Genomic DNA, 57,671 nt, shown 5'->3' on the forward strand with positions numbered 1-57,671 from the left:
GTGACCAACACGGCCACGAGCACTGGAACGCCGCCGGATCCGAACACCCCGCCTCCGACGTCTCCGCCGAGCGAGACCTCGGTGCCGTTCGACCCCGCGCCGAGCATCAGCGTGGTGAAGAGTGCAAGCCGAGACGCAGTCACGGCAGCCGGGCAGGTGATCCAGTACTCGTTCCTGATCACCAACACGGGCAACGTGACCCTGCACGACGTCAGCGTTTCGGAGGGGACCTTCACCGGAACCGGCACGCTGTCCGCGGTCAAGTACCCGACTCGGGTCCTGCTCCCTGGACAGTCGACCACGGCAACTGCTGAGTACACGGTCACCGCGGCCGATCTGGCGAACGGGCCGCTGAGGAACACCGCGACGGCGACGGGTACCCCGCCCGGCGGTACGCCCATCAGTTCACCACCCTCGAGTGTGACGGTATCGGTGCCGCCGAAGCCACCACTGGCCTCGACCGGTGTCGCTGGAGTCAGCCTGCTGGCGGGGGGAGCGGCATTGCTCCTCCTACTCGGCGCCGGCTTGATGGTCCGCAACCGCCGACGCAGCAGCACGCACTAAGCAACACACCGCGGACTGGTGGTGGCTCTTTCCCCGAGGAAAAGAGTCACCACCAGCTCCTCCGAGCAAAGGCCACCCATGCGCTATCCAGTAGTCGCACTCCTGACCGTGACGACAGCACTTCTCGCAAGCACGCTGACCGGCTGCACGAACCCGGACACTCCGACCGCTTCAAAGACGCCCTCTCCAAGCAGCACTCCGATGTTCTCGGCCGAAGGACTCCCGCCCGGAACCGTCGGTGACCCTGACGTCCCGAGCGATGTCCCGAACGATCCCGACCTTCGAAAGCATGTGACCGCCGGGAGCTGTACCTCCACCGATGACGGTTGGAGCATGAGCGGCGCAATCGAGAATCCAGGCAAGAAGACTGCGGAGTACACACTGACCGTGTTCTTCGCCACCAGCGGTGCCACCGTCCTTGCGACGGCGGACACCGTCGTGAAGGTGGAAGCCGGCGAGACCAAGAGTTGGCGCGCCGACGCGACGTTTTCTGCACCACCGGAGACGAGATGTGTGCTTCGCGGTGTCGCCGAACGGTAGAGATGCGCTCCTAGGGCCACGAGTTCCCGTTTCGACCCGTAACCCGATTAGCGCGGGAAAGCACCACACACTCCCTTGCAACGGCCTGGAGGAAAGAGACATCATGCCGCACGACAGCCCTTGGATTCGTCTCCGCGAGGCCATTGAAGCCGACTTCGTCGACAGCCTCGAGCGGCCGGTCACACTCAAGATGCTGTCCGCCGTGTTGGTGCTCTCAACCACCGCAGTGAGGCGCCGCATCGAAGACGGTACCCTTGTCGGCCATCGGACCAGTGCGGGCTGGATCATCGATGTCGAAGCCAGTCGAGCCGGAATCGGCGCAGCGATGTGGCGGATACCCGAGCGGAGACGGCTTGCCAAGCAGGAAAGAGCTCCATGGGGCGGAAGCCGCTCGAGTATTGCCGAGGACCGATGACGGCGCACGGGGTCTCCGAGCCACCCCCCAGCCTTGTGACTGCAGAGCAGCGAGTCATCGTCGAACTCCTGCAGCGCGCGGCCCTCGCCGAGACGCAGTCTCAAGGTCCAGACTTACGCGTGGCGTTCCGAATCACCCGGTACCTCATCGAGGGTGCAATCAGATCGGGCTTGGCATCGGCGGTGATCGCCGATGCGCTCGGGGTGAAGCCTGACACCGTCCGCTCTCGAAGAGGCATCGACGGACTCCTGGGTGCGGAGGTGTTTGCTCGGCTTGCCGACATCACCGAGGGTGATATCGAACGCTGGCGAGCGGCAGGACAGATCGAACGCCTCGGACCCGACCTCGGTGGCACGATCGGGTATCGTGCCTCGAGCCTCATCGCCGCCCGAATGAACCTCGCTGCCTCCCAGAACCCCCAGGCGAGTCATAGTCGTCTGCTGGTGGCCCGTGGACCAATCGTCGAACTCGACCCCCTCGACGCATGATCGCCGCAGGCGGGCCTCAACGGACGAGGACGAACGTCCGGCGCACTGCACCTGACGCGCACTCGCACCCGCGTTACAGCCGGACAGGGGCAGCTCTCTCTACGGCAGCGATCGAGCTTGCTTCGGAGACGCCCGCTTCTCGCCTCACAGTCGACCAAGTCGTCCGCCGCGCGGGGGTCAACCGTTCCACCTTCTATACCCATAGCGAGAACCCGACTGCGTTGCTCAACGCGGCGATGCGAACCGCGCTCGACCGCTCTCATACTTTTCAGCTGACACTCCCAGGCGGTCAGCGGACACTTGGAACGACACTCTCCACGGTGTCCTCGCATGTCCAAGAACACCTTGCCGTGTATCGGACCGCTCTCGCCGACCCCACGGCCGCCGGGGCGATCTTCCACAACCTCTCCGAGTACCTCGAGGAACAGCTGACACGAGCGGGGCCACCAGCAATCCGATCGGAGCTCGCGGCAGCCGCCATCGCCGGAGCCGTGACTGGAACGATCAGATCTGGACTCCGCCACGGCGAGATTGACCTGCAGTCAGTCTGGGCAGCATTGAACGCAGTTCTGCGTGCTGATGGGGAGTCTCAAGAACGTTGCACCTCCGTGAGCTGAGCACGAAGTTTCCGCGTGATAGGGGACGAGCTGATCGTGTGACCGGGTCACGTCGATCCGCGCTCTGTGCGCGGTCGCAGCGTCACCGTCGTGAAGCGTGCCGTCGGAGGTCGCTGCCCTTGGCTCTGAACGAGTCGAAGGGCACCGGGGGCGATACCCCGAGGCGATGGAGCGGGTGATCTCTCGGGTGAGATTCTCCTGCCCACCGCTCGCCAGCGCGGAATGGTTCGCTTGCGCGGCCAAGAATGGAGGCCAGCTGGCCTGACTCCTGCCGTCGACTGCACCCACTCCGGCCGAACACAGGCACCCGTCGTTCGAGCCACGCTAGATGGTCCCGGATCGAGGAGCAGGAATCGGCTTCTTCACGACCGCTCACAGGATTCACCTGTCCCATTGAAATGGAACCCACCGCTCGTGCATGACGAGATCCTCTTTTCCCGCCCACTTCGTACACCGAATGAGCTCAGTAACCTAGCTGCCGTCCTCGAATCAGGTCATTCGCACGGTGACGGCGCCTTCACTGCTCGGGCCACGGCGCGCCTGCAACAGATCACAGGATCCGCGCGCGCACTCCTAACAACGTCTTGCACGCACGCACTGGAACTGGCCATGCTGCTGCTCGATCTCGGTCCGGGCGATGAGGTGATCCTGCCGAGCTTCACCTTCCCATCAGCGGCCACCGCGGTGGTGTCGAGAGGCGCGACACCAGTGTTCGTCGACATCGATATCTCCAGCGGGAACATCGACCCGGCGGCTGTCGGAGAAGCGATCACGGCACGCACGCGCGCCGTGATTGTCATGCACTACGGAGGTGTGCCGGCAGACCTCGAAGGGGTGTTTCAGTTCACCGCGATGCGAGGCATCGCTGTCATTGAGGACAACGCGCACGGTCTGGGCGGCATCGACGCGCAGGGACGTCGGCTCGGAACTGTGGGCGCGTTCGGCGTGCAGAGTTTTCACGACACCAAGAACGTGCAGTGCGGCGAGGGCGGGGCCATCCTCTTGAACGACGATGCGCTGTTCACTCGAGCCGAGATCATTCGCGAGAAAGGCACGGATCGTGGACGTTTCCTTCGCGGAGACGTAGATAAATACACCTGGCAAGACGTCGGTTCGAGTTACGTGCCGAGTGAGCTCAACGCGGCGGTTCTAGATTCGCAGCTCGCTTCCTTCTATCAGATACAAGTTGAGCGTTTCCGCATCTGGAACACCTACGCGGACGCCCTCCGCGATTGGGCGGGAGACCTCGGTATCCGTTCCATGGCCGACAAAACCTGGCTCCTGCACTCTGCGCATCTGTTCTATCTCCTGATGCCTGATCGTGCAGGCCAATCGGACCTGATCTCACACCTCGGCGCACATGGCATCAGGGCCACGTTTCATTACGTACCGCTCCACTCGAGTCCAGCCGGACGGCGGTTCGGGCGAACATCCGGCCGCCAGGACAGGTCTCACTCGTTCTCCGAGAGACTCGTGCGTCTACCCCTGTGGCCTGGGCTCACGGATGCCCAGGTGTCCCGCGTCCTCGAAGCAGTGCTCTCATACCGGCCGAGGAGGTGAGTGCGTCGACGGCACTGCGCCGCAGGTCCGTGAGCGACCTAGGGCGGAGAGAGTGTTCCCACGTTGCGCGACATGTAGTTCTCTGTGGGCACGGGGTGGGCACCGTGCCCACAGAGAGCTCTATTCGGAACGCTTCGCCCGATAGAACTCGGCGAATCGTGCTGCTTCATCACTGTTTCCCGGATACAGGCGGCCGCTGATGATCACCGTTGGAACCGACTGCAGTGCAGGAACGTCGGACGTTAACAGCGGTCCGCGCACGTCGCGAGCCGTGTGTTCTTGAACCCAGAGCTGGTACGTCCGGAGCGTCGAATTGTCGCTCAAGCGTGCGCCGACTTCCGAAGCGAGCGCGGCAAGGTCGGAGTCGGAGAGTCCGGGGGTGTCCTCGGGTGGCTGGTTCCGGTACAACGCAGCGAGATAGTTTTGCGCGAGCTCGGGCTGCTGGGCCGCGACATCGACCATCGTCGCCGCGGCCCGAGTCGAATAGGACGTGCCGACCGAGAGCCGGTCGAGAATCGCCACCGGGTGGACATGTAGGGTGGCTCGCCCGGCTTCCGCCTCGTCGAACAGGAGCTGCCCGCTGGTCGCTTCGAACATCTTGCAATATGGACACATCGGATCCAGGTACAGGTCGACGACCGTGGGACCGGTGCCGACAGCGATGTACCCCTCGTCGAAGTTCACGGCCCCGGAGGTGCCGGTCAGCCGCGAGGTTGGGGCTTCGGGTGTCGGCGGCTGCGTTGAACTCGTTGGTCTCGCGGAGTCGCGTATGCAGCCGGTGACTGCCAGGGTGCTTGCGATCAGCAGCGCCACGAGTGCTGCGGCTCTCCTCTGCACTCGCGTCTGTGTTTCAAAACTCTTCGCCATCTCGTCCTCTGTTCGTTCGGTCCACTGGTTGACGAACGATGAAGCGTCTTGCCGCACCGTCACAGAGTAGGAGAGGCTCTCTCAGAGTCGCTATGACGCGCTACTGGCAGATGCGATGGATGCGCATGCCGCTGGCCCGAAAGCGGGTGAATTTGGGATGAGATCGTTGATGTAGAGAGGTGGCGTGTTCGGGCCGATGTGTCTACTGGATGTGCCGGGTCACGTCGTTGTCAACGACGTGACCGATCGATCAGAGAAGGGCCACACGTGAAGTCTCAGCCCCACCGCGGCTCAGCGGGTGTCCAACGGAGCGGCCGAACCCTTCCAGCAACCTTACGCATCGGCATCGCCAGCCAAACCGCCCAGGTCGTGGGCGGCTACGCCACAATGCAACATGTGGTACTCATCGCTCAGATTGCTGTTGCGCTGTGACAAGCACGGGCGACGGTGAGTGTTGTCTCCAAGCGTTGACGGACGTCTACGAGTGTGCGCGACTGCTGCACGCACTGCGCAGTCTGGCATGCGAGGTCGAGAGCCTGTTGAGAGACGCGATGCGTCTAGCCACCACGTCCGGGCTGACGAAGTCCGTGGTCGCGGAAGCTGCTGATGTCACCGCCAGCCGGGTGAGTCAGATCGTGAACGCCGCATCGGTCTCCCGGAGTCAGGGGGAGGTTCACGAAAGAATCGACTTGCTGATCCAGTGGCCTGAGGATCCGCTCCGAGCGCATGCGAATACGTACCGAGGGCACTTGGCGCTCCCGCCCTATTCTCGTCGTCGAACTCAGCCGCGGTCGGATTCAACGCGCTCGTGACGCGCTGATTCGAGAACGATGTCCGACAGACGCCGCAGGTCCTACTGGGGGCTCTCTTTCGCGGGGTTTCTGCCTTTCGGGTGCGATCGGTTCATCAACCAGGTGAGTGGGCATGTAGTGGCCGCTGGCCGGTTCGTCCACTGAGGCTGGCGCGGGGGCTTCTTGCGTCCGATGATCTCAGCGCGCCACCGCCCCGTGCTGGTGCCTGGCTCCCGCCGCGCCATCCAGTCTGAGGCGTCTCGTGTTTCGGAGTCGATCGCACGGCAGCCGAGACTCTGCGACCGAACTCCTGGAACGGGTCGGCCGACGTCGACGAGTTGCGGCCGGCAGACGCGAGTGATCAGTAGGGGTGACTCTCGGGTGAGGCACGGGGTGAGATCTGCCGACTTGAGGTCAGCAGCGCGCCCATCTCGTCTTTACTGGAACGCGTGAAACTTAAGTCGGGACCTCCAATCTGGCCGACTGGAAAGCAGATTTGTTCATGCGTGTTGCTTCACTTCTCAATTCTCGACCTACGTCGGAAGGACCATCCATGGATGTAGAGGGTTCCCGTCGGCCCAGATTTACCGCGATGCTCCTCACGGGGCTTCTGGCTGTTGCTACAGCTGTGGGAGTGAGCGGGCTGTCGACGCCTCAGACGGCTTCCGCAGCGCCCCAGGGTTGCGGGTATGCGGATACTTCTGCCAACAACGGTGAAAACGCTGGCACGATCTGCTGGTTCGACTTCGCGAACTACGATAACGCGCTCGCCACTTCTGACGCAGGTCAGCCAGTCACCATCACTCTCGATGGCGGTTACACCGCGAGCTTCACCGTGAAGAACCGTGACGTCAGCGGACTTGGAAATCCTGGCGTACAGGGACGAGCGACTCCGCTGGAGAACCGGTTCGCGTTCGGAACGGATGCATATCGCGGTGTTCCTGGTAGCCCGGCGCTCTACAGCAATCCTGCTCGCAGCGTCCTTCAGGGCCTGACGCTGTCGCTCGAGGACATCGAAGTCAGAGATAAAGACGGCGCTCCATTGACCGGGTACTCCTTCGTTGCTGCGGATGTCGAAGACAATGTGTCCGGTGAGTCGTTCACGTGGAACTCAGACAAGCCCATCGACCGGTTGGAGACCCTGGCGCCCAACGGGCAGTGGGGCTGCAAGGACCCACAAGGCCTCGGTACCACCGAGGTCACCTGTGATGGAAGCGGTGCGGGTTCTTCCACAACCGCGGGTGGTAAGTCTACGGCTCTGCTCGTGAGGGCTAACGCGCCGACGACCTTCTCCACGACGTGGCGCACCTCTCGACAGTCCGGTATCGCGTTCGGAGTCCAGACCGCAAAGCTCACGCTGGACAAGAACGTCGTCGCGCGGGTTGCCCCGTCGGATTCCTTCGACACGTCGATCACGTCGCCTGAGAGCACAGAGCTCGGCTCGGCTACCACCGGGACCGCTACGACCTCGACCACGGGTTCGACCGTCATTCTTCCGTCGCCGGACGGATCACCTTTCGCTCTGAGCGAGGCGGCGTCGAGCGGCAGTACGAGTCTGTCGCAGTACGCTCAAAGCTGGTCATGCGTGAACCGAAAGACCGATAGTTCCACCGTCTTGCCTGATGCGAACAGCGGGACAAGTGCGACAGTCGTACCTGCGGTCGCCGACGACATCGTCTGCACGATCTCGAACACGCCGATCCCGAAGTACAGCGTGGTCAAATCGGTGGACGAAAAACAGAGTGCGGTTATGGGCCAGAAGGTTACCTACACGGTGACAGTCGCCAATGAGACCGGTCTGCCGTACACGGACACGAACCCTGCCTCGTTCAGTGATGACATGTCGAACGTCCTGGACGATGCGGCGTACAACAACGACGCCTCTAACGGTGCCACCTTCTCGGCCGGAACGCTTTCCTGGTCCGGTGCGCTTGGTGCAAACGAAACGAAGACAATCACCTATTCCGTGACCGTCAACGATCCGGATAAGGGAGACCTCCTGTTGACGAATGTGGTGAGCGTGCCGCCGGAGCGGGGCGGCTACTGCAAGACGGAGGGCTCGTGCACCACGACGACGCCCGTCCGAACATTCAACACGATCAAATCGGTCGATCGTAAGTCCGCATCGTCAGGCGACAAGGTCACGTACACGGTGACAGTGACGAACACAGGGCAGGCGGACTACGTGGACGCCAAGCCGGCGTCATTCACTGACGACCTGTCGAAGGTCGCGGACGATGCGACGTACAACGGGGATGCCTCGAACGGCGCGCAGGTGTCCGGGAACAAGCTGTCTTGGTCCGGTGCTCTCGCGAAGGGCGAGACCAAGACGATCACGTACTCGTTCACCGTGAACAATCCTGACAATGGAGACAAGAGCCTGGACAACGTGGTTGTGCCGGACAAGACGGGCAAGTGTTCGCCGCTGGAAAGCTGCACCACCCACACCACCGTCGTGCCGCCCCCGGCGGGACCCGAGGTCCACACCGGCGGGTTGGCTGTCGATGGTGGTCAGGTATGGCCCATGGTCGGAGTCGCCGGGGCGTCGCTCCTCGTCTTGATCATTCTGTTCGGAATGACGATCGCGGGCCGCCGGCGCAGCGGTGACGGTGTCTGAGCACCGAGCTAGGCAGTGGCGCCGACGATGGATACTGATCCTCGTCGGCGCCACTGCGGTCGTCGCTCTCATCGCGTCCTCCATGAGTATCATCGGCTACCTGTCCAGTCCCGTTGACATGAATGGCCAGCGGGTGCAGTACGAAGACGCCGCCCCTCCGGCCGACAAATCCGCGGCGATCGAGCAGAACGGATCAGACCGATTCGTCGTGCAGTCGGTCGGCTTGGACGTTCCGCTCGGCGAGCTCAATTCGGTCGACGGTTCCATCGAACCGCCGGGGTTCACTTCCGCATACCGGGTTCGCGATATGGGCGTAAGCCCGAAAGAGCCCGATAAGGGCACTGTCTTTGTGGTCATGCATTCGCTGCGAAATGGCGCGACCGGGCCGGGAAACTACCTGATCGATGTGGACAAGCGTGCCGCGAAGGTTCAGCTCGGAGCCAAGATCGACGTTGATGGCAACTCCTACACGGTCACGGGGACACAGGTCATCGACAAGCCCGAGATCGCTGGTGCCTCCGCGATCTGGTCGAACACGCCGGGCCGACTCGTCGTCATCACCTGTCTTCAACGTCCAGATGGCCGGCCATCGACGCAGAACATGGTCATTGAAGCGCAGAAAGATCGTCCGTGACCGATCTTGACGAACCTCTCGACCGAACGAGTCATCGTTGGTGATTCCAGTTTGCACCCACCGACGCTCGAAGTCGTAAATGGTGCAGCATCGTTGATCCCGGCTGAGGTGAAGCTGTTCTTACGGCATCACCTCAGCAGGGTCGATGGGCCTGAATCGCGACACGAGTAGGGCAGGGCCTTCCGAGCATGCGGTCGCCTCATCGCGCAGCGGATTCGCGGCTACCACGTTTCTCGGCAGCGCCGGCGAGGACGACCGCTCTGGCTCGCCGAGACGGTGGTCAGGTCGCAGGCATCTGCATGTCGCCGCCGATGGTCCGACGGATCCGCAGTCGCGCAGCCGGGAGCCCAGGTCCGATTGTCTCTCTGACCCACCCCACCCGGGTGTTCGGTACGGCTTAGGTATAGCGGATCACGACGTCGGTGGTCGGCGTGATCCGGACGACATAGTGGATACCGTCGGGAGCATCGATGGTGACCCATCCGCCGCCGCGCGCGATCGCTTGCTCGAGCTGTTCGTGCACAGCGGAAACATCTCCGGAGTGGACATCGCTCAGATGGACGCCGCCGACGTGAACCTCGTTGTGACGCTCTTGGCTGTTCATGCTTGCATGAGTAGACGGTTCGTCTGCTGAGAAGTAATCGCCGGAACCAATACAGGCTCACTTCGTCTAGGTCGCACTTCCCTGTAGATGAAACGTCCTCATTCCGGTATGAAATGCGGGTGGCGGTGGAATGAAGTTCGAGCTGAGTGCGATCTCTAAGCAGCGCCCGCCACTTAGATCAACGTAGAAGTGTCGACCGAACACGGGACCCGGATTCACAACACCCTCAAGGTCGGTTTCCTTCTTGGCGTATTCCCCGACCCGAAAGGCTCCACATGTCTACTACTCTTCACCCTGCCGCGAACCGGCGCACGAGGTTCTTCGTCCCGGTCGCGATCACTATCGGCCTGCTCGCTTCGTTTCTCCTGGCCGCATCGATGTCTGGTGCGTTCTCCGGGTTCACGGCTTCGATCAACAACTCCGCGAACTCGATTGGCTCAGGCACATTGCTTTTGACGGAGACGCAGGGGGCGACGACGTGTCTGTCCTCAGCCTCTGGGACCGTCACCGCGGCGAACGCCGGCACCTGCGCATCGATCAACAAGTTCAACGGAACCACCGTTGCTGCACCGAATGTGCCCTACACCTCAACGGTCACCTTGAAGAACAACGGCACTGCTGCCGCGTCATCGTTCACCCTGACCCCTAGCGGCTGCACGACGACCGCGAACGGAGCAGTCAACGGAACGGACACCGCCGGGTTCTGCGGCAAGGTGGACATCACCATTCAGGACAGCACCACACCGGTGTGCGTGTTCCCCGCTGGCGCGGCAACCTGCCCGGCTCCCTCGCAGTCCGCGACGCTCGCGACACTGGGCACCACACCGATCACCCTCTCGGCGCCGCTCGCTGCGGGGGCGACGCGTACCTTCACCTTCACGGTGATGCTCGACTCGTCGGCGACGAACGCCGATCAGGGACTGCTTGCATCCGAGCAGCTGCTGTGGACCCTCGCGGCCTGATGACCGTCCGAAGAAGGGCAGTCGCGGTTGCCATCGCGGCTGCCCTTCTCGGTGCGATCGCCCTGACCAGTGGTCCAGCCGAGTCCGGGTTCACCGCCTCGGTCAAGAACTCCGCAAACACTTTCGGCTCCGGTACTCAGAACCTCACCGCGACCAGCGGCGGTGGCACCCAATGCACGACCGTGGGCTCGCCGGCCACAGGTAGTACGCCTTGCTCGGGGACGTTCCTCCCAAGTACGACGCCTGCATCCGGCACCGCCACCAGTAGCGTCACCTTGACCGCTGGCGGCACCGTGACGCCGTCCTCCTCGACGTTCACTGCGAACAGCTGCGGCGCTCTCGGCTTTCCTAACAGCTCCGCCACCGCCAATCCGCTCTTCGTTCGGTATGCGGTCGCGTTCAATCCGACGACCGGTCCGACGGCTGTCACCGGGAGCGGTAGCTACGGCACGGATGGGACAGCGAGCATGGCGACGTCTGTCGTCTCGATGACAAATCCCCAGAACTTCACCATCGGCGCTTGGTTCAAGACCACGGTCGCGGGCGGCGGGATCATCGGCTTCGATGGCGGGTATTCCGACGTTGCCACCGGCAACTTCGATCGTCTGCTCTTCCTCAACGGCAGCGGCAAGGTCGTCTTCGGGGTGAACCCCAGCGGCATCGGCGCCGAGACGGTCAAGCTCGTGACGAGCCCGAGCAGCTACAACGATGGCAGCTGGCACTACGCCGTCGCAACGGCATCATATGTCTCAGGCGTCCGGTCTCAGAGTCTCTATGTGGATGGCGGGCTCGTCGCGTCAGGAACTCCGACCTCCGACGCCAGCTCGGCGCAAGTGTTCAACGGCTACTGGCGGGTGGGGCAGAACCGCAATGCTGAAGGGTTCACGGGCACCCGCAACTACTTCTCCGGCTCACTGAGCAACGCCGGCACTTGGCCGAGCACCTTGACGGCTGCACAGATCAGCAACCTCTACGCGGCGGGGAGTCAGAGCGCGTTGACAGCGCTGGCGACTTCACTGGGGGCGAACAACTACTGGCCTCTCAACAGTGATGGCACGACCTCCTTTCCTGGAACGGGCAACCCTACGGGGACGGACCCGTGTGCCGATATCACCGTGACCGTGGGGACCGCGAGCTCCTGCATCTACCCTGCATCCGCTGCCGTCTGCCCAGCTGCGACTGGCGGCACTCTCTTGTCATCTCTCGCGAGCGCTGGAGCTCTGGTGATGCCGACTCCTGCGCCAGGCACACCTGTCGTGGTGACGACGACGACGGGGCGAGCATCGACGTACAAACCAACGTTCGACGGCGGGTTGCACTACCTGGTCCCTGTCACGATCACCCAGAAGAATTTCCCGGCGACGTTCAAGTGGATCAGCAACCAAACGGTCACGGCGCCATGACCCGCACTCTCCATGTCATATGGGTCGTCGTCATCCTCGTCTTGGCAGGGTTGTCCATCGCCGCAGCCATCGCCTGGCTGCTTGGAGGCCGAGGGTTCATCATCCAAACGCCCTCTATGGCCGAGTACGCACCGGTCGGCACCTTCGTCGGAAGCATGCCTGCCGTTCTCTCGACGCTTCGCGTCGGGCAGATGATCCTGTTCCACCCTCCCGGCAGTACTGAGACGTACTTCCATCGCATCGTCGACGTCGATGGCGGAGCAGTCAGGACTAAAGGGGATCTCAACGGCGCTACAGACCCGTGGACTCTGCACGCGGATGATCTCGTCGGCGCGGAGGCGCTCCATGTCGTCGGACTCGGCTGGCTCATCCAGGCTGTTCCGTTCCTGCTGGTAGGAGGCCTCTTGACTTGGCTGATCGTCCGCACCTACATTCGACCGCCTTGGAAGTTCCCAGCCACCGTGCTCGGCTGGGCGCTTGTCGTCTCCATCGCCGCCTTCGTCTTGAAGCCGTTCGTCCGGGCGGTCCTGATAACGAAGACGGTCACCCACGACCGTGCGACGTTCTCTGTTGTCGCGACCGGACTGTTCGACATTCAAGCGCATGCCGTCCGCGGCACGACTCGCGCGCTGCGTCCTGGGCAACCCGGTTCCGTCAGAACCTCATGGCAGGATTCGAAAGGGCACTACCTCGCCGACCTGGCTCCACATCTGAACGCCTGGCAGTGGGCCATCGTCATCGTCGTGGTACTCACCCCGAGTCTGTTGTGCGCCTGGTATGCATGGTCCAAGCGTTCAAAGCCCTCGAGTCCGCCCAGCGCCTGAGTGCCCGATTCTCACGTGGTTGGGTCTCGTTCGCTTCAGGGGAGATGGAACCGCGTTTAAGGCTCTCGCTCTTCGGCCGTGGGAACCGTTGCTGGAGATCTCGTCCACTCAGGGTGGGTTGACTGGTACCTCCCAGTGACGAGCGTCAAGGCGCTGCCAATTGACAGCCCGTTCGGGCGAGAGCCTTCAGTGATGTCAACCTGTGATAGTAAGAGCGCTGGGTCCAGAGAGTGTTGGCAGCACGCCAGTGATTCCGACACTTGGCGCGCCTGCCACGGCGGGCGGCTCGATCCGAGGCGTGCTGCTAGTCATGACTATTCCCCAACATCCATCCATCGTGCGACGTGGTGTTCGACACGCCAAGCTCGATCTCGAGATCGTTGACCGCGCGAGCGACCTGGCGCAAAACGTCCTCCGGGTCACGTGAGAACCGGAGGATCGATTCTGAATAGTCCATGCTGAACGCGCGATCAACGGCGTCCTGCGTCACTGATGCGTGCAGTTCCATACCGAAGGCAGCGAAGGGAATCTTCTCCGTTCGCGTGGTGATCAGGCCACCGAGGTGCACGGCCGCGCGCAAGAGTGTCGGATCCTTGTCTGCGGTGACGAGCGCGGCGGCTTTGGCGTTGGTGCCATCGAGGAGACCGTAGCTCAGACCCTCGCCGAGACCGGTCATGAGTATGTCCCAAGCAACGTTCCAACACTTGGATGCGATTTGGTCGGGAGTCTCGGACCCGTCGAACTTCAAGATTCGCCGAACGTCATTCTGGGCGGCGCTGCTGCCGGCGAAGAAGCCTATTGCCAGCGCGAACACGTAGCTGGTCCTGACTCCGAGGGTGTTGGTCATCCACTCGGCAGTCTGCATCAACGCCCACTCGCGGCCGCGAGATTTCCGTTCTGCTCGTCGCCGCTCAAGCTGAAACAGATAGAGCAAAGCACCGTACTGAGCGATGAGCAAGATCCGAGGATCTGTGTTGACAAGATCCGTCGCGATTGGAGACTGTCCCGGCCAGGTACGATCACGGCGCTCCGGTGGGTGCCGATTCGCGAACTCGCGCTCGATGCGCCGTGAATCCCAGGAGAGGACGTGGTCGGCGGCGTGGATGAGTCGCCGTCGGCGAGTCGGGTCGAGTCCTTTGCCGCGCACCCACGACAGTTCTGACGTGGCCCAGCCATAGTTGATGTCGACGAACTTGCGGCGATCCATCGGGAACTCGAGGAGCAGACTCTCGAGGTGAGCGAACCTGGCCGGACCATTGAAATAGAAATCTCGGATGTCGAGCAGGACGTTTGCATCAAGTACGAGTTGTTTGACTTCTGCATCATCGAAATCGACGTGGGGTCCAACGATCTTGTACTTCCCAATGGTTCGCATGCGGGACATTATTTCAGGACGAGTCGCCACGCCTTGTCCCTATTCGTTCCAGGGTCATCCTCAAGTAACCTTCGGCAGGGGCCCCGCTGATTCTCTCGCTAGCTGGACGATCCACTTCAGGTATACTTGAACAGGCGATCTTCTCCAGATTTCGGGGTGAGGGTCATTTCGGCGGCGACTTTTGCGCGCGAGCTCGGATCGGGTTCACCCCGCCAATCACCTTGGCCGGCCCGCGGTAACCGTCTGCAGCGATCGCGTGGTCCCACAGTCGCCAGTACATCCGCCCGTCTTTTACGGCGTCGAACAGATCCGACCCATTGATCACTACGACTGAGCAGGCGGCGTCACGATGCCGCGGCCAGTGGTTCAAGAGCGAGCCGCGCCGACGATGGCCGAGGTAGTAGAACGTGCAGTTGCGCCACCCGAGGCCGATGATGAACGGATTCCACACGCGCTGAGGGCTGAGCACGACCTCGTTTCCGACTATCACCAGGAACCGATCTTCGACGTAGTGGTAGATCTCGTGCTCGTGAAGCCGCCCCCGAAAGTGCCGCGGCAAGGGAACGTACATGGTCGTCAGCAGCAGCACGATAATGGCGAGGACGCCGAGACCGGCGAGTGTCCAAGCAACCTGCGAGATAGACTCGAGCGCGCCCATTGGGTCAGCACTGTCCATGCATCACAAACTCGGGAAGAGTGAGAGCGATCACGGTCCCACAAATATCGGCTCTCTCCGGGGCCGTCGACTCAGTCTCGATGGTGGCGCGATCGCGGCACGTTCCGAATACCTTCACCCCGTAAGCCTACGAAGTTTCACCGGCGCTGCAGAGTCAGTCCGTCGATATGAACCGGTCAACGGCTTCGGACACGTGTGGAAGATCTCGGCGTCGCGGCACCGACGGCGCCTCGGCGGCAACCAGCAAGGAGTTCGAAGCTGCTCCTCCACAGAAATGAGAGCTGGCGACCCCGTGGACTGACCAGCGATAGGTGCGAGTTAACGTTTGTTGAACACGACCGGTAGCCAGCGAGCGGTCTTGTAAGGGTGCTTGCGCTCAACTGACTTGATGTCGGCCATCGGCAGGGTGAGCGCCGCCCCGTCGATGATGTAAACGAGGGGCTGAGTGTTGTTGAGTTCGATGCGCTCGTCCGCGATGAGCTGTCGAAGCACATCGAGGAGGCCTTCGCTGGCTCCGTCCCAGATCACTACTGGTTCGTACGGCCAATGCAGACGCAGATCGCCCTTTGACGGGATACCCTGCTCGTCGAGCATCCGCGCGATCTCAACGATTGAGACGCCGCCCTGTGCAGAGATGTACTTTACGATTGCGTCATAGTCGAGTGCCATGCGGACACCATAGAGCGTCAGAACATCCCGTTGGAACCCCAAATGCACGATCAGTCGTGGACCGTCGACGGCCGCGACTATGAGATTGATCTCAGCGACGACAACGCGGCGGCGCTCCGTGAGGCGCTGCGTTCGTCCACCGATGCTGTACGTCGGGTTGTCCCGCTTGCGCTGCACTGGTCGTTGTCGACGACTACCACTTGTTCGTGGCGCGACTACACAGGTGCGCTCGGGCAGCTACGCGCGTGGGCTGTTCATTGCATGCAGCTACGGCTGTACCTTCGACCCTGATTCGTAATCGCGCTCGGTGAGGACGGAGTGCAGGTAGTCGTCGTCGAGGAGCTTGAGGATCTGGAAGCGGTGCACGACATCGTCCTTGTAGACCAAGACCTCCTCGCCGTCCTCAGTAGCGATCTCGACATCGATGTAGTCGCGCTCGCGCACGAACGCGACCAGGCGTTCCATGGTCATCGCCGCTGCATAACCGGGGTCGCTGTTCATACTGCGCCGGATGGAGGCCATCTTGGCCATCATCTGCGGCTGCTTCATGCAGGCAGCCTTCATCTGCTCCATGCCGCGAATGCGTAGCTCGGCCGTGACCGCTTCGAAGGTTTCGCCGCTGGCCGCTCGCAACTGCTCGAAGAAGCCGAACGCGCGCTCGAACGTGGGCTTATGTGTGAAGAACGCAGTGCCGTCGATGTAGGTTACGTCGTAGGTGCGGCGCAATAACATCACATCAGCCGGTTCGAGCTTGTGATACACATTCCCGGCGCGCGCGAGCGCCAGAAACTTGCTCTCCTTTAGCTGGCTGAGTGTGTCTGCAAAACGGAAGAAGATGACCTGCTGCCCGTCCGCGGCTGTGAAGCGGAACGCGAGCAGCTTCACCACGGTTCGCGGCGGCAAATCGGAGTAGGGCGCAGAATCGTCGCCAGCAACCTGTTCGACGACCTTGCCGAGCGACGCGGCCTCACCCGAGCTCACATGCATGACATGCCCCGGAGCGATAAGCACTGCGGGAGCGTATGCGACGGGCGTCTGGTCCAGTGCCGAGGCGCGGCTTTCTTCGGCGATCTGCGCAAGCGCAGCCTGCGCGTTCTTGCTGAGCACCATCAGGTAAGCCCGGTACTCACCGTTCTGGTCGAGGGCGATAGCGCGCATGGAGATGCCGGCATCGGCAAATGCGGGGAAGTCTCGAAGGTGCTCCAGCGCCTCACTGGGCGTGATGGGGGGAGTCTCTGGTGCGCTCACGGGTTTTGCTTCCTCTCGGCGTAGACGTTCGTGCCGATCTCGACGACGCTGATGCGTTCGGTCTGACCGATATGGCGGCGTCGGCTCAACAACATCGCGGGGGTCCCATTGAGCGACACTTCGTAGGCGTGGATGCCGACCATCAGCAGCAGCGGGTGGACGTAGAACACCGCTGATCGCACATAGAGCACGCCGATGAGTACGGCGAAGAGAACGAGCGCCCAACGCGCGCCTTCGTCGATGTCCGATGCTGCAGCAGCGAAGGGGACGACGTAACTGACCACGTACGACATGACGTCCGAGTCGCGGTTACGAGCCTCAGTAAAATCTACGATGTCGACGCTCGAGGTGCGCGTCAGCAGCAACCACACTCCCAGCAGTAGAACGACGCTTATCACTGCGGCGCCACCGGCGAACCGCGACCACGGATCGCCGAAGGAATTCAGCAGCCAGAAAAGCGCCAACAACGGCGCATATGAGGAGGCGAACAGCACCACCTTTGCCACTGCACCCATGAACACCCCCCCCCGAGCTCAAAACATACAGCGCAACGGCGACAACTGCCAAGAACCCGACGGCGGCGGCGTTGATACCTTCCGAGTTGGCGAAACCGAATTGCTCGAAACCTCAGAGCTCAGGGGTTCTGCTCATGGAGTCGGTCTGATGACGGTACAGCGTCGCGCAACTCCAACCAACGAGTGCCGCCGCTTCTGCTTCCGTGCGGCCGCGATTGCGCGCGTCGGCGACGATGGCGAGCTTCTCGGCGATGATGTTGGTGCTCATGAGTGGGCGCCCGATTCGCGTGCTGCAGCGATGCCGGCGCTGACGCGTTCGACGACGAGCTCGCGCTCGTACTCGGCCAGGGTGGCGAGCATGTGGAGCATGAGCCGGCCCGTCGACGTCGCAGGGTCGATCCCATCGGAGAGCGATCGCACGTGGATTTCGCGGCCGCGCAGAAGCTCGAGGGTGTTGATCACGTCGATGAGGGAGCGGCCGAGCCGGTCGATGCGCCACACGATCACGGTGTCACCAGCCTAGGCATACTCGAGCAGTTTCGTCATCCCGGGGCGCTCAACCGCAGTTTTGCTACCCGAAGGCACGTCGGCGAACACATCACCTTTCTGGACGCCGGCCGCGAGGAGTGCATCGAGCTGCAGCTGTGCATCCCGGCCGACGGTGCTGACCTTGGAGTACCCGATCTGCCTCATGGCATCAGTACGTCTCAAAATCCCAGTCATTCCCCAATGGGACACATCTCACTGTGAGCTGAGTTTTCAAGACAGTCGACCTGTGGAGAGAGCCGCAGCTTTCCAGGCTTGAGCTCGCCACGATTCTAGACGCGCCTTGTGTCTCGTAAACCTGTAGTTGTTCAAGACGTGCCTCGGTTCTCAGGCGGCGCTCTCGCGGGCGTCTTCACCGCGCGGGCCATGCGCACACCGCAACTCGCGTATTCGGTAAGGGGCAGCCTGCGGACGGTCAACCGTAGAGGCGGCTGAGCGTTGGGCTGCTCGACGTCAGTCATCTCCTTGGAAGACGGACGTTCAGTCGCTTTGCTTGCGTATCCTCCGCGCGGGTGATTTGGCAGTCGAGTCCTTAGTGGGGCTCTTGTTCGCACGATGGGGTGGTGCGACGGAAATGAAGCTTGTGCCGGCCAGCGAACTCGCCGATCACCCGCACCCGCAGCCGGTCAACTGAAGAACGACAGGTGCCCGGCGGCGGCCGTCGGATAGGGGATCGTGAGTTCTCATCCGGAGCCGGTGCCGTCTTTATGTCCACCGACTCAGTGTGGCCTGTGCCTGCCCCACCTGACTCTTCGCGGACCAGTCGTCCTGGTGACGAGTTGTGCGCGGTTCTGAACATCTGATCCGAGATGCTCCATCCTGTGTCACGAGTAATCACTAAGGTCATCATCATGAGCGTCGAAGATGAAATCAAAGCGTTGGCGGCAAATGCCCGACACCTCAAGACGTCCGGTCGGTTCGGCCTGAACCCGGCTGAGGCTGACATTCACCGGCAACTCGAGTCGATCTGGGATGCCCTCTTGATCATCGCAAGGAAGGTCGACCCAGCAGACTAAGTCGCCGTACCGGAGCTTTCCAGTCTGCGTTCGGATAGCCACATGCTCGCGAGCTCTCTTCGGCGCGAGGCGTGCCCGCGTCCTGGGAGGACAGCTTTCGGCACCTCCATACGACCGCCCCTCCGACGAACCGCAATCCAAAGGCGTACAAGATGGTTGATCCAGGTGCCCGACAATGCGCGTTCTGCGGCAGCGCCGGGCCACTCACACGCGAGCACGTGCTTGGCAATTGGTTGAGCAAGATCGGTCTCGGCGACGGGCCGGTCGAGAACCATGCGGGGCCCCTCAACCGGCTGTCGGTGCCGATGGGGGTGGGGGCGCCGTTTCAGCAGGAAGTGAAGAGTGTCTGTGCTTCGTGTAACAACGGTTGGATGGGGAGCCTTGAGGAAACCGCCCAGCGCGTCTTGACGCCACTGATCCTTGGCGAGAGAGGCGTAATCGCGGTCGAGGATCAACCAGTCATTGCGATGTGGGTGCAGAAGACCGCACTCGTTTCTATGCTCGTGTCATCCGCCAGGGCTCGCGAGGATGGCTACGGCCTTCCTCCATCCGAGTTTGCGTTGCTGTACGCGCGGCGCGCGGCGCTCGAGCCGCTCCCGAGCAGCATCTTCTGGGCCGGGCGGTACAACGGGGACCTCCAGCTCGGATCGATATGGGTCACCCCGTTAGCCGTCGAGGTTCGGGGGTTACTCGAGTCTGAGCTCCCACATGGCTATGCCATGACCATCTCACTTGGTGCGCTCGTGATGCATGGACTTCGTTTCACTCACCTGCCGCTCGAGGTCGATGTTGCCGCACCGCCGCTGGAGACCATGTGGCCCGCCGGGTACGACATGGAGCTCTCGGACGGAGGGCTTGGCAACGAGGAGTTCTTGCAGCTCGCGCGCGGGCGAAGCTTCAAAACCTCGGAGCCTGACGTGAGTCTTCGACCATGGCGCCCGGCGACCGAACTCGACGCGAGTGAGCTGGTCGGATCAATCGTTTCTCTCCCGCTTCTGTGTGGCAAGCACGTCGACCACTACCCGGCAGATCTCGTCTACGAAGCTCAGCGCGGACGGTACTACTGGTTCATGACTTCGTGCGAGTGCGGGATGGCGTACCTCATCCGCACCGAGAGTGACGGTGCGCATGTAAAGGCCGCCGAGCCTGCCGAGCTCATCGCTGAGCGTTACGGGGAACTCGAAGGCGCAGAGTACAAGATCCAGGGCGAGGCCGGCGCATTCACCGTGAAAGAAGCCAGGACTTGAGCAACGTGAGGAGCGCTGTCCTGACCTACCGTGTCTTCGACGTGTCTCAGATCGGTACGACGTCGTCTATTCTTGCAACGGGCTATGTCGTACCCGACTGATAAGATTTAGGCGAACAAATAATCACCCAAAGGTGACGGTTCGAGGATGAACCAAGGGGGAGAAGTGCGGCCATGGTGAAAAGTAAACAGGTAGACCTAGCTCTATGGTCTGATGAACCGGCGACAACCGATCTACTGTCGTTCGACGCCATTGCTGAGACCGTTGTAGACGCCCTGTTCGACGAGGGCCTCAACCCTGTCGCGCTCGGTATTTCCGGTTCATGGGGCAGCGGTAAGACAACTGTGCTTAACCTCATTGACACCCATGTCAAGGAAAGGTCGAAAGCCAGTGGTACCACGGTGATCGTCGTTCGGGCAGACCCGTGGCGCTACGACCCGTCGGTCGGGCCCAAAGAAAGTCTCATCGCTGCGGTGCTCAAGGAGCTGGCTGCGGAGTTCAGGGGCGAGGATCCGGTGGTGGAGGCTGCCTCTTCAGCCTTTAAGAAGCTCGTCAAGCGCGTCAACTGGTCCAAGGCGATTAAGATGGCTGCCAGTACCGCGCTCACCGCCCAGCTCCCGTCACTCGACGCGGTCATGGACCTTGTGAGCGACGAGCCCGAAACGCTCGAATCAGACAAGGGGATGGATGCTTTCAGGGACGAGTTCCAGGCCCTCCTGAACGAGCCGGCGCTGTCGCACGTCTCCCAAGTGGTCGTCCTCGTCGACGACCTGGACCGATGCCTACCAGACACCGTTGTTGATGCTCTCGAGGCGATCCGCCTGTTCTTGTCAGCGGAGGGAATGTCGTTTGTCATTGCCGCCGACGAGGTGCGAGTTGCGGAAGCCATCCAGCAGAAGCTAAAGGCTCCGGCCGCTCCGACCGAGACAGAGAGCACTGCAAGCCTCTATCTGCACAAGATTGTCCAAACGACCATCCCTGTACCGGCGCTCAGCTACTTCGATACCCGCGCCTATCTGTTCCTTCTACTTGCCAGGACCCAGGTTGGGCCTGAAGTCTACGTCACTCTCGTCTCAGACTGCGACACACTCCGAACTGCCGCTGGCAGCTTGGACGATCTGGATCTTCCTGAGAGCGTCGACCTGTCGTTGCAGATGGCGACCGCGTCCCGCCTCACTCCGATCCTCTACGAGAAGTTCCAGGGCAACCCTCGCCGGATCAAGCGGTTCATGAATGATCTGTATGTGCGTCAAACCGTCGCCGGTCGCCGGGGTATCTCGCTCGAACCAGACGCGATTGCCAAACTGATGGTGATCGAGAAGCTACTCGAGAAGGACTTCGACGATCTACTCAAGTGGCTTGCCGCGGGGGAGCTCCGTCAGCGGCTTGATGCGCTCCAGAAGGTTGCCGCGGGCGAGACTAAAGCGGAGGCTGAACCGGAAGTTGAACCGAAGAGTAAGCCGGGCACCGCAGCCGAGAAATCTGCACCGAAGAAGCCCGAGCCCTCGATTGACCCCGAATCCTTCTCCGGGACAATGGTTCGGTGGGCGAAGCTACCCCCGGTGCTCGATGCGTCGGCTGTAACCGGGTACCTCACCCTTGCAGCGGCATTCAAGGGCCGACTGCTTCTCGACGAGTCACTTTCCGAGAAGCTTCGTGATCTAGCGGCCGCCCTCACCTCAAGCTCGCAGGTTGATCGTAGCGCAGTCAAGAACGAGGAAATCGAGCGACTCCCTGCGGGTGACGTCGTCGAGTTGTTGGCGCACCTCGGCCGCAGGATGCAAGATGATCCGTCGATCCAGATGTCGACGGTGAACGCCATCGTGACCATCGCCAGTCTGCATTCCAGTGAGCTCAAGGAAGCCCGGTCGGCGCTGGTGAAGCTGCCTGGTCAAGAGGTCAAGGCTTCGACCGTTCTGATCCTGAAAGGTAAAGCTACCGATTTTTCTGCCGTCCTGGACAGCTGGGCCGTGCACGCTGACGGACTGACCAAGCGAGCGATCGCATCGATCCGGAAGGCCGTCTGATGGGTACCAGCGGAGCATTCAAAGGCAGCGGCGGCAAAGATGCTGGCGACCTTAGAGATGCCATCGCGGGCTGGCTCGGAGATGATGCCGGATCGGACTCACCGAATTCCAACGAGCCTTCAGCTGACGGTGGTTCGACGAATCCCTTGAGCCCGTCGGCAATTTCATCTGTCATCGGCATGTGGAGGACCGGTTCTCGAGGTTCCGGTTCCGGTGGTGGCGGAGGCGGCGGTGGCGGCGGCGGCGCAGCTGACGGCAGAAGCGCTGGGTCTGGCGGCGGGAGGTCGTCGGGCGGCGTTCGCCGCAGCGTCGCGCGTGTGTCGGGGCCCGCAGGACGTGCTGGTTCCTTGGCCCGGGCCTACTCCACGGGTAACCGCGAAGCGCTCGAATCTGCTGGTCTGAACTATGACGAGCTCCGTGCGCTGAATGACCCTCTGGAGATCGGCCAGCGCATCGCAGAGGTGGCCTTCGATACGCAGGCAGACAGCACGCTGGAAGACAGTGAAGCGCGAATGATTGTCGCCGAACTCGTCTCTTGGATTCTCGAAGCGCCCGATGATCGGCCTCCTGCCCCTGACGAGATCGTCCGTCACTCTATCGAACTGATGATCGCCCAATCCGCGCTTCTTGAGGTCGGAGATACGATCCGGCAGGAGAAGAACCAGGCGAAACGCCATGAAGCCGAAGCAGAGATTCGACGCGGGGCTCAGGTACTTGCTTCGCAGGTAACACTTGGGGATATGGGCGCAACATCCGAGGAGATCACGACGGCCATCGAGAGCGGCGTGGCCCAGCTTAAGGAAATCTACGGGGCGTCCGAATGACCCGGCTCGCACTCGTCATCGACGAGACGCAGATGCCGCCAGATGTCGACGAAGTGTTCTTCTGGAACGACACGGGCGATGACTCGTTCAAATCTGGCCTCGGCCCCTCCCTCATGACACTAGGTCCTGTTCCCACGTTGAATGCGGACTTCGTTCGCATCGCGCTCGCGGTGTACGCGACCGATCACACAGTGAAGCGTGATGCCCGCGGCTCCAACTGGAACACGAGAGAACTCATTGTTTCTGTACCGGTGAGCGATCCCTCGCTCTGGGATTCTGCTGCAAACGAGCTGGTCGAGGCAGTCAACTTCCTGACCGGTGACCACTGGTCATTCGAGTTCACCACCCTTACCGGAATCGCTGAAAACGCACTCCTCGTCCCCGACGCGTCTAGCCGTGTAGTGCTCGTCAGTGGTGGGGCAGATTCGGGCATCGGAGCACTGCTTTCCGGATCAACGCTTGTCGACAAACAGACCCATTCGCTCGTGTCCCACGCCAGTTCCGGCGCAGCTCGCACGCCGCAGAAGCACGTCCATGCGCAGCTTGAGTCTCTTTTTCCGGGAAGGCAAGCTGCGCATCATCGCTTGTTCCTCAGCAGGGCGCAGAAGCGACCGGACGGCTCCTTGTTCCCGAGCGAACCGTCAAGCCGTTCACGGTCGTTCCTGTTTCTGGCGCTCGGACTCTCCGTCGCGTCGCAGTCGGGAGCGTCGCTCTGGATTCCGGAGAACGGATTCGCGTCTATTAACCCGCCACTCGGTCCCGAACGGCTGGGTGCTCTATCGACACGCACAACGCAACCATGGTTTCTCTGGAAGATTCAGAATGTCCTCGCCTCCATCGGGGCGCACGGGACGATCGAGAATCCCTTCCAGCTGATGACAAAGGGGGAGATGTTCGCGCAGGCCAAGACGCTCCTCGGCGACAAGAAGGCTTCCACCTACTTGAGCGCTACGAACTCCTGCTCCCACACAGACCAGAATTACCAGGGAGTTCCGAGCGGAACCCACTGTGGCGAGTGCTTTGGATGTATCGTTCGTCGGGCCTCGTTTAAGGCCGGCGGAGTCGTAGACGCCACTCGCTACCTCAGTGACGAACCTCAGCACGCCACTTACGTTGCATCGCATTCGGTTCTGGAAGCTGCAAGAGACTTTGCCTCTTCTACAATCTCGAACGCCACCATCATGGTGATGCCGCTTCCCCCGTCGCTTTCGGCCCGTCAGGCAATGGACCTGTGTCGGCGTGGTCAAGCAGAGGTGGGAGCGTACCTGGGATGAGAGAGTTACCCCCGCTCGACGTCCATGCCCATGTGGCGACGGACATCACTACTTCGGACCTAGAGCGTCTGGGTGCCGTCGTGCTCATTGCGACTAGATCGCTGGCTGATTTCGAGTTGGTACGCGGCCGGCAGGATCTCGTGAGCATCTGGGGCCTGGGCTGCCATCCCTCACTTGTCGGTGTTCAACGTTCTTTTGATGAAGTTCTCTTCGAACAGGCGCTCGCACAAACGCCATTCGTGGCGGAGGTAGGGTTGGACGGCGGGTCCCGCGTACCGCTGGAGAAGCAGATGGAAACCCTGCACACGATCCTCAAAGTGGTTGATCGGCTCCCACGAATCGTCTCACTCCACAGCTACCGGGCGACCAGCGAACTCATTGATGTCCTGGCCAAGCATGGAGCACAACCCGGGCGAGTATTGCACTGGTGGCTCGGAGACGCCGAAGAGACACAACGAGCTATCGAGCTGGGTTGCTACTTCTCCGTGAACTTCTCGATGATCCGCACGAGCGAGACTTGGAAGATGATTCCGGTCGACCGGGTGCTGCTCGAAACTGATCACCCGTCCGGAGACCGTTTCGGCGCCGCCCCTCGACAGCCAGGCCGTGTGCAACCGGTCGAGGCCGCGATCGCCAAACATCATGGCGTGACCGCTCGCGTCGTACGCCAGCACGTCTGGGTTAATTTCGCTCGCATCGTCGCCGCGACCGGTACGAGAGCGCTACTCCCCGAGCCTGTGCGAAAGATGATCGATGCCGCTGGATGAGACTCAGAGGCCGACCACTTTTCGAAACGAACCAAAAGGACTGATGCTCTGATGGCACAGATGCGAGGTCCCAAAAACAGCGCCCAGGGCACGCCGGGTCAGAGCTTGGGTCAGGACTTTGGCCACAACGGCAACTAGGGACCCCTATTGCCGTTGCTTTGGCTCCAATCCAGGCCGGAAGGGCGTCTGCAATGACGGCCGTCGAGTTCGTCCACATGCCGACCGCAACGCAGCTTCGAGCACAGACATCATGTGTCCCGGTGAAGGATTGAACTACGGGCACTCCGTTCGGCTTATGCGGTGGGCAGACACCGGCACGGCAGCGGACGATAGCCGTCCGCGTGCGATCGGCACGTGCGTCCGACACCGGAGCGGCCAGATCGGCGACTCGTCAAATCGTCTGTGCTGGAGAGCATGAATGGCAGCAACCCGCCCCCGTTCTGGTGAACGGCCACGAACAGAACCTGGCAAAATCCCCGGTCAGCCGACTTCCACGAACGGTTACGGAGCCCATCGCCCTCACTCGTAATGAGAAGGTCAAGGGTTCGATTCCCTTGGGCGGCTCCATCAGATTCACCCGGCCGTTGCCCTGGAAATCCCAGGTCAGCGGCTATTTTCTTGCCTCATTCCGTCCGCGGTTGTGTCCCAGCTTTGGTGGTCAGGTGTGGTTTTCGGCCCGATTGACAGCAACGCTGACAGCAACGGCTGACAGCAACGCCCGCGGACGCCGGCGAACCGCGGCGCACGACAGCGGTCAGTTGAGGCTCGGACCCCGGGCGTCGAGTGCGGAGTTCATCGCCGCAGAAGCGCTCTTCAGGGTCGCTGGCGCGACGTGTGAGTAGATGTCGGAGGTGATCGCCATGTTCGAGTGTCCAAGGATTTCCATGACGACCCGCATCTGCACACCCTGCGAGAGGAGCAAGGATGCGCAGGTGTGGCGCATGTCGTGAAAGCGGATGCGGCGGACACCCGCGGCCGCGATGTCCTTGTCGAAGGTTCGGCGCAGATTGCTGGGTTCGATCGGTGTCCCGATCTTCGTTGTGAAGACCAGCCCGGTGTCGTTCCATGCGGGTCCTGCGGCCCGGCGTTCGCCTTCTTGGATCGCCAGTCGCCGTTTCAGTGCATCGGCGGCGAGATCGGGCAGGGGGAGTGTTCGTCTTGAGCGCTTCGTCTTGGTTGGGCCGATACTCATGCCCTGCCCGGCGCCGGCACGATGTGCTGTCTGGCGAACGCGGAGCTCTGTACGTTCAGCGTTGACGTCCACCCAACGAAGGCCCAGGAGTTCACCTCTTCGCATGCCGAGGGTAAGCGCCAGGGCATAAATCTCGGCGAACTGTGACTCCCGACTGGAGTTGAGGAAGGCCGAGGCATCCTCGGCAGTCCACGGCTCGACCTCCGTGTCTTCGAGTTTCGGTGCGCGGACGAGCGACGCGACGTTCCGAGCGATGTGTTGTTCTCTGGCTGCTTCGGCGAGGATGCTCCGGAGCACTGCGTGGGCGAGCCGGACGGTGTGCGCCGAAACGCCTGTGCGGGCTATGGCGGTATGCATCTCGCGCACGTGCGCTGGCGTGATCTGCTCGAGCTTCTTCGTCCCGAGAGCGGGCAGAATGTGCTTCCCGAGGATCCACTCGTAGTTGGCACGTGTCGTCGGGCGGAGCGCGTTCGGCGCGACGTGTTGTATCCAGTGCGCTGCGTATGTCTGCATCGTCCAACCCGATACTGCCGTTGGTACGCCGCTGTCCGTCTGCGTGATGAGGTCACGGACCTTGGCTGCGACCTCTGCCTTGGTGCGACCGTAGACCTGTCGGCGCTTTTGCGATCCGTCATGCGCCAGCACGTAGGTGGCGCCGGTCCATCTTCCGTCGGTGCGCTTGTAGATCGACCCCTCGCCATTGGCGCGTTGGCTCAAGCTCCATCCTCGCCAGCGAGCTGACGAGCGAAACGATGAAGTGCCGAGACGGGGATGCGCCTCGCTCGCCCGATCTTGACGCTCGACAACTGGCCCAACCTCATCAGGTCATACACCGTGGAGCGGCCAACTCCGAGTGATTCTGCAGCCTCTTCCGCGGTGAGCATGAGCTTGTCTATTGGCATGCCGATCCGATCAGTCGTGGGCACCCGGGTGGATGCCTCGTAACTGCTCTTGCAGGCTAGCTTCGCGAGTGGCGGACCCCAGCGGACTGCAGGGGCCGTTGGTCGTCCAAGGCTGACGTCGGGTGCGATGAGTCGTTCTGCTTGGTATTCAGATTGCTAACCGCAGCGTCATTGCCCATGACGGGGTGCCTGGTCGAAGTGGTCCTCTTCGACCTTGGCGACCTCGACGTTGGTCCAGGCTCCGGCCAGGCCAGGCCATCCGGTTCGGCGTCGAAGGCCGCGCCTATGGGGTTGGCTACAACGACGACTCCCATGCGCTCCACGCCGCGCTTCGGTTGGTTATCCGTTGAGGTGTCGGGGCTATCTGGTGACGCGGGTGCTCTCGTTGATGTTGATGGTGATCACTGTCGAGGTTCCAGGCAGGCTGAACGCGAGCGGAAAGGGGCGCTCATTGGTGGTGTGGAACTTCTCGATGCGCCTGCGGGCGTATCGGATGGTGACGCTGTCGGACAGGTGATACTCGGTGTCATTATGGATGAGCACCCAGCCGCGGTCCTGTCTCACTGATGGACACCGGACTTTGTGGCGTAAAACGCAACGAAGCGAGCGGTTTGATCGCTGTTTCCCGTGCAGAGGCGGCCGCTCACGATGGCTGTCGGGACCTGTTGCAACGCGCTGACGTCCGTCGTTGGGAGTGGTCCCTGGAGGGCCTGTGCGGTGTGCTCGTGTATCCACTGCTCGTATTGGCTCTGCAAGCTGTGCCAGTTGAGCGTCGCGCCAGCTTGTTCCGCCAGCGTGGTCAGCTCCGTGTTACTGAGTCCGGCTGTGTTTTCGGCTGGCTGATGCTCGTAGAGCGACGAAAGGTAGTCGCGGAGGCTGCCGGGGTGGTTGGCTGCAACGTCGACGAGGGCAGCTGCGGCGCGGGTGGGATAGTTCGTGCCGTTAGACAGCCGGTCTAGAACGGCGACCGGATGGATGCGGAGGGTCGCTTTGTTGCGGTCGACCTTGTCGAACAGGAACTGTCCGTTGCTTGCCTCGAAGATCTTGCAGTAGGGACATATTGGGTCGAGGTACAGATCGACGATCGCCGGTCCGTTACCGATGCTGAGGTATCCAGCGTCGAAGTCCACGAGGCCGGCCGTGCCGACGAGGTTCGATTGCTGGGGGTCCGGCGTCGGTGCTGGTTGAGGTGAACACCCGCCGAGCAACATCGTCGCCGCAAGGAGCGAGCTCAACAGTCCAACGCGGTGCGTCACGGTTCCCAAGCTCATTGTGAGTGATCTTCCTTTCGTGCCAACGGCCCCAAGTGGGCCGAGATGGGCGGTGAGGTTTGAAATGTTGTTCATCAGGACTGATGCTGGATTACCGAATCCCTGCCGCGTCGCCGCTGGACTGTCTATGCCGCTGAAAGTGCCCGCGGCGAGCAAGGCACTGCCATGTATTTGGGAGCCTGAGACTCAAGCGTGGTTTGGAAGGCTAGGCCGAGCTACGCGTGGCTCATGGGCGATGATTCGGGCGTATCGGTTGGGTCCCGTGAGGTCATCGCGGAGCACTAGGTCGCCTAGACGAAGTTGGCTTCCTGAGCGCACGACCTCTCCCATGAGGACTTGCGTGCGACTGATGAGCCTCGACGAGGCGATGACTCGATCTCCGGCCTGCACCAGTGCCGGGTCGCTTTTGGTTTGATTCTCGGTCTCAGGGGCGCTCATGGTTCGGTCTCCGTCGCTGCGTGGTGCCACGATCATTCGTCGCGGGCTCAGCCCCTCAGACGGCGCACGGGGTGAATCGTGACGGCATACGAGCGGCGACTACCGTCGCCGTGCTTTGTCGAAGGCGCGTGTCTGAAAAACGAAAAGATGTCGCACACGGGCGTCATAAAACTCGAACGAAGTCGTCTGAGGTACTGAGCTTCACGAGTTCTCGGCTGCTGCGTTGATTACGCGGTGGAGATACGGGTCCCTGGGAAGCCTTCAAACCCGATATGACACCTGGCCCCGAGAGGACCCGATGAAATTCCTCACCTTGCGACGGCGTGACACGTCTCGCCCTACACGCGCCCGTAGCGCAGCAGTAACTGCTGCCACCGTGGTCGCACTGGCTCTGGCGAGCTTCGCCCTCCCAGTTTCCCCGGCGACTGCGGCACCGGGCGACGCTGCCCAGCTGTACCTGGGGCCGTCGACAGCAGCAGCCACTGTCGGATCGAACAAGGACATCACTGCTCCGACGGAGTGTCCGGCGAACTCGATCCTCACCGGCGTGCAGACCGAGAACCGGCAGAACGTCGCGCCAAACGGTGCCAACGCGATCCTGGTCCGTTTCAGCATCCAATGCTCAACGATCACCGTCAGCAACGCCGGCGTCCCAACCGCAACCGTGAATCCGACGTGGATCACCGGGCCGACCTGGGATCAGAGCCGCGGCAACGTCCAAACCGGCGTCTGCCCGGCAAACACTTTCGTGCATCGGATCACCGGCACGACCTTCGTGGGCAACGGTGTCGACCGGTGGCCATCGTCTGTGCAGATCACCTGCCGACCGCTGACCTTCACCTCAGCGGGTGAGCTTCGAGTGAACCTGGCCGCCACCCCGACGGTCATCACGATTGGACAGGACTTCAACACCACTGGTGGCCTGCAGACTCCGACCCCGCGATGCGGGCCGGGAGGAACCACTGGAACGAGCGACATCCTCGTCCGCGGCTACCGAGCTCAGGGCGGCGGCGAAGGCATCGACGGATTCAACCCCTCGTGCACCACGATCCCTGACGACTTCGGTGATGCACCGAACAGCTACGGCTCGGCCTCGCACGAGCTGAACGCAGCAACCTACCTCGGCTGGTCAGAAGATGCTGAGGCGGGAATGCAGTACAGCGCCGACGCAACGGGCGACAACCAGGTCAGTGGAACTGCTCCGAATCAGTCCATCAACGATGAGAACGGCGTGGCCAGCTTCGATCCGATCGTTGCAGGGCGGACCGGCAACTACTCGGTGTCAGTCCTCACCTCCAACAAAGTCCCGGGTACTCCGGCGACCCTGGTGGGATGGATCGACTTCAACCGCAACGGAACATTCGAACCCAACGAAGGCGCTTCAGTGCCCGTGCCTGCAGGAACACCCGACGGCACATCGGTGACACTCACCTGGTCCGGCATCGCCGCCCAGACCGTCGCCGGCCCCTCATTCGCCCGGTTCCGCATCGGTTCCGGCACACAACTGACGACGGCCACACCCACCGGTACCGGGACTCCTGGTGAGGTCGAGGACTACGCACTCACCATCGCCGCCTCCGAACCCTCCTTCACCGTCGCAAAGAGCGTCGACAAGACCGTCACGACCCCCGGCGATCCCGTCACCTACTCCGTCACCGTGACCAACACGGGACCCTGGGCCTACGACGAAAGCGCCCCGGCCGGACAGCGACAGGCATCGTTCACTGACGACCTGAGCGACGTGCTCGACGATGCAACCTACGCCGGCGACGCCACCGAGGGCGCAACCGTCACCGGAAACACGTTGTCATGGGCCGGCACACTCGCGGTCGGACAAACACGGACCATCACCTACTCCGTCATTCCCAAGACCCCCGGTCAAGGCAACGCGACCCTCATCAATGCGGTGACCCCGACCGGCACCGGAGGCACGTGTGCCACGCCTGGCGGATGCTCGACAACCACCCCGGTGCAGGCACTTCGCATTTCGAAGGTCGCCGACCAAAGCGATGTCGTTCCGGGCCAGACGATCACCTACACGGTGACGGTGCAGAACACGGGCGCCGTGGACTACACCGCCGCCGATCCCGCGTCGTTCTCTGACGACCTCACCGCCGTGCTCGACGACGCAAGCTGGAACGACGACGCGACCGCAACCGCAGGAGCGTTGTCCTTCACCAGCCCGACCCTGTCCTGGTCCGGCCCGGTCGCCGCAGGCGAGACGGTCACGGTCACCTACTCGGTCACTGTCAACGACCCGCCGTCGGGCGATTCCCAGATCGATAACGCAGTGACCTCGACGACGCCGGGCAACAACTGCCCGACCGGAAACACCGACCCTGCGTGCATCGTCCAGATCCCCTCCGGCTCCTACACGGTCCAAAAGGCTGCCTCGACGGACGTGGTGAATCCTGGCGACATCGTCACGTACACCGTGACCGTCACGAACACCGGTGAACAGGCCTACACGGAGACGGACCCCGCGTCCTTCTCCGACGACCTCACCGCTGTCCTCGACGATGCCACGTACAACGACGACGCATCCGCTGGTGCCACTGTGTCCGGAAACACGCTGGCTTGGTCCGGGGCCCTTCCGGTCGGTCAGAGCGTGGTCGTCACTTACTCGGTGACCGTCAAGAACCCCGACACGGGCGACAAGACCCTCACGAACACCGTCGTCCCCACCAGCCCAGGCGGCCGTTGCCCGACCGCCGGGGAGTGCACGACCACAACGAACGTGCGTTCCTACACGGTGGAGAAGACCGCGTCGGCCCAGACCGCTACCCCAGGTACGGCCGTCACCTACACGGTCACCGTGACGAACACCGGCACTGCGGCATACACAGCTGACGCGCCCGCGTCGTTCTCGGACGACCTGTCCGCAGTCCTGGACGACGCTACGTACAACGCGGACGCCTCGGCAACTGCCGGCGAGGTGAGCTTCACGTCGCCGACCCTGTCATGGGCAGGACCATTGGAGATCGGTTCGCCGGTCACCGTCACGTATACGGTCACCGTCAACGCGGCAGGGACAGGAGACAAGACCCTGACGAACACGGTCACGCCAACGACTCCAGGCGGCACCTGCACGACCGAAGGCAGTTGCACGACGACCACACAGGTCCAGTCCTTCACGGTCGAGAAGACAGCATCGGCACCGACCGCAACGCCCGGTTCCGTGCTCACCTACACCGTGACCGTCACCAACACCGGTCAGATCGCATACACGGCCGAGGCCCCGGCATCGTTCTCGGACGACCTGTCGGCGGTCCTCGACGACGCCACGTACAACGACGACGCGACGGCCGGGGCAACTGTTTCCGGCAACACCCTGTCGTGGTCGGGCGCTTTGCCGGTCGGTGAGAGCGTCACGGTGACGTACTCGGTGACGGTGAAGCAGCCGAACACCGGTGACAACGTGCTCACGAATGCGGTCACTCCGACCGGTCCTGGTGGGGCGTGTGCGACCGAGGGCGGGTGTGTGACGAACACGCCGGTCCAGTCGATCGCGTTCACGAAGACCGCTGATACGACCGAGGTCGTGCCGGGTGCGACGGTGACGTACACGATCACCGCGACGAACACCGGGCAGGTGGACTACACCACCGACGCGCCGGCAGCGTTCACCGACGACCTGTCGGCGGTCCTCGACGACGCCGACTATAACGGCGACGCCACCGCAACTACCGGCTCCATCTCCTACACCGCACCGACCCTCTCTTGGGCCGGCCCGGTCGCCGTTGGAACCACGACCACCATCACCTACACGGTGACGGTGAACAGCCCCGACGCGGGTGACTCCCGACTCGAGAACACCGTCGTGTCGGACACGCCGGGCGGCAACTGCCCGGCAGGTAGCACCGACCCGGCATGCGTCGTGGAGCTCCCCTCCGGGTCGTTCTCCGTGGAGAAGACGGCGTCGTCCGAGTCGGTTACGCCTGGTTCGTCACTCAGCTACACCGTGACCGTCACCAACACCGGTCAGATCGCGTACACCACCGACAAGCCGGCATCGTTCTCGGACGACCTCACCGCGGTGCTCGACGACGCGACCTACAACGGCGACGCCGCAGCGTCCGACAACACCGGCGTGGTGTCTTTCACCACTCCGACCTTGTCGTGGTCGGGCGCTTTGCCGGTCGGTGAGAGCGTCACGGTGACGTACTCGGTGACGGTGAAGCAGCCGAACACCGGTGACAACGTGCTCACGAATGCGGTCACTCCGACCGGTCCTGGTGGGGCGTGTGCGACCGAGGGCGGGTGTGTGACGAACACGCCGGTCCAGTCGATCGCGTTCACGAAGACCGCTGATACGACCGAGGTCGTGCCGGGTGCGACGGTGACGTACACGATCACCGCGACGAACACCGGGCAGGTGGACTACACCACCGACGCGCCGGCAGCGTTCACCGACGACCTGTCGGCGGTCCTCGACGACGCCGACTACAACGGCGACGCCACCGCCACCGGCGGCGCGGTCATCTACACCGCGCCCACGCTCACCTGGGCTGGTCCAGTTGCGGTCGGCGCGACCGTCACCATCAGCTACACGGTGACCGTGAACGGCCCGGATACCGGCGACAAGATCCTTGCGAACACCGTCGTCTCCAACGTGCCCGGTTCGAACTGTGTTGAAGGCGTCGGGGATCCGAACTGCACGAGCACGGTGCCCGCGGGTTCGTACTCGGTGACGAAGCAGGCGTCGACGACGTCCGCAGTGCAGGGCTCGACGATCACCTACACGGTGACTGTCACCAACACCGGGAACGTCTCCTACACCGACGCGGCACCGGCATCGTTCCGGGACTCGCTGACCCAGGTGCTGGATGACGCCAGCTACAACGGTGACGTCACAGCCACTGCAGGTGCGGCAGCCTTCACGGCGCCGAACCTGTCCTGGTCGGGCCCGCTGCCAGTCGGACAGGCCGTCACGGTGACCTACTCGGTGACGGTCAACAGCCCGGACACCGGTGATCGGAAGGTCGTGAATGCGGTCGTGCCGACCGGACCCGGTGGGGCCTGTGCGGTGGGTGCGTGCACAACCACGACTGATGTGCCGCCCGGACTCCTCGTCCACACCGGCGGCAGCAGCTCAGCCGGCGTCACTGGGCTGGGCGGATTCGGTGCCGCGGTGCTCGCGCTCATGATCGCGTTGGGGGCGGCCTGGTCGTTCTCCCGCCGACAGTCGCGGAGCTAGGCGTTGAAACGACAGATCGACACTCGAGTGCGCCGACGGTGGTTCATCGCCGGCGGCGCACTCGCCGCCCTCGCGCTCACGGCCGGCGTCCTCGCCGCTACCGGAGCGTTCACCCCAGGGCCGAAGGACATGAACGGCAACCCCGTCATCTACGAAGCGGACGCCGTTCCGGATCCGGCCGCGTCAGCGGTGCCTGATGGCAACGGCCGGTTCGTGGCGTCCACTGTCGGACTCGATGTCCCCGTCGGGTCCCTCGACGCTGTTGACGGCGTCGTGACACCGCCTGGGTTCACCTCCGCCTACCTGATCAGGAACTACGGTGTCACCCCGAAAGAAGCAGGCCTCGGAACCGTCTACGTCGTCATGCATTCACTGCGCAACGGCGGAAACGGTCCCGGGAACGCGCTCATCGACGTTGAGCAGGAGAAAGCGCGTCTGGTTGCTGGCGACACGATCGACGTCGACGACGTGACCTACCGGGTCACTGGCAGCCAGCACCTCTCGAAGGAGCAGCTTCCCACGAGTGAGATCTGGGCCGGCACCCCGAACACCCTGGTCGTCATCACCTGTCTCCAACGCCCCGACGGGGCACCATCCACAGACAACCTCATCATCACCGCTGAACGGGAGCAGTAGGAGCATCCGCCAACGATGCTGATGAGGGCTTCGCTCCGCTACCGCAGTCATCGGGTTCTGCGGTCGCGGGGGCTGAATCTCAGCCCAGGCGGGCGGTACGACATCGGGTTCGTGCCGCCCGCCTTATTTTGTCTGCAGACCAGTTTCGAACGCGGACCCGCTCGCTGCCGAGTTTCTCGGCATACGCCGCGCATCCGTCCAGTCGAAGTCGGACATCGACGAGTCGGAAGGATGCGGCGAGATGAGCCGGTGGTTATGGAACCGTGATGGTGGCTGATCGAGGCGGGCCGAAGCGTTCGCCGGAGGTGTTCCGAAACAGCACGGTGTGCGATCCGGGCTCCCCCCAGGAGTATTGCTGCTCCCACCGGAATCGTCCGTCCTCCATCGTAACGACTTCCCAGGAGCCGGCACCGGTGGTGGACACCTGCACCGTCGAGCGAGCTGGGCCGGACGCGGTGACGGTGAACCTCGCAGTACCGTCAGCGGCGGGTGGTGCTCCGGTAATGGTCGTCTGGACAGCCGGCGCGGTGAGCGAGAAGGTGCCGCTCGACGCTGCAGATCGGATGCCCTCAGGGGTTGTCTGGGACGCGGCGACCTCGCCCGCACCATCGCGGAACCCAGTGAGCTGCCCGGTCGACCACCCTCCGTCCGAACCAGCGATGACGCTCACGGGCGCACCATCACCATTGCTGACCGTCACCGTTGCACCAGGCGTAGCCGTCCCCGACACGATCGGATACCACAGGCCAGCCTGCGCACCCGCGCCAGTGTCGATCCTGCTGATGACCGGAGCCAGAGCTTCGCCGTTATCTGGACCGCGGTCGGGCGACGGTGTCCTGCCGGGAGTAGACGGGCCGGTGGATCGGCTCGGACCGGGAGACGGAGTCGGCGCCGATGTCGGGGCAGGGGGTCGAACGGGTTCGGTGGGCCGTGTCGTTCCAGTTCCCCCATCGTCACCCACGATCCGAGATCCGGCCGGTGTCGACGGGGCCTCGGTGATCGCAGCGACGGCGTATGTTCCGGCCCCGATGATCACGAGCGCCAGCGCTGCGAGCAGGATGATCGACCGTCGATGTCGTTCGGGACTGGTGTGTGCGCTTGCCGGGGCGGGGGCGGCGAACCAGGATGCGATCGTCGATCCGCCGATCAGCGGCAGTAGCGCCCATGGGAGGACCGACGCGACACGGTTCGCTTCGGAAGCAACGAGCGTACAGGACGCACACGATGCGAGATGCTTCTCGACTGCAGCGGTCTCGCGCTTCCCCAGCTTTCCTCGGGTGTAGGCGCCGAGATTGCCGATCGTCTGAGCATGTTCAGGGCTGACGTCCGCCTTGCCGAGATGCGCTTGAATCCAGGCATTGCGAAGGCCTTCCCTGGCGCGAAGCGCGAGGGCGGAAACCGAGTTCGCGGTCATCTCGAGCAGCGGAGCGATCTGACGTGGTTTCAGACCCTCCATCTCGGAGTACCAGAGGATCTGCTGCCATCGTTCCGGGAGAGCGCTGAAGGCTTCAGCCACCAGTCCCTTGTCGATGGTGGTCATCACCGCAGCATCTTCGGTGGTCGGATCAGGCAAGAGGTCGGCATCCTCAAGGGCGTCGGCGGTCGTGGCGCGGTGCCAGGAGATCGCAACGTTCCGGATCGTGGTGACGAGGTATGCCCGGAACGCTGTGGTCGGGCCGCCGCCGCTTCGGATTGAACGGAGAATTCGCACGAACGCTTCAGAGACGAGATCGTCCGGGTCGAAGCTGGTGGTGAACGATCGAGCTGCTGCGCGGCCCGAGCTGGCATAGCGCCGCCAGAGCTCCGCATACGCCTTGCTGTGCCCATCGCGTGTCGCCTGCACCAAGTCAGCGTCAGACAGCACGCTCAGGTCAGCTTCGTGGTGCAACATCAGACGCTCCGGACGGGTACTTGAAACGGGAACGGCCACCGCACCCATGACACAGACGTGTTCGGACACGTTTTGTGACGACTGTTCGAGAACGCTCCCTTCTTTCCTGTCGGAAGCACCCAACGGCGGTCCTCCGTCACCGGCGCATCATGACCGTCAGCGAGTGGAAGAACTCGAGGTTGCTGCGGCACGTGGCGCAGTCCCTCAGGTGGCGAGCGGCGTGCAGAGGAGGAGCATGCGGCCGGGCTGCGATCCTCGCGGCGTGCGGGTGACACCCTGGTTCTCCGCGGAGCAGAATCAGGCGAAGAATTTCAGCGCACAGGGCTTTTCGCGCACGATGAGCTGCGGTCGAGATTGCCGCGGAAGCGATACCGAGCTCGTCGACGAGTTCCCGGGGCCGTCGATCGTGCACGGCAGTTTCGATCAGCAACCTCTGCTGGGGTTGCGAAAGGTTCGATAGCGCCCGGCGCACCAACGCCCGATCTTGAGCGGTTTCAATGTCGTGATGGAGCGGCTCATCGTGGTGAGCGAACACCATCGTATGTTCCGTGACGCTGGGATCGAAGCAGTGCTCACGAGACCGAGGAGATCGGAAGTAGTCGGCGGCAAGGTTCTTCGCGGAGCGCACGACGTATGCCTCGATGTGGTCGGGGAGCAGCATCCCGTCCGCAAGTCGCTCAGCTAGACGCAGTATCGCTTCGGACAAGAGGTCTTCGGGATCGAGTCCGCCACACACGCGCTGAATCTGGCCGACGAGCTTTCTGCGCTGAGTGCCTAAGCGTGCTAAAGCCATGGCCGTGTCATCCACACCCACTCCCAGGTTTCGAAACCCTTTTCGTATGACATTTCTACCTGATTGGAACCGACTTCGCGAGTGTTTTGCCGTGGAGTCAGTTCTTGCGTTCTCTCGATTCTCGAAACAAATTTCGGTCAGATCTTGGTCGCGCACCAGAACTTGATGATGGGTGAGTCATCCGGACTCAGAGGTCGCTAGGGGTGTTTCGCTTCGGCGCTGGCTACGGCACTCGTACGACTGCTTCCGCTGGGTACGGCGTCACGGAAGGCGCTCAGGCGCGTCTACAGCATCAACAGCCATAAAGGATTCGAGGAACCCATGCCATCCACACGCCTAGCTCAGACCAACGCGCCTCGCCCGATGCCGGATCCGATCTTGTCGGGAGCGCTGCACTTTGAAGTGTTCGTCACCACCCGAACACAAGAAACGGTCCGTGTGCCGTGCTGGTGCGCGGTCGCGCGCGAACACAGCTACGCAGAATGGGAAGCTGCCGGTCGCCCGAACGTGTTCGGGAATGAGGCAGACGATGCCTGACCGCAACCGCACCGCAACCGCAGATCACACCGCAGCCTGGCGCGCATCTCAGAGACTCGAAGCCGCAATGCTCAACGACCTCGCGACGCGGCGCCGCGCGCGGGGAGAACGTCCTCGTGCGTTCATCGTGGTGATCGCAGGCAACATCCTCACCGTCGTCGTGCTCGGCGGGATGTTCGCCGCCGTTTCTGCCACGATCGCCTGCCTTGCAGCCGCCATCCTGCTCGGCAACTCCGACTGACAGCTACTTTATGGCCCCAGACGGACCCTCGTCATGAACCGGCGCGCTGTCCGTCTCCATTCTCACCAGGCTGTTTGCGCGCAGGCAGACGACTCCGCCGGCAGCTTCCTGAAAGGCAGTACATGATCAGTCACCGAGACTCCCCGAGCCTTCCCGGCAGGGAGGACAGCGCGGTTTGGGCCGCTACCGGAGGCGAGCATCAGTCCTATGGGGCGCCACTTCCCCGATGGAGAGATGCGCGCCGGCGACTCAGCCAAGCTGCCATCGCCAACGCGGTCCTGGAACTTGCAGCGGTCCAACCTGCATCGACGCTCTCCGTCGCAGCAGTCGCCGCCCGCGCCGGAATCAACCGTGCCACGTTCTATGCGCACGCGGCCTCAGCTGTTGGCTTCCTCCAGGCGTTCATGGCCCTCCGCCTGCGCGAACGTGTCCTCGCCGTCGACGCCATCAGCGCGCAACCCTCATTGAGAACGTTCGTGACACCCGTCGTCGCCCACATCGAGCGGTACCGCGCCGTCTATCAGACGGCGTTCTCCGACCCGGCGGCTAGAACCTCGCTCGCTGACGGGGTGTGTCTGCAACTGCGAGTCAAACTGCTTGAGTCGCGATTGGAGATAGAGCCGGACCAAGCGGCGGTCATCTCATCGACGATCACCCAAGCCATTTTCGTCGAGCTCGAGACCGAACGGCCACTATCGGTCGACCCGATCATCACGATGCTTGCCTCCGCCACGTATGTAGTCAACCAGCTGCTGTAGCTGAGGTGTCGAATACGTCGGGAGGGCGGTTCTAGAGGTGCATACCGTCGCTGGACACAGATCGATGTGGCTGACGAGCTTCGTGGTGAACTCGGTTTGAGCGTGGGCGGAGGGCTCTCCGTGTGAGCTTCCGAGCCAGTTCGGCAGCGTGCCAGGAGCTTCTTCTCCGCGTTGAGTCGGGCAAGCCCGGTCGTACATCCGTTACGGATCCGCAGTGCCGCGCGCCTCGGGTGGCTTCACGGTTTACCGCGAAGATCACTGGATATTCGAGGGAACCGATCTGCAATACGGTGACGTATTCGGACAGGCTCCCGTGTGCATTGCCGCGTTCGAAGTCGACGGCGCGGATTACACGTTCCGCCGCGGTCTGCCTTATCCGACGCACGCCGACGGCGCGCCCGAGGGCCTGGAGATCCTTGCGATGACACCGGCCGTGGCTGGGCAAGTCGATCACTGGGATGGCCGAGTACCGTTGGGTGCGCCGATCGCAGAAGCCCAAGATCTGGTCGACGCCCTTTACGGCGATGAACCGCCCGAGCATATGCGCGACCTGCACCGCGGATCAGCCATGATCGCCGCCTTTGAACGCGGACAAGGGCGGGTGGTCACAGCGGGAACGACCGAATGGGTGAACGGGCTCATCCATCGCGAGCCTTTCACCGAACGCATCACCCACAATATCCTGCGTCGGTTCGCACCGACGATCGGCTAGCGGAAAGACGGAAGCTCATGACTCTCGACCTCGAGTACGCCTTCTCCATCGACGTCCAACTTTCGCCGGAGGTACACATCGGCCGCGGCCACCGGGAACGACTGACATTCACCCCGATCATGGGCGGAGTTGTTCGCGGGCCCAGACTCAGCGGGGTCGTCCTCCCGAACGGTGGCGACTGGGGTGTCGAACGCGAGGGCACCTCTCAGCTCGAGGCCCGCTACCTGCTGCAGGCGCATGATGGTGCGATCATCGACATTCTGAACCGGGGCTACTATCGCGCCTCGGCCGAGGTCGAACGACGATTCGCCGCGGGGGAAGCAGTGGATGACAACGAGTACTACTTTCGCTGCGCCCCCGTCTTCCAAACGGACGCTCCCGCGCATCGATGGCTGGCAGAGCACCAGTTCGTCGGAACCGCCCGGGTGCTCGGCTCGGATATCTCCATTGATGTCTACTCAGTGACATAAGCGTCGGCCAGTTCGACTGCGAGGCTTGACGCGCTCGATTCGCGCTGGAGGTGCTTGACGCTTCGAACATTGTCGCGGTGGCTGAGTCGCTCGTGAGTGACGCCTCGACCAATTTCCCCGGCTGAACTCGGCTAGCCGACCCGGTAGGCACGATAACGAACCGCGGTCGTCTGCCGTTGAGCTGCCGCAAGGAACAGGGCCTGCTGCAGATGCGCGAGACCCGGTGAAGCCGTCTCGATCTGCACTGTCGTGCGGAAGACGTACGAGTGGGGGTCGACGTCTTCACCCAGCTGTAACTGCTTGAGCACCTCAGCGCTGCCCGTGCGGAGGCCCTTCGCGTGTATCCTCGGGGCACTCGTCGCTGTCCCTGTCGCCGCTGCAGGGGTGGTCCTCGTCACCAAGGTGGTCGTGCCTCGTCAAGCCACTCGATGACGCTTGGTGGGCGCACCGCGGGTACTGTACTCATCTTGCAAGCTCCGTGCGGCCGGCGACGCGCCGTTGCGCTGGGAATGGCGCGGCTAGGACCTCACCTGGATGAAGTCTCTCGGATGTGGCGCCGGAGGCTCCCACAGGGGAGCCCGTCCGGGCCGAGTGCGTCGAGTGCGGCGTCCTTGCCTCGATGGTCAGATCTGTCGGTGACCAGGTCGCTCGCATGCTCGTGGTGCGCGCAGACTGATGGAGGGTCAGCACGTCGATGGGTTCGAGGACGATCGCCTGTCAGAAGCCGTTCGCGCTCGAGTTGGCGTCCACTTGAGAGACCCAGTCGGACCTGTTCCGCTCGGCGATGGCGACGGACGAGGCATCGGTGGGTCGGGGTTTCGCGGTGGGACGGTCGCTCAGGGTCGGGCCGCTTCGGTCCGGTGATTGCGGGGCGCGCCAGGCAGAAGCTGCAGACCAGTCGCATCGGCACAGCGACGCATCGCCGAAATCAACGCCAGGGCTTCGTTCGGTGCGAGCGGACTGAGAATCTGACTCTCCACGGCGCGCACGCGCTCACGCGCATCGCTCAGCGTTTGCGTACCGCGAGTGGTGATCGATGCCGAAGAAATCCGACCCGATGGAGAGCGCGTGGTGGACACCAACCCGGTGGTCACGAGTTGCGCGACGACGCGTCCTGCAACCTGCCGCGAAATCAGCATCGCCCGGGCCAGACGAACTGCCGTGATCTGCGGGTGGGCTTCCACGACGGACAACGCTGTGTATTCCGAGGTCGACAGCGCCACATCTTCGAGCGCCCGCTCCACCGCCGAGCGGAAGGCTCGATTGAAACGCGCTAGTTCAATTCCAAGATCGTCGGCTTCACTCGACGGTGATTTTTTCGCAGCGCTCACTCAGCGATTATAGTGGCCGACACTTGTAACCTAGGGTTACTTCAACGCCCGAAGTCGCCGAAAGAAAGTTGCGTCATGTCGTCATCGCCAGTCACCGATTCCTCCCTTCTTGCTCGCGCAGCAGTGTTCGATGGGGAGGGTGGGTACGAGATCCGTTCGTTCCCAGTGCCCCAGCCGCCGGCGGGCGGGGCGGTCCTTCGGGTGGAGGCCGTTGGACTGTGCGGAAGCGATGTGATGCAGTTCCACGGTGATCGGCACGTTCCGGGCGAGGTCTCACCGGTCATTCCAGGTCACGAGATCGTCGGGGTGATCCACGAGATCACAACTGAAGCTGCGCAGAACTGGGGCCTAGCTGTCGGTGACCGAGTATGCGTCGATCAGATCGTCTGGTGCGGGCGCTGTGCCGATTGCCTTGCCGGAACCGGCAACTGCCAAAATCTGCACCTGTATGGGTACACCAAGGGCCCCGGCGAAGACGGCGGACTCTGGGGTGGCTACGGGGAGTACATGTCGTTGCTGCCGAACACACATCTCATCAAAGCCCCAGAGGGCATCGAGCCCTCGGAGCTGACGATCTTCGAACCAGTCGCGAATGCGATCAACTGGGCTGAGAAGACGGGCGTTGGGATCGGTGACCGTGTCGTGGTCCAGGGCCCCGGTCATCAGGGACTTCTCTGCGCAGCCGTTGCCCTCGCGGCCGGTGCGGCGCAGGTCATCGTCACCGGTACGGCGGCCGATGCGTCGCGCCTGGACGCAGCCTCAGCCCTGGGAGTTCACGCTGTCATCGACATCGAAACTGAAGACCTCACCGAGCGGATCATGGCCCTCACGAAGGGCCGCGGAGCAACAGTTGTATTCGATCTCACGCCGTCGACGCGGAGCGTCCAGTCGGCGATCGACATCACTGGTCAGTTCGCTCGCGTCGGTCTGGCTGGTCTCAAGCACTTCACGCCTGTGCCGAACTTGATGACCGATCTGATCACGCTGAAGTCTCTGTCCGTGATCGGTCTCTCCGGCAGCACCCGTCAGACGATGGAGAAGTCAGTCGAATTTCTCGCCGCCCATCCCGCTATCGCGCAAGTCATGAGCGGCACCCATGTCGCACTCGAAACTCTCGACCTCGGTCTGGCGTTACTGGCCCGAACTGCGCCAGGTCAGGATGCCGTCCACGTGAGCCTGATCCACTCCTTGAGCGAGAACTGAAGACCATTGACGCGTGTCAACAACTATGATTACCTGACATAGTTCACCCGGGATCGGCCCGGCGAGGCGCGCAGAGGGGCCCCGACATGACCACATCACACTCCAGCATTCCGGCGGAGGCAAGGTTCATTGCAGCAGATCACGCGGCAGCAGATGGGGACCCGGCGCCCTATTTCCGCCGAGTGTTCAATGTGGAGACAGGGCTGAAGTCGGCGAAGTTGCGGGTGACGGCGCTTGGCATCGTCACCAGCTTCATCAACGGCCGACCCGTGAGCGAGGACGTCCTCGCCCCTGGTTGGACGTCGTACCACCACCGGCTCGTGGTATCGACGTACGACGTCACCGCGGACGTCAGCGAAGGCGATAACGTCCTGGGAGCGATCGTCGCCGAGGGATGGGCGGTGGGAAACGTGAGCTACGAACTCAAGCGCCATCATTACAGCGATCGACCCGCGCTCTACATGGAACTCGTGCTGGACTATGGAGACCGTACCGCGACGGTCGTCACCGACGAGAACTTCCGGGTCGGCGAGGGAGCTGTGCGTTCCGCGGGCATCTACGACGGCGAGATCTACGACGCCCGTCTGGAGCCATCGGGGTGGGGATCGCCGGCGTTCGATGACGATGCTTGGTCAACAGCGACCGTGCACGAAGCAAGCCTCGCCGCGCTCACCGATGACGGACCTCCCCCGATCCAACGCATCGAGGAGCTCCGAGCAGGGTCAATCATCACCACACCAGCTGGACGCACTGTCGTCGACTTTGGCCAGGTGCTCACCGGTTGGGTTCGGATGCGGGTCACGGGACGAGCAGGGCAGACAGTAACGCTGCGTCACGCCGAACTGCTCAACGCTCAGGGGGAACCCGAGTACGAGACGCTTCGCACCGCCAAAGCCACCGACAGCTACACGCTGAGAGGTGGAGCTGAAGAGACCTGGGAACCGGCGTTCACGTTCCACGGATTCCGGTACGTCGACGTCGAGGGATGGCCAGGCGAACTCGATCCCGCGGATCTCGTCGCCGTCGTGGTCCACAGTGACATGGAGCGGACCGGGTGGCTCGATACGTCAGACCCGCTCCTGAACCGACTGCATGAAAACGTTGTGTGGTCGATGCGTGGGAACTTCGTCGGAGTGCCGACCGACTGCCCGCAGCGCGACGAGCGCCTTGGATGGACCGGAGACCTCCACACGTTCGCACCCACGGCAGCCTTCCTCTACGACGTGCGAGGAGTGCTCGGCTCCTGGTTGCAGGACGTCGCTGCGGAGCAGCGAGAGAAGGGCTACGTGCCCTGGTTCGTACCCGACGTGTCGGGAATTCCATCGGCGCCCACGGCTCAGTGGGGAGACGTGATCGTCGGGCTACCGGTGACGCTGTACTGGGAGTACGGTGACGAGGCGATTCTTCGCCAGTACTGGGCGGCGATGACCGCGTACGTCGAGCAGGTCGAATCCTTGCTGGACCCGTCTGGGCTGTGGGGCTCCGGGCACCAGTTCGGCGATTGGCTGGACCCAGACGCGCCTGCGGACGATGCCGCCGGCGGTAAGACCGATCGGTACCTCGTTGCAACCGCATGCTTCGCCAAGACAGTTAGCCAGATGGTCGAAGCTGCTCGCGTACTCAACCTCGATGGCGAGGTGATCCGCTACACCGCTTTGGCGGAACGCGTCCGTAGCGCATTCCGAGACGAGTACGTGTCTCCATCGGGGCGCTTGATCAGCGACTCTGCCACCGCCTATGCGCTGGCGATCTGCTACGACTTGCTCGATCCAGAGCAGCGCGAACATGCCGGCGCGCGCCTGGCAGCGCTCGTGGCCAAGCGTGGGTACACGATCTCGACCGGGTTCGTGGGGACGCCTCTGGTTGCGCACGCGTTGTCCGACACCGGCTACATCGACGTCGCATATTTGCTCCTAACGGAGCAGGAGTGCCCGTCATTCCTGTATCCCGTGACTCAGGGGGCGACGACCATCTGGGAACGATGGGATGCAATCCGCCCCGATGGCTCGCTGGACTCCTCCGGTCTGACATCCCTGAATCACTATGCATTAGGCTCCATCGCGCAGTGGATGCACCGCGTCATCGGTGGCCTCGAATCGCTCGAACCTGGCTACCGGCGCATGCGGATCGCACCTCAGCCGGGAGGTGGGGTGACCTCGGCGCAACTCACACACGACACCGTCCTCGGGCAGGTTCGCATCGCCTGGAGCAAGGTCGCAGGAGAAATGTCGCTGACGGTGACGGTGCCCGAAGGCGCATCGGCGGAAATCGTACTCCCAGGCCACCCCGACGCCGCCACGGTGGAGGTTTCGGCAGGAACAAACACTTGGACCTACGCCGTCAGCGAGGAGCGAGATCGCGAGGACTACACGTTCGACACCTCTCTGCAGACGCTCGCCGCTGACAGAACGGCCTGGCGGGCTCTCACGCAGGTCTTCAAGAAGCACCTGCCGTTCCCGATTGACGCGTCGGGGGCGGAGGCCGGGGGTATCACGATCGCGATGTTGCTGACGGCGATCCCGCACAGCACTCCAGAGCTCGAACGAGACCTTCGGGACACTCTGGCAACACTGTGATCGATGAGACTTGACCCGATGTATCTCCGGGGCGGGGCTAGCCGGAGGTGGTCCTCGGGTAAGTATCATTGATGCGTGTCAACACCCATGGGGGTGTTGTCCGGTGGGGAGCCGACATGACGAGTAGTGCAGATGTCGCCGCGAAAGCAGGCGTCTCACGTTCCACTGTCAGCCAGATCTTGAACGGTCATGGACACCGCTTCCGTCTGGACATGGTGGATCATGTGCAGACGGTCGCAAAAGAGATGGGCTATCGGCCTTCCATCGCGGGCAGAGCTCTGGCGCGCGGTACTAGCGATATCGTCATCACGCTTCTGCCGAACATCTCGCTCGGTCCTCGACTGCGGGAACTCATCGACCGGGTGACGGATGAGCTCGCCGCCGCGGGGCGCACGAACCTCATCCGCTTGTCCTCTGGCGATGCGCAGATTGATGAAGCTGTGCTCGCACTGCGGCCAGCAGGCTTGTGGAGCGTGGCTCCGCTGACGCTCGAGCAACACTCCCGTCTGGCCGAGGCCGGCGTGAACGTCGTCGACCAGCCTCGCTCGCTTCAGGAGGCGGTCGACCACGAGATCGGGGCCATGCAAGCTCGGCACCTCATCGACCGCGGTTACACGGCGGTAGCTGCAGCAGTGCCGGTCGATCTTCGCGAGCAGCCCTTCGCTCTGGCGCGAGAACGAGGGGCGCACAATGAGTTCCGCGCCGCCGACCTCGAGGTCTTGCCGACGATCAGACTCTCTCTCGAACGAGGGAGCACTCGGGCGACGGCCGCGATGCTTCCGCACCAGAGCTTCGGCGTCGCCGCGTACAATGACGACGCAGGCTTGGCTATCATGGCGGCTGCCGCGGCTGCCGGTCGTGAGGTTCCTGGAGATATCGGCGTCATCGGTGTGGACAACACGGTCGCGTCAGGTGTCAGTGAGCCGACGCTGAGCACTGTCGATCTCGACGTGAGGTTCAGTGCGCATGAAATTGTTCGCGCGCTGCTTCAGGGCCAGCCGACTGCTCCGGATGATGCACTCGACGCCCTCAGATCGTTCGTTTCGATCGTCGACGGTGGCAGCACAGCGCGGTAACAGCCCATATCGCGAAAGAGCGGCCGAAGCGAAAGATCTCGCTTCAGCCGCTCGACGTGGACGAGCTCGCCCAACCTGCTGCTCGCTCTATCGCACGCCGCGCACTCGGGAAGCAGTGATGGCGGCACCGAGCGCGAAGGCGCCTCCGACGATGAACAGCACGGTGTAGTTGCCCGATGTGCCGCCGACCGCGAGCAGCAGCGGCGCGATGACCGGGCCGATTGCCGTCGCCACAGTACCGGACACCTGGTAGATCGACATCCACTTGCCACCTGCTGCTGGATCCGGGAGGACTTCGGACGCGAGGGCGAGGTCGACGGAGTTGAATGCGCCGGAGCCGGCCGAGAGCAACACTGCCCCGACGATGTAGACACCGAAGTCAGGCGCGAAAGCGGCGACTACCATACCCGAGGCGATCATCGCCGAAGCGACGTAGATGAAGGGCTTGCGGCGCTTCAGCTTGTCAGAGAGGAAACCTCCGAGCACGGTGAAACCGATGGTCGCGAGCAGCGCCAGCCCACCCGCCACAGCCAGCTGCTGTCCTGCCTCCTGCACGGTGAAACCGAGTCGATCCAGCAGGAAGTACAGCTGGTACGTGCTGAAGAAGGCTGTTCCGACTCCAATGAAGAGCTTGCCCACCCAGACGAGTGAAAAGTCACGGTGCTTCAGAGGGTTGAACAGCAGTGAACGCAACGCTGCCGTGAGCTTTGCAGACTGGAACCGCTCCGGAGCCGGTCCATCAGGAACGACGAGGATCCAGAGCAGGACGCCGACCGCGAGGACGCTGACCGGGAGCAGGAACAGAACCAGGATGTTGCCGATGAGGAGACTACCCACGAGGGTGGCGCACACTCCGGCGATGGACGCCATCACGCCGCTCAGTGCACCCAGCTTTCCTCGCTGCGCTGGCGGAACGTGCTCCGCCAGCGCAGGGTTCAAAGCGACACTCACCAGCGCAACACCACACTGCGCCACGACGTAGCCAATGAGGACCATGGGCAGTGCTGGCGCGGTCGCAATGACGAGCGCACTGATTGCAAACGCTCCGAGACCCAGCAGAAGGAACGGTCGACGACGGCCCCAAGCGAACTTACTGCGGTCACTCAGTACGCCGAGGATCGGCCCGACCGGCAAGAGTACGACCGCACCGATGCCAACGATCAAGCCCAGGGCGGTCTCCTTGGCCTCCGGGTCGATCAGCTGGATCTTGTAGGGGAGGCTGAACAGAGCTGGCATGAACAAGCACAGGAAGAACCCGAAGTACGCCAGGCCGTACGTGAAGATGAACCCCGGACCCACTTTTGGGAGCCGAAGTGCTGCGGTCGTGGGATCCTCGGCCTCCCCTGCGCGCAACGCGAGTTGCGAGACTTCCTCGAGGGGTGTGTTACTCGGCGCGATACTTGCCGCGTCTTTGCGTCTCATTGATTTGCCTTCATCACGGGCCCGTCCTTGGGCGCTCTGGTCCGATCCGGCGGCGACGCTCGGGTCGGTCTTCGGCTCAAGGGAAGCACCAATTTTGACGCGTGTCAATTGCCAATTGACATTTTTCAGCACTCTTGTTCCGTTGTGGTGCGGAAGTTGAGGGTCGCTTGCCAATTTCGCTCCATGGCAGTGTTGACGCGTGTCAATGAATGTGCTTGTCTAGCCGTAGTGCAGCCGTAGTGCAATGACGCTCGAAGAAGGACATTGATGACCATGCCAAGGACGACGACGCAGCAGGACTTGACTCGCTGGCAGTTCGCTGTCGCAGACTCGTCAGAGGCATCGCCAGTGCGTCTGCCCCACGACGCGATGATCGCCGAGCGACGCACGCCGACTGCGCCCGGCGGATCTGATGTCGCATACTTCCCTGGAGGTTCGTACACGTACTCGACGATGTGGTCAGCGCCCGCCGATCCTGCCGCGTACGCGGTACTACGTTTCGAAGGAGTCCAGGGCGAGTCGTCCGTGTTCGTCAACGGTGTGTTCGTCGGGGCGATTCGGAGCGGCTACACGGAGTTCGATCTCCCGATCACCGAGCAGCTGCGGTGGGGCGAGAGCAACGACATCCAGGTGCGGATCGACAACAGCCAGCAGCCTGCCAACCGTTGGTATCCCGGATCCGGGCTGTACCGCAACGTGGCGATCATTCTGCGGCCGGGAATCCGATTTGCCTCGGACGGTGTGCGTCTGCGAACTCGCTCGCTGACCCCGGCGGCGGGGCTGGTCGAGGTCACATACCAACTCGACCACACGAAAGAGATCCGGAAGGCGCTCGCGGACGTCGATGTCTCCGTGGAGCTGTACGACGGTGAGCGCCTCGTTGCGCGCGCATCCGGCATCGGGACGCAGGGAACGCTTCAGGTGCGTGTTCCTGACCCGATCGGGTGGACTGCCGACACTCCGCATCTCTATGAATTGCTGGCCCGGGTGGAGTCCGGCGGTCGCGTCATCGATGAGCATCGCGAGCGGGTCGGACTGCGAACGGTCTCCGTCGATGCGCGACAGGGATTGCGCGTGAACGGCACCACGGTGAAGCTCCGCGGAGCCTGCATCCACCACGACAACGGACCGCTTGGCGCTGCGACCCACCGGGCGGCAGAGTTCCGACGTGTCCGGCTCCTCAAAGAGGCCGGGTTCAACGCGATTCGCAGTGCCCACAACCCGATGTCGCGGCATCTGCTGGACGCCTGCGACCAGTTGGGCATGTACGTCCTCGACGAGCTCGCCGACTACTGGATCGTGTCCAAGACCGCTCACGACTTCGCGGGTCGATTCCTCGACACCTGGCGGGAAGACGCAGAACGCATGGTGCGGAAGGACCGCAACAGGCCGAGCGTGATCATGTACGCCTCAGGAAATGAGATCCCTGAGACCGCGACAGCTCAGGGGATCGGCCTGACGAAGGAGATCACCCAGTATCTGCACGAGCTGGACCCCGACCGACCAGTCACCGTCGCGATCAACCTGTTCCTCAACGCGATGGTGTCCATGAACCAATCTCCCTACAAGGAGCGCCCCGAGGGTGAGGCCTCGATGGCAGGGAGCACCGAGGCGAACGTCATGATCAACCAGATCGGTCGGATGATGGACATCGTCTCTCGACTTCCGCGGGCGGACAAGGCATCCCGGGACGCGTTCGCGGAAGTCGATGTGGCCGGCTACAACTACGGTCTGGGGCGATACCGACGCGACGTTCGCGCCTACCCCGACCGGGTCATCCTGGGTTCGGAGACCCTCCCCGGGGACGTGGCTCGCGCCTGGCATCTGGTCGAGAAGTACCCGGCCGTGATCGGTGACTTCGTGTGGGCAGGATGGGAGTACCTGGGTGAGGTCGGTGTATCGGTTTGGGTCCCGGGGAAGCGAGCCGGTCTGTCGAAGCCCTACCCGTACATCATCTCCGGCCCGGGGATGTTCGACCTCATCGGCCGCCCGGACATCACCCTCCGTCTGGCTCAGGCGGCATGGGGCAAGCTCGACGCGCCTGCCATCGGTGTGCGGCCGGTGAACCTCAGCGGTGTTCCCATGGTCCGATCCGCGTGGCGCAAGACCGACGCCGTGGAGAGTTGGTCTTGGAGCGGCTGCACCGGCAAGCAAGCCGAGGTCGAGGTGTACAGCGCCGAGGATCGTGTCGCGCTCCTCCTCAACGGCCGCCGCATCGGCAGTCGCCGCGCTGGCCGGCGCCAGGGGTATGTCGCAAAGTTCAGCGTGCCCTACGAGTCCGGCGAGCTGACCGCCGTCGCCTACCGAGACGGCGCAGAGGTTTCACGGACGACGCTGCGCAGCGCGAAGGGGCCTCTACGACTCGATCTGACGGTCGAGCAAGACACGATCATCGCGGATGGAGACGACCTCGTCTTCGCGAACGTTGCACTTGCCGACGCTGATGGCGTCACCGAGATGTTGGCCGATGAGTCGGTCACCGTCACCGTGACCGGGCCCGGCGCCCTCGTCGGCTATGGGACGGCGGCACCCGCCACTGAAGAGGAGTTCACCGCCGATGTCCGAACCACTTTCCGTGGTCGGGCGCTCGCGGTCATCCGCTCGACCGGAGAGCCCGGCCTCATCACGATCACCGCTCGGTCGCAGTCCCTGGGCGAGAGCACCGCGACCGTTCACGCGGTCGCCGCAACCGCCGCCGACGAGCCTGCCCCCGATGCTCTCCCCATTCCGTCCACCCGTTGACCACCCCCGTGAAAGCGCACAGATGACCGACTCCACCCTGCCCCCTGCAACGTACCCTCAGGTGACGTCCCTTCCCGCGGACCGGAAAGCGCAGCTGCTGTCCGGCCAGAACTTCTGGGAGACCGAACCCATCCCGGAGATCGGTGCCCCTGCCGTCAAACTCGCCGACGGCACCTACGGCCTGCGTCACCAGTCCGGACGGCACGACCACCTCGCGATGTTCGAAAGCGACCCCGCGACCTGCTTCCCTCCGGGCGTCGCCGTCGGATCGAGCTGGAACCCGGATGTCGCAGCGCGCCTGGGTGCCGCGCTCGGTAAGGAAGCTGTCGCGCAGGGGGTGCACATCGTCCTCGGGCCGGGCATCAACATCAAACGCTCTCCCCTCTGCGGACGAAACTTCGAGTACTACTCGGAGGACCCCTTCCTCACCGGCACTCTCGGCACCGCCTTCACACGGGCGCTGCAGGCTGAAGGACCAGGGGTCTCCGTGAAGCACTTCGCGGCCAACAACCAGGAGACGAACCGTCAGACCATCAGCTCAGATGTCGATGAGCGAACGCTGCGAGAGATCTACCTCCCCGCGTTCGAGCAGGTTGTCACCGAAGCGAGCCCGGCGACCGTGATGGCTTCGTACAATAAGATCAACGGTGTCTTCGCGAGTGAGAATCCCTGGCTGCTGACCGACCTCCTTCGCGCCGAGTGGGGATTCAGAGGCGCTGTCATATCGGACTGGAACGCGGTCACCGACCGGGTCGCGGCTCTTCGAGCAGGCATGGATCTGGAGATGCCCGGAGGCACAGCCGCACACGACGACGACGTCCGCCAGGCCCTCGCCGACGGCGCCCTGAGCTCCTCGGACCTGGACGCCAGCGTGCAGCGCGTCGCCGCCCTCGTGAAGCACATTCCGGTCGCCCGCCCTGAGGTGGACTACGACAGGCAGCACACCGTGGCGCGTGAGCTCGCGGCGGAGTGCGCGGTCCTGCTTCGCAACGAGCACGATGTGCTCCCCATCCCCGGCAATGTGCGTCTCGCTGTCATCGGCGAGTTCGCCGAGACTCTCCGATACCAGGGCGGCGGCAGTGCGCACGTCAACGCGACGCGCGTCGATCAGCCCATCGACGCCATCCGCGATCTCGCCCTCGAGAACGGGGTCTCCGTCGCCTATGCGCGGGGATTCACCATCGATGGGGGCGCGGATGACCCCGCCCAACTGGCGAACGCCTTGGATATCGCCCGCCGTTCGGACATCGCAGTCATCTTCGCGGGGCTCGGCGAGGCCGTTGAGTCTGAAGGCATCGACCGACCGAACATCGATCTCCCTGAGACGCAGGTCGCGCTCATCAAAGCTGTCGCCGCCGTCGCGCAGCGTACCGTCGTCGTCCTCGCAAACGGTGGAGTGGTGTCCCTGGAGGGGTGGCACGACGACGTCGACGCCATCCTTGAAGGCTTCCTCCTCGGCCAGGGTGGTGGTCACGCGATCGCCGACATCCTCTTCGGCCGGGTGAACCCGTCGGGCCGACTCGCAGAGACCATCCCACGGCGTCTGAACGAGCACCCCAGTTCGCTGAACTTCCCAGGCGAGCAGGGCCACGTCCGCTATGGCGAGGGTGTGATGGTCGGCTACCGATACTTCGCCACCTTCGAGGCACCGGTGCGGTACCCGTTCGGACACGGACTCACCTACACCCGGTTCACGACAAGCGACCTGCGGGTCGAGCTGACCGGCGACGACACAGCACAGGTGCACATCGATGTCACGAACAGTGGCGATCGGTTCGGCCAACACGTCGTGCAGGTGTACGTGTCCACCGATGCAGGCCCGGTGAAGCGGCCCATCCGGGAACTTCGCGGATTCGCCAAGGTCGGCCTCGAGCCCGGCGAGACCACGACAGTGCAGATCGAGCTACCGCGTCGAGCGTTCGCCTATTGGGACATTCGCCACTCGGGATGGGTCGTCGCGGCTGGTGACTATCGCATTCAGGTGGCGCAGGACTCGCACACGGTGTTGGACGAAGTCGCTGTCAGCCTGGCGGGAGATCGAATCGTCACCGAGCTCACGATGGACACTCCGATGGGGGAGTGGTTCGATCACCCGCAGGTCGGGCAGCGGGTGAAAGACACGCTCGGGTTCTCTGCGGTGGAAGTGTCACCAGAGCACATGGCGATGATGGCCTCCATGACCATGACCCAATTTGTCAACATCTCCGGACTCGACATCCCCGCTGATGCCCTCGCAGCCCTCATCGAAGCCAGCCGTCCGGCCTGATAAGAACACCGATACCGGGGCGGCTGTCAAGTGTGCTTCCGTCTCGGCGCCACCGGCACGGTGAGCGTCTCATCCAATGAATACCGATAGGACACATCCAATGACTCGTGCGTTCCCCGACGGCTTCCTCTGGGGCGCGGCCACTGCCGCCCACCAGGTCGAAGGCAACAACCTCAACAACGACTGGTGGCAACTGGAGCAGGTCGCCGTCGGCTACATCGACGCCAGCGGTGACGCGCTCGACAGCTATCACCGCTACCGGGAGGACATGCAGCTCCTCGCTGCTTCCGGCCTCTCCACCTACCGGTTCAGTATCGAATGGGCACGCATCGAGCCCCTTCCCGGCCAATTCTCCCGCGCAGAGCTCGGCCACTACCGTCGCATGATCGAGACCGCGTTCGAGCTCGGGCTCACCCCGGTGGTCACTCTCCACCACTTCACCCACCCGATCTGGTTCGGTGAACGCGGCGGCTGGCTGGCCGAGGACGCCGCCGAGATCTTCGTGCGGTACGTGGAACAGGCATGCACAATCCTGGACGGCGTCGAGTGGGTCTGCACCATCAATGAACCCAACGTCGTCGCGATGAACCACGGCGCCGCGCGAATCATGGCGGCGGGAAACCCCTACCCCACGAAGCCCTGGCCCGACCCCGAGATCGGACGAGCGCTCATCGCAGCCCACCTGGCTTCGGCACCGGTCGTGCGGAGCCTGACGAAGGCGAAAGTCGGCTGGACCATCGCGAACCAGGCGTTCACCCCGACCGACGGCGCAGAGGAGAAGTACGCCGAGGTCGTCCACGAGTGGGAAGACATGTACCTCGAGGCCGCGCGAGGCGACGACTTCGTCGGCGTGCAGTCCTACACGAGCCAGCCCATCGACGAGAACGGCGTCGTGCCGCATCCGGAAGACCCCGGCAACACCCTCATGGGTTGGGCATACCGCCCGGACGCGCTCGGTATCGCCATCCGCCATACGAAGGACGTCGTCGGCGACGTGCCGATCGTCGTCACCGAGAACGGCATCGCAACGGGTGACGACGAGCGCCGCATCGAGTACACCACTGGGGCTCTGACCGGAATGCTCGATGCCATCGACGACGGTATCGACGTGCGCGGGTACCTCCACTGGAGCCTGCTCGACAACTTCGAGTGGGGTCGCTGGCACCCGACCTTCGGTCTCATCGCCGTCGACCGGGAGACCTTCGTGCGGCAGCCCAAGGCCAGCCTCGGCTGGCTCGGCGGAATCGCACGCGCCAACGCTCTCCCCTAGCAGGCGAAAGACACAAGCAGATGTCGCCTTCGTCGTGATCCTCCGCGGATTCCGGCACGGGGCGTCAGCCCGCTCTCGCGGTTGACGCCCCGCCACCCATGAGGCGACAGCACATCCCGAGTGAATCAACGCCTACGGAGATACCCATGAACAGATTTGACAACAGGCGCGTTCTCATCACCGGGGCGGGCTCCGGTATCGGACAGGCGACGACACTGCGAATCCTCGCGGAGGGCGGGACAGTCGTCGCTGCCGACATCAGCGACGCGGGCTTGGCAGACACTGCGTCGAAGGCAGGCTCGGACCGCGAACGGTTCCACCCGGTGATCATCGACATCGGCCATGAAGGCTCGGTCCGCCACGGTGTGGAGGAGGCCGTCGGAATCCTCGGCGGGCTCGACGTCCTCGTAAACGCGGCCGGCATCCTGCGTTCCTCCCACACGACGATCACCAGCTTGGAGAGTTTCGAGCAGATCATCCGCGTCAACCTGACCGGGACGTTCCTCATGATCCGCGAAGCCCTCCCGGCCCTCCGGGAAGGCACCGGAGCTGCCGTCGTGAACTTCAGCTCCACATCCGCCGGCTTCGCCCACCCGTACATGGCTGCGTACGCCGCGAGCAAGGGCGGGGTGCAGTCGATGACGCACGCGCTTGCCGCCGAGTACGCCAAGGAAGGCATCCGCTTCACGTCCGTCCAGCCGGGCTCCATCTCCTCGGGAATGACCAGCGGAGCTGGTCAGAGTGGCCAGAGCGTCGGCCCTGGGCTGCCCGAGGACGTCGATTCCAGCCTCATGATGAAACTCCAGCCCGTGCTCGGTGAGGGCTTCGCCTCACCCGACGTCGTGGCCGGTGTCGTAGCGATGCTTGCGAGCGCTGACGGCGCGTTCATCACGGGCACGGAGATCCGGATCGACGGCGGAACACATGCTTGACCGTTCCTCCAAGCCCGGCGTCACCGAAGCGCCCCTTCTTGTCGCCTTTGCCAGGTGATGATTCTTGTGATCATGTTGGAATAGGCTGGGCGCCTGGAGCGAGCGCGTTACTCGCGCGCGTTGGCGACACCGACCTCTCGCAGGTACCGTGGAGCTGGTGCCGCCGTCGTCGTCCTGAACAGCCACCGCGACTCAGGTGAGGGGCTCATCGCCCGAATCGCTCGCGACTCTGCTCGATCTCGTTTTGGTGCTCGAGGGTCCAGTGGATCATGGCTTGCACGGGTTTGCCGAACGAGGTTCCGAGTGCAGTCAGTGCGTACTCGACCCGAGGGGGTGACTCCGGGTAGCTGGTGCGTGAGACGAGCCCGTCACGCTGGAGTCGGCGGACGGTCTGGGTCAGCATCCGGTGGGAGACGCCCTCCACCTGTGTCATGAGGTGGGTGAAGCGCACCGGTCCGTGTGCCAGGGCTTGGATGACGAGCATCGACCAGCGGTCGCTGGTCATGGTCAGGATCTCACGGACGAGCGGTCGTGCATCGGCCTCGTCGCACCATGCGTCCACATCCTGGTCGATGGGGAACGCCGGAGTCTGTGCCGGAGCCGTTGTGTGCATCAGATGCTCGCTGCCACGGACACACGAGCCCGGGCGACCACCGCCCGAAGCTCATCGGCTCCGATATCGGCGCCGAACAACTCATGCCCGGGTTCGAGGATCGTCCCCTCGCGGAGCATGCCGATGTCGACGGGGTCGAATCCGAAGCTGTCGACCACGGCCGCGACGAGAGAGCGGTCCGCCTTGTCGTCGCCGGCCACTGCGATCGCTTTGCGCCCTGGTGCGCTTGCGGGGCGGGATTCTTCGTCGAGGTCGTGGTAGCCCATGTGATTGAAAGCCTTGACGACGCTCGACTCGGCGAGGAAAGCTGCGACGATTTCGCTCGTGGTGCTCGTCGGCGAGCGCAGGTCCTCGCGTTCCCCGTCAATCTCCCACCAGTAATTCATGGCGTCGACGACGACTTTTCCGCGGAGCGCTTGGACTGGCACGGTCTGGTACTTGCCGAGCGGAAGGGCGAGGATGACGATGTCGCTCCGGGCCGCGGCGTCGGTCGAGGTCGTGGCGACCGCACCGGGGGCGAGGACGTCGATGGTGAGTGCGATGGTGGACGGGTCGCGTGAACCGCTGATCAGGACGTCGTAGCCGGCCGCGAGCGCGAGTCGCGCGAGGACGGTGCCGACCTTGCCGGCCCCGAGGATGCCGATGGTGGTCTGTTCCGGTTCAAATGGGGTGTGCGTCATGGTGTCCTCTCAGTGGCCCAGGATCTCGCGGACCTGGGGGATGACCTCGCGGCCGTAGAGCTCGACCGCGCGCAGGCGCGCGCTCATCGGAAGGACGCCGGCCGAGTAGACCAGGTCGAACCTGCCCACGCCGAGGGTGCTGATCGCGGAGGCGATCTTCTTGGCGACCGTCGTCGGTGAGCCGACATAGAGAGAACCGTGCTCGACCTCTTCATCGAACGCTTGGCGGCTGAGAGGCGGCCATCCTCGGTCAGCACCGATGCGGTCGCGGACGATCTTGTGCCGCGGGAAGAACATCTCGCGAGCCTCCTCGTCGGTGTCTGCGATGAAACCGAGCGAGTGCATCCCGATCGGGTGCGCCGTGGTGCCGAACTGTTCAGCCGCCCGACGGTACAGATTCATGTATGGAGCGAACCGCGCCGGGCCACCGCCGATGATGGCGAGCATTAACGGGAACCCGTACTTCGCCGCGCGGACCACCGATTCGGGCGACCCGCCGACACCAACCCAGGTCGACAGATGGCCTGAGGTGGTCTTCGGATACACGTCGGCGTTCTGGAGGGCGGGTCGCGTCGATCCACTCCACGTGACGGGCTGCTCGGTGAGGAGTTTGGAGAACAGTTCGATCTTCTCCTCGAAGAGCTTCTCGTAGTCCCGCAGGTCGTAGCCGAACAAGGGGAACGACTCGGTGAAAGAGCCGCGTCCCAGGATCACTTCGGCGCGCCCGTTCGAGAGGGCGTCGACCGTTGCGAAGCGTTGGAACACGCGCACGGGGTCGTCGGAGCTCAGTACGGTGACGCCCGAGGCGAGTCGGATGCGGGTGGTCTGTGTTGCGATGCCCGCGAGCACGGTCTCGGGTGTGGAGATGGAGTATTCCGGGCGGTGGTGCTCGCCGACCGCGAAGACGTCGACGCCGAGTTGGTCTGCGAGGACGGCTTCGGCGACGACCTGGCGGATGGCTTCCGGGTGGGTGGCGAGCGCCCCGGACGCGGTCTCGGGGAGGTCTCCGAAGGTGTCGAGTCCGAATTCGATGTCAGGCATGTGGTGCTTCTTTCGTGAGGAGGTCATTGACCATGGGGGCTACTTCTCGACCGAAGAGGTCGATGGTCTGGGCGCGGGCGGCCTTGGAAAGCCCGAGGAGGTCATACTTCAGGTCGAAGCGCGACAGGTGCAGGTCTTGAGCCACGGTCGCGATCTTCCGAGCGACGGTCTCGGGTGAACCGACGAAGAGGGCGCCGGTGTCGAGTTCCATGGCGTAGCGTTCCCGCGTCGGCGCGTAGAACCCCCGCTCGCTGGCGATGGTCTTCACGACCGGTTGCCATGATTCCCACCAGAGTTCTCGGGCTTCGTCGTCGGTCGGCGCGACCAGCCCGAGTGAGTGCTGGCCGATGGGCTGTGGAGCGTGGCCAAACTGGTCGAGCGCCCGTTCGTACAGCTGCACATTCCCGCTGA

The 57,671-nt window shown here is 63.1% G+C and carries 52 protein-coding genes and 1 pseudogene (1 of these 53 cut by a window edge); 30 read left to right on the forward strand and 23 right to left on the reverse strand.

Annotation, left to right across the window (positions count from 1 at the left end; genetic code table 11):
- On the reverse strand, positions 1-539 hold a 539-nt coding region (locus ITJ66_RS19885), incomplete at its 3' end, for a hypothetical protein (protein WP_228501965.1).
- Positions 540-642: 103 nt separating this feature from the next.
- Between ITJ66_RS19885 and ITJ66_RS16735 the strand changes: the two genes are divergently transcribed.
- The 5 genes from ITJ66_RS16735 (at position 643) to rffA (ending at position 4,184) form a co-directional block, all read left to right on the forward strand.
- Positions 643-1,104 (forward strand): hypothetical protein, encoded by a 462-nt coding sequence (locus ITJ66_RS16735; protein ID WP_194645353.1) that lies wholly within the window; start codon positions 643-645, stop codon positions 1,102-1,104.
- Between the two features lie 103 nt (positions 1,105-1,207).
- A complete protein-coding gene (locus ITJ66_RS16740) occupies positions 1,208-1,519 on the forward strand; it encodes a hypothetical protein (RefSeq protein WP_194645354.1) in 312 nt (103 codons plus the stop codon).
- Positions 1,516-2,007 carry a hypothetical protein gene (locus ITJ66_RS16745; RefSeq protein WP_194645355.1) on the forward strand — a complete coding sequence of 164 codons (492 nt, stop codon included), beginning with the start codon at positions 1,516-1,518 and terminating at the stop codon, positions 2,005-2,007. The genes ITJ66_RS16740 and ITJ66_RS16745 overlap by 4 nt, the downstream gene beginning before the upstream one ends.
- Positions 2,004-2,624: a TetR/AcrR family transcriptional regulator gene (locus tag ITJ66_RS20245; RefSeq protein ID WP_194645356.1), complete on the forward strand. Its 621-nt coding sequence runs from the start codon at positions 2,004-2,006 to the stop codon at positions 2,622-2,624. The genes ITJ66_RS16745 and ITJ66_RS20245 overlap by 4 nt, the downstream gene beginning before the upstream one ends.
- Before the next feature lie 414 nt (positions 2,625-3,038).
- Positions 3,039-4,184, forward strand: coding sequence for a dTDP-4-amino-4,6-dideoxygalactose transaminase (rffA, locus tag ITJ66_RS16755; protein ID WP_370582690.1), 1,146 nt, complete (start codon positions 3,039-3,041; stop codon positions 4,182-4,184).
- 120 nt (positions 4,185-4,304) lie between these two features.
- Here the strand turns inward: rffA and ITJ66_RS16760 are convergent, their stop codons facing one another.
- On the reverse strand, positions 4,305-5,108 hold the full coding sequence (locus tag ITJ66_RS16760; protein ID WP_194645358.1) for a thioredoxin domain-containing protein: 804 nt from the start codon (positions 5,106-5,108) through the stop codon (positions 4,305-4,307).
- Between the two features lie 1,326 nt (positions 5,109-6,434).
- Here ITJ66_RS16760 and ITJ66_RS16765 point away from each other — a divergent pair.
- Together ITJ66_RS16765 and ITJ66_RS16770 are read left to right on the forward strand one after the other, a co-directional pair.
- Positions 6,435-8,459, forward strand: a complete 2,025-nt coding sequence (locus tag ITJ66_RS16765) for a DUF11 domain-containing protein (protein ID WP_194645359.1) — start codon at positions 6,435-6,437, stop codon at positions 8,457-8,459.
- An 82-nt stretch (positions 8,460-8,541) separates the two neighbouring features.
- The gene (locus tag ITJ66_RS16770; RefSeq protein WP_194645360.1) at positions 8,542-9,093 is read left to right on the forward strand and encodes a class F sortase; all 552 of its coding nucleotides are present in this window, start codon (positions 8,542-8,544) and stop codon (positions 9,091-9,093) included.
- 397 nt (positions 9,094-9,490) lie between these two features.
- Here ITJ66_RS16770 and ITJ66_RS16775 read toward each other — a convergent pair whose 3' ends face one another.
- Positions 9,491-9,697: a hypothetical protein gene (locus tag ITJ66_RS16775; protein WP_194645361.1), complete on the reverse strand. Its 207-nt coding sequence runs from the start codon at positions 9,695-9,697 to the stop codon at positions 9,491-9,493.
- A gap of 377 nt (positions 9,698-10,074) precedes the next feature.
- Here ITJ66_RS16775 and ITJ66_RS16780 point away from each other — a divergent pair, with 377 nt between their 5' ends.
- Complete coding sequence (locus ITJ66_RS16780) at positions 10,075-10,659, forward strand: hypothetical protein (RefSeq protein WP_228501966.1); 585 nt, start codon at positions 10,075-10,077, stop codon at positions 10,657-10,659.
- Between the two features lie 136 nt (positions 10,660-10,795).
- On the opposite strand, the gene ITJ66_RS16785 is transcribed toward ITJ66_RS16780, so the two are convergent.
- Positions 10,796-11,089, reverse strand: coding sequence for a hypothetical protein (locus ITJ66_RS16785; RefSeq protein WP_194645362.1), 294 nt, complete (start codon positions 11,087-11,089; stop codon positions 10,796-10,798).
- 37 nt (positions 11,090-11,126) lie between these two features.
- On the opposite strand from ITJ66_RS16785, the gene ITJ66_RS16790 reads away from it, so the two are divergent.
- Positions 11,127-12,062 carry a LamG domain-containing protein gene (locus tag ITJ66_RS16790; protein ID WP_194645363.1) on the forward strand — a complete coding sequence of 312 codons (936 nt, stop codon included), beginning with the start codon at positions 11,127-11,129 and terminating at the stop codon, positions 12,060-12,062.
- A complete protein-coding gene (locus ITJ66_RS16795) occupies positions 12,059-12,886 on the forward strand; it encodes a S26 family signal peptidase (protein WP_194645364.1) in 828 nt (275 codons plus the stop codon). The genes ITJ66_RS16790 and ITJ66_RS16795 overlap by 4 nt, the downstream gene beginning before the upstream one ends.
- Positions 12,887-13,190: 304 nt before the next feature.
- On the opposite strand, the gene ITJ66_RS16800 is transcribed toward ITJ66_RS16795, so the two are convergent.
- The 3 genes from ITJ66_RS16800 to ITJ66_RS16810 all read right to left on the reverse strand — a co-directional run bounded on the left by ITJ66_RS16800 (position 13,191) and on the right by ITJ66_RS16810 (position 15,783).
- Complete coding sequence (locus ITJ66_RS16800) at positions 13,191-14,261, reverse strand: hypothetical protein (protein ID WP_194645365.1); 1,071 nt, start codon at positions 14,259-14,261, stop codon at positions 13,191-13,193.
- Positions 14,262-14,424: 163 nt separating this feature from the next.
- Positions 14,425-14,937: a hypothetical protein gene (locus ITJ66_RS16805; protein WP_194645366.1), complete on the reverse strand. Its 513-nt coding sequence runs from the start codon at positions 14,935-14,937 to the stop codon at positions 14,425-14,427.
- 318 nt (positions 14,938-15,255) lie between these two features.
- Positions 15,256-15,783 (reverse strand): hypothetical protein, encoded by a 528-nt coding sequence (locus tag ITJ66_RS16810; protein ID WP_370582715.1) that lies wholly within the window; start codon positions 15,781-15,783, stop codon positions 15,256-15,258.
- Here ITJ66_RS16810 and ITJ66_RS16815 point away from each other — a divergent pair.
- Positions 15,691-15,897, forward strand: coding sequence for a hypothetical protein (locus ITJ66_RS16815; protein WP_370582713.1), 207 nt, complete (start codon positions 15,691-15,693; stop codon positions 15,895-15,897). The two genes, ITJ66_RS16810 and ITJ66_RS16815, sit on opposite strands and share 93 nt — an antisense overlap.
- Here the strand turns inward: ITJ66_RS16815 and ITJ66_RS16820 are convergent.
- The 3 genes and pseudogenes from ITJ66_RS16820 to ITJ66_RS16830 form a co-directional block, all read right to left on the reverse strand.
- Complete coding sequence (locus ITJ66_RS16820; protein ID WP_194645369.1) at positions 15,874-16,854, reverse strand: Kiwa anti-phage protein KwaB-like domain-containing protein; 981 nt, start codon at positions 16,852-16,854, stop codon at positions 15,874-15,876. The two genes, ITJ66_RS16815 and ITJ66_RS16820, sit on opposite strands and share 24 nt — an antisense overlap.
- A complete protein-coding gene (locus ITJ66_RS16825) occupies positions 16,851-17,369 on the reverse strand; it encodes a hypothetical protein (RefSeq protein ID WP_194645370.1) in 519 nt (172 codons plus the stop codon). The genes ITJ66_RS16820 and ITJ66_RS16825 overlap by 4 nt, the downstream gene beginning before the upstream one ends.
- 112 nt (positions 17,370-17,481) lie before the next feature.
- Positions 17,482-18,062 (reverse strand): annotated as a pseudogene (locus ITJ66_RS16830) (recombinase family protein).
- A gap of 704 nt (positions 18,063-18,766) precedes the next feature.
- On the opposite strand from ITJ66_RS16830, the gene ITJ66_RS16835 reads away from it, so the two are divergent.
- From ITJ66_RS16835 to ITJ66_RS16860, 6 genes are all read left to right on the forward strand, one after another.
- The gene (locus ITJ66_RS16835) at positions 18,767-18,931 is read left to right on the forward strand and encodes a hypothetical protein (RefSeq protein ID WP_194645371.1); all 165 of its coding nucleotides are present in this window, start codon (positions 18,767-18,769) and stop codon (positions 18,929-18,931) included.
- Positions 18,932-19,164: 233 nt separating this feature from the next.
- On the forward strand, positions 19,165-20,178 hold the full coding sequence (locus ITJ66_RS16840; protein WP_228501967.1) for a hypothetical protein: 1,014 nt from the start codon (positions 19,165-19,167) through the stop codon (positions 20,176-20,178).
- A 173-nt stretch (positions 20,179-20,351) separates the two neighbouring features.
- Complete coding sequence (locus ITJ66_RS16845; RefSeq protein ID WP_194645373.1) at positions 20,352-22,205, forward strand: P-loop NTPase fold protein; 1,854 nt, start codon at positions 20,352-20,354, stop codon at positions 22,203-22,205.
- Complete coding sequence (locus ITJ66_RS16850) at positions 22,205-23,029, forward strand: hypothetical protein (protein WP_194645374.1); 825 nt, start codon at positions 22,205-22,207, stop codon at positions 23,027-23,029. The genes ITJ66_RS16845 and ITJ66_RS16850 overlap by 1 nt, the downstream gene beginning before the upstream one ends.
- A complete protein-coding gene (locus tag ITJ66_RS16855) occupies positions 23,026-24,303 on the forward strand; it encodes a 7-cyano-7-deazaguanine synthase (RefSeq protein WP_194645375.1) in 1,278 nt (425 codons plus the stop codon). The genes ITJ66_RS16850 and ITJ66_RS16855 overlap by 4 nt, the downstream gene beginning before the upstream one ends.
- A gap of 32 nt (positions 24,304-24,335) precedes the next feature.
- Positions 24,336-25,070 carry a TatD family hydrolase gene (locus ITJ66_RS16860; RefSeq protein WP_194645376.1) on the forward strand — a complete coding sequence of 245 codons (735 nt, stop codon included), beginning with the start codon at positions 24,336-24,338 and terminating at the stop codon, positions 25,068-25,070.
- Positions 25,071-25,824: 754 nt separating this feature from the next.
- Here the strand turns inward: ITJ66_RS16860 and xerC are convergent.
- The 4 genes from xerC to ITJ66_RS16880 form a co-directional block, all read right to left on the reverse strand.
- Positions 25,825-26,979: a tyrosine recombinase XerC gene (gene xerC, locus ITJ66_RS16865; protein WP_194645377.1), complete on the reverse strand. Its 1,155-nt coding sequence runs from the start codon at positions 26,977-26,979 to the stop codon at positions 25,825-25,827.
- Positions 26,976-27,164, reverse strand: a complete 189-nt coding sequence (locus ITJ66_RS20050) for a helix-turn-helix domain-containing protein (RefSeq protein ID WP_370582691.1) — start codon at positions 27,162-27,164, stop codon at positions 26,976-26,978. The genes xerC and ITJ66_RS20050 overlap by 4 nt, the downstream gene beginning before the upstream one ends.
- A 360-nt stretch (positions 27,165-27,524) precedes the next feature.
- On the reverse strand, positions 27,525-27,728 hold the full coding sequence (locus ITJ66_RS16875; RefSeq protein ID WP_194645378.1) for a hypothetical protein: 204 nt from the start codon (positions 27,726-27,728) through the stop codon (positions 27,525-27,527).
- Positions 27,725-28,510, reverse strand: a complete 786-nt coding sequence (locus ITJ66_RS16880) for a DsbA family protein (protein WP_194645379.1) — start codon at positions 28,508-28,510, stop codon at positions 27,725-27,727. The genes ITJ66_RS16875 and ITJ66_RS16880 overlap by 4 nt, the downstream gene beginning before the upstream one ends.
- A gap of 910 nt (positions 28,511-29,420) precedes the next feature.
- Here ITJ66_RS16880 and ITJ66_RS16885 point away from each other — a divergent pair.
- Both ITJ66_RS16885 and ITJ66_RS16890 read left to right on the forward strand, forming a co-directional pair.
- Positions 29,421-34,070, forward strand: a complete 4,650-nt coding sequence (locus ITJ66_RS16885; RefSeq protein ID WP_370582692.1) for a GEVED domain-containing protein — start codon at positions 29,421-29,423, stop codon at positions 34,068-34,070.
- Between the two features lie 3 nt (positions 34,071-34,073).
- Positions 34,074-34,706 carry a class F sortase gene (locus tag ITJ66_RS16890; protein ID WP_194645381.1) on the forward strand — a complete coding sequence of 211 codons (633 nt, stop codon included), beginning with the start codon at positions 34,074-34,076 and terminating at the stop codon, positions 34,704-34,706.
- Positions 34,707-34,959: 253 nt separating this feature from the next.
- On the opposite strand, the gene ITJ66_RS16895 is transcribed toward ITJ66_RS16890, so the two are convergent.
- Complete coding sequence (locus tag ITJ66_RS16895; protein WP_194645382.1) at positions 34,960-36,720, reverse strand: sigma-70 family RNA polymerase sigma factor; 1,761 nt, start codon at positions 36,718-36,720, stop codon at positions 34,960-34,962.
- Between the two features lie 13 nt (positions 36,721-36,733).
- On the reverse strand, positions 36,734-37,405 hold the full coding sequence (locus tag ITJ66_RS16900) for a sigma-70 family RNA polymerase sigma factor (protein ID WP_370582693.1): 672 nt from the start codon (positions 37,403-37,405) through the stop codon (positions 36,734-36,736).
- A gap of 589 nt (positions 37,406-37,994) precedes the next feature.
- Between ITJ66_RS16900 and ITJ66_RS16905 the strand changes: the two genes are divergently transcribed.
- From ITJ66_RS16905 to ITJ66_RS16920, 4 genes are all read left to right on the forward strand, one after another.
- The gene (locus ITJ66_RS16905) at positions 37,995-38,168 is read left to right on the forward strand and encodes a hypothetical protein (protein WP_194645384.1); all 174 of its coding nucleotides are present in this window, start codon (positions 37,995-37,997) and stop codon (positions 38,166-38,168) included.
- A 122-nt stretch (positions 38,169-38,290) separates the two neighbouring features.
- Positions 38,291-38,926 (forward strand): TetR/AcrR family transcriptional regulator, encoded by a 636-nt coding sequence (locus tag ITJ66_RS16910; RefSeq protein ID WP_194645385.1) that lies wholly within the window; start codon positions 38,291-38,293, stop codon positions 38,924-38,926.
- 214 nt (positions 38,927-39,140) lie between these two features.
- Positions 39,141-39,638: a N,N-dimethylformamidase beta subunit family domain-containing protein gene (locus tag ITJ66_RS16915; RefSeq protein ID WP_194645386.1), complete on the forward strand. Its 498-nt coding sequence runs from the start codon at positions 39,141-39,143 to the stop codon at positions 39,636-39,638.
- 17 nt (positions 39,639-39,655) lie between these two features.
- Positions 39,656-40,108, forward strand: coding sequence for a DUF3237 domain-containing protein (locus tag ITJ66_RS16920; protein ID WP_194645387.1), 453 nt, complete (start codon positions 39,656-39,658; stop codon positions 40,106-40,108).
- Between the two features lie 131 nt (positions 40,109-40,239).
- On the opposite strand, the gene ITJ66_RS20250 is transcribed toward ITJ66_RS16920, so the two are convergent.
- Both ITJ66_RS20250 and ITJ66_RS16930 read right to left on the reverse strand, forming a co-directional pair.
- A complete protein-coding gene (locus ITJ66_RS20250; protein WP_370582694.1) occupies positions 40,240-40,506 on the reverse strand; it encodes a DUF3237 family protein in 267 nt (88 codons plus the stop codon).
- Between the two features lie 438 nt (positions 40,507-40,944).
- Positions 40,945-41,439, reverse strand: a complete 495-nt coding sequence (locus ITJ66_RS16930; protein WP_194645389.1) for a MarR family transcriptional regulator — start codon at positions 41,437-41,439, stop codon at positions 40,945-40,947.
- Positions 41,440-41,514: 75 nt separating this feature from the next.
- Between ITJ66_RS16930 and ITJ66_RS16935 the strand changes: the two genes are divergently transcribed.
- From ITJ66_RS16935 to ITJ66_RS16945, 3 genes are all read left to right on the forward strand, one after another.
- On the forward strand, positions 41,515-42,642 hold the full coding sequence (locus tag ITJ66_RS16935) for a zinc-binding dehydrogenase (protein ID WP_194645390.1): 1,128 nt from the start codon (positions 41,515-41,517) through the stop codon (positions 42,640-42,642).
- 86 nt (positions 42,643-42,728) lie between these two features.
- Positions 42,729-45,218: an alpha-L-rhamnosidase gene (locus tag ITJ66_RS16940; RefSeq protein WP_194645391.1), complete on the forward strand. Its 2,490-nt coding sequence runs from the start codon at positions 42,729-42,731 to the stop codon at positions 45,216-45,218.
- A 116-nt stretch (positions 45,219-45,334) separates the two neighbouring features.
- Positions 45,335-46,294 carry a LacI family DNA-binding transcriptional regulator gene (locus ITJ66_RS16945; protein WP_194645392.1) on the forward strand — a complete coding sequence of 320 codons (960 nt, stop codon included), beginning with the start codon at positions 45,335-45,337 and terminating at the stop codon, positions 46,292-46,294.
- Positions 46,295-46,381: 87 nt separating this feature from the next.
- On the opposite strand, the gene ITJ66_RS16950 is transcribed toward ITJ66_RS16945, so the two are convergent.
- Complete coding sequence (locus tag ITJ66_RS16950; RefSeq protein ID WP_370582695.1) at positions 46,382-47,848, reverse strand: MFS transporter; 1,467 nt, start codon at positions 47,846-47,848, stop codon at positions 46,382-46,384.
- A 216-nt stretch (positions 47,849-48,064) separates the two neighbouring features.
- Here ITJ66_RS16950 and ITJ66_RS16955 point away from each other — a divergent pair, with 216 nt between their 5' ends.
- The 4 genes from ITJ66_RS16955 to ITJ66_RS16970 all read left to right on the forward strand — a co-directional run bounded on the left by ITJ66_RS16955 (position 48,065) and on the right by ITJ66_RS16970 (position 54,926).
- Positions 48,065-50,458, forward strand: coding sequence for a glycoside hydrolase family 2 TIM barrel-domain containing protein (locus ITJ66_RS16955; protein ID WP_370582696.1), 2,394 nt, complete (start codon positions 48,065-48,067; stop codon positions 50,456-50,458).
- Between the two features lie 22 nt (positions 50,459-50,480).
- Positions 50,481-52,724 carry a glycoside hydrolase family 3 C-terminal domain-containing protein gene (locus tag ITJ66_RS16960; RefSeq protein ID WP_194645394.1) on the forward strand — a complete coding sequence of 748 codons (2,244 nt, stop codon included), beginning with the start codon at positions 50,481-50,483 and terminating at the stop codon, positions 52,722-52,724.
- 100 nt (positions 52,725-52,824) lie between these two features.
- Complete coding sequence (locus tag ITJ66_RS16965) at positions 52,825-53,994, forward strand: glycoside hydrolase family 1 protein (RefSeq protein ID WP_194645395.1); 1,170 nt, start codon at positions 52,825-52,827, stop codon at positions 53,992-53,994.
- Between the two features lie 146 nt (positions 53,995-54,140).
- On the forward strand, positions 54,141-54,926 hold the full coding sequence (locus ITJ66_RS16970) for an SDR family NAD(P)-dependent oxidoreductase (protein WP_194645396.1): 786 nt from the start codon (positions 54,141-54,143) through the stop codon (positions 54,924-54,926).
- Between the two features lie 205 nt (positions 54,927-55,131).
- On the opposite strand, the gene ITJ66_RS16975 is transcribed toward ITJ66_RS16970, so the two are convergent.
- The 4 genes in view from ITJ66_RS16975 to ITJ66_RS16990 are tightly spaced (at most 9 nt apart) and all read right to left on the reverse strand, a layout consistent with a single transcriptional unit that may run on beyond the window.
- Positions 55,132-55,539, reverse strand: a complete 408-nt coding sequence (locus tag ITJ66_RS16975) for a helix-turn-helix domain-containing protein (protein ID WP_194645397.1) — start codon at positions 55,537-55,539, stop codon at positions 55,132-55,134.
- Positions 55,539-56,219, reverse strand: a complete 681-nt coding sequence (locus ITJ66_RS16980) for an NADPH-dependent F420 reductase (RefSeq protein WP_194645398.1) — start codon at positions 56,217-56,219, stop codon at positions 55,539-55,541. The genes ITJ66_RS16975 and ITJ66_RS16980 overlap by 1 nt, the downstream gene beginning before the upstream one ends.
- A 9-nt stretch (positions 56,220-56,228) precedes the next feature.
- Positions 56,229-57,260: an LLM class flavin-dependent oxidoreductase gene (locus tag ITJ66_RS16985; RefSeq protein ID WP_194645399.1), complete on the reverse strand. Its 1,032-nt coding sequence runs from the start codon at positions 57,258-57,260 to the stop codon at positions 56,229-56,231.
- Positions 57,253-57,671: the end of an LLM class flavin-dependent oxidoreductase gene (locus ITJ66_RS16990; protein ID WP_194645400.1), read on the reverse strand. The gene runs 631 nt beyond the window's last position; the window shows 419 of its 1,050 coding nt (coding positions 632-1,050); its start codon lies off the right edge, out of view — the gene reads right to left on this strand; the stop codon is at positions 57,253-57,255. The genes ITJ66_RS16985 and ITJ66_RS16990 overlap by 8 nt, the downstream gene beginning before the upstream one ends.

It is taken from the genome of Plantibacter sp. VKM Ac-2885 (assembly GCF_015351205.1).
GTDB classification, from domain to species: domain Bacteria; phylum Actinomycetota; class Actinomycetes; order Actinomycetales; family Microbacteriaceae; genus Plantibacter; species Plantibacter auratus.

Bases quoted from the DNA above. Each gene is read 5' to 3' on its own strand.
- ITJ66_RS16735 (WP_194645353.1), top strand. From the start codon at position 643: ATGCGCTATCCAGTAGTCGCACTCCTGACCGTGACGACAGCACTTCTC.
- ITJ66_RS16740 (WP_194645354.1), top strand. From the start codon at position 1,208: ATGCCGCACGACAGCCCTTGGATTCGTCTCCGCGAGGCCATTGAAGCC.
- ITJ66_RS16745 (WP_194645355.1), top strand. From the start codon at position 1,516: ATGACGGCGCACGGGGTCTCCGAGCCACCCCCCAGCCTTGTGACTGCA.
- ITJ66_RS20245 (WP_194645356.1), top strand. From the start codon at position 2,004: ATGATCGCCGCAGGCGGGCCTCAACGGACGAGGACGAACGTCCGGCGC.
- ITJ66_RS16765 (WP_194645359.1), top strand. From the start codon at position 6,435: ATGCTCCTCACGGGGCTTCTGGCTGTTGCTACAGCTGTGGGAGTGAGC.
- ITJ66_RS16770 (WP_194645360.1), top strand. From the start codon at position 8,542: ATGAGTATCATCGGCTACCTGTCCAGTCCCGTTGACATGAATGGCCAG.
- ITJ66_RS16775 (WP_194645361.1), bottom strand. From the start codon at position 9,697: ATGAACAGCCAAGAGCGTCACAACGAGGTTCACGTCGGCGGCGTCCAT.
- ITJ66_RS16780 (WP_228501966.1), top strand. From the start codon at position 10,075: ATGTCTGGTGCGTTCTCCGGGTTCACGGCTTCGATCAACAACTCCGCG.
- ITJ66_RS16790 (WP_194645363.1), top strand. From the start codon at position 11,127: ATGGCGACGTCTGTCGTCTCGATGACAAATCCCCAGAACTTCACCATC.
- ITJ66_RS16795 (WP_194645364.1), top strand. From the start codon at position 12,059: ATGACCCGCACTCTCCATGTCATATGGGTCGTCGTCATCCTCGTCTTG.
- ITJ66_RS16800 (WP_194645365.1), bottom strand. From the start codon at position 14,261: ATGCGAACCATTGGGAAGTACAAGATCGTTGGACCCCACGTCGATTTC.
- ITJ66_RS16805 (WP_194645366.1), bottom strand. From the start codon at position 14,937: ATGGACAGTGCTGACCCAATGGGCGCGCTCGAGTCTATCTCGCAGGTT.
- ITJ66_RS16825 (WP_194645370.1), bottom strand. From the start codon at position 17,369: ATGGGTGCAGTGGCAAAGGTGGTGCTGTTCGCCTCCTCATATGCGCCG.
- ITJ66_RS16835 (WP_194645371.1), top strand. From the start codon at position 18,767: ATGAGCGTCGAAGATGAAATCAAAGCGTTGGCGGCAAATGCCCGACAC.
- ITJ66_RS16845 (WP_194645373.1), top strand. From the start codon at position 20,352: ATGGTGAAAAGTAAACAGGTAGACCTAGCTCTATGGTCTGATGAACCG.
- ITJ66_RS16850 (WP_194645374.1), top strand. From the start codon at position 22,205: ATGGGTACCAGCGGAGCATTCAAAGGCAGCGGCGGCAAAGATGCTGGC.
- ITJ66_RS16855 (WP_194645375.1), top strand. From the start codon at position 23,026: ATGACCCGGCTCGCACTCGTCATCGACGAGACGCAGATGCCGCCAGAT.
- ITJ66_RS20050 (WP_370582691.1), bottom strand. From the start codon at position 27,164: ATGCCAATAGACAAGCTCATGCTCACCGCGGAAGAGGCTGCAGAATCA.
- ITJ66_RS16880 (WP_194645379.1), bottom strand. From the start codon at position 28,510: ATGAACAACATTTCAAACCTCACCGCCCATCTCGGCCCACTTGGGGCC.
- ITJ66_RS16905 (WP_194645384.1), top strand. From the start codon at position 37,995: ATGCTCAACGACCTCGCGACGCGGCGCCGCGCGCGGGGAGAACGTCCT.
- ITJ66_RS16910 (WP_194645385.1), top strand. From the start codon at position 38,291: ATGATCAGTCACCGAGACTCCCCGAGCCTTCCCGGCAGGGAGGACAGC.
- ITJ66_RS16920 (WP_194645387.1), top strand. From the start codon at position 39,656: ATGACTCTCGACCTCGAGTACGCCTTCTCCATCGACGTCCAACTTTCG.
- ITJ66_RS16935 (WP_194645390.1), top strand. From the start codon at position 41,515: ATGTCGTCATCGCCAGTCACCGATTCCTCCCTTCTTGCTCGCGCAGCA.
- ITJ66_RS16940 (WP_194645391.1), top strand. From the start codon at position 42,729: ATGACCACATCACACTCCAGCATTCCGGCGGAGGCAAGGTTCATTGCA.
- ITJ66_RS16945 (WP_194645392.1), top strand. From the start codon at position 45,335: ATGACGAGTAGTGCAGATGTCGCCGCGAAAGCAGGCGTCTCACGTTCC.
- ITJ66_RS16960 (WP_194645394.1), top strand. From the start codon at position 50,481: ATGACCGACTCCACCCTGCCCCCTGCAACGTACCCTCAGGTGACGTCC.
- ITJ66_RS16965 (WP_194645395.1), top strand. From the start codon at position 52,825: ATGACTCGTGCGTTCCCCGACGGCTTCCTCTGGGGCGCGGCCACTGCC.
- ITJ66_RS16970 (WP_194645396.1), top strand. From the start codon at position 54,141: ATGAACAGATTTGACAACAGGCGCGTTCTCATCACCGGGGCGGGCTCC.
- ITJ66_RS16975 (WP_194645397.1), bottom strand. From the start codon at position 55,539: ATGCACACAACGGCTCCGGCACAGACTCCGGCGTTCCCCATCGACCAG.
- ITJ66_RS16980 (WP_194645398.1), bottom strand. From the start codon at position 56,219: ATGACGCACACCCCATTTGAACCGGAACAGACCACCATCGGCATCCTC.
- ITJ66_RS16985 (WP_194645399.1), bottom strand. From the start codon at position 57,260: ATGCCTGACATCGAATTCGGACTCGACACCTTCGGAGACCTCCCCGAG.